This window comes from Hallella absiana (genome assembly GCF_025457485.1).
Lineage (GTDB): Bacteria > Bacteroidota > Bacteroidia > Bacteroidales > Bacteroidaceae > Prevotella > Prevotella absiana.
Genome location: NZ_JAMXSP010000005.1, coordinates 1 through 57671 on the forward strand (window position 1 = coordinate 1; position 57671 = coordinate 57671).

At 51.1% G+C, this 57671-nt stretch carries 49 protein-coding genes and 2 pseudogenes (1 of these 51 running past the window's edge); 35 read left to right on the forward strand and 16 right to left on the reverse strand.

Features of this window, described 5'->3' with window-relative positions:
- Positions 1–384 precede the first annotated feature (384 nt).
- Positions 385–996: an HAD family hydrolase gene (locus tag NG346_RS03505; protein WP_262279669.1), complete on the forward strand. Its 612-nt coding sequence runs from the start codon at positions 385–387 to the stop codon at positions 994–996.
- Positions 997–1062: 66 nt separating this feature from the next.
- On the opposite strand, the gene NG346_RS03510 is transcribed toward NG346_RS03505, so the two are convergent.
- Both NG346_RS03510 and NG346_RS03515 read right to left on the reverse strand, forming a co-directional pair.
- The gene (locus NG346_RS03510) at positions 1063–1491 is read right to left on the reverse strand and encodes a DUF4186 domain-containing protein (RefSeq protein ID WP_262279670.1); all 429 of its coding nucleotides are present in this window, start codon (positions 1489–1491) and stop codon (positions 1063–1065) included.
- A gap of 9 nt (positions 1492–1500) precedes the next feature.
- The gene (locus NG346_RS03515) at positions 1501–2673 is read right to left on the reverse strand and encodes an iron-containing alcohol dehydrogenase (RefSeq protein WP_262279671.1); all 1173 of its coding nucleotides are present in this window, start codon (positions 2671–2673) and stop codon (positions 1501–1503) included.
- Between the two features lie 293 nt (positions 2674–2966).
- Here NG346_RS03515 and NG346_RS03520 point away from each other — a divergent pair, with 293 nt between their 5' ends.
- Complete coding sequence (locus NG346_RS03520; protein ID WP_262279672.1) at positions 2967–4442, forward strand: anaerobic C4-dicarboxylate transporter; 1476 nt, start codon at positions 2967–2969, stop codon at positions 4440–4442.
- A gap of 96 nt (positions 4443–4538) precedes the next feature.
- Here NG346_RS03520 and NG346_RS03525 read toward each other — a convergent pair whose 3' ends face one another.
- Both NG346_RS03525 and NG346_RS03530 read right to left on the reverse strand, forming a co-directional pair.
- Complete coding sequence (locus NG346_RS03525) at positions 4539–5342, reverse strand: MBL fold metallo-hydrolase (protein WP_262279673.1); 804 nt, start codon at positions 5340–5342, stop codon at positions 4539–4541.
- Between the two features lie 37 nt (positions 5343–5379).
- Positions 5380–6144: an SDR family oxidoreductase gene (locus NG346_RS03530; RefSeq protein WP_262279674.1), complete on the reverse strand. Its 765-nt coding sequence runs from the start codon at positions 6142–6144 to the stop codon at positions 5380–5382.
- Between the two features lie 188 nt (positions 6145–6332).
- On the opposite strand from NG346_RS03530, the gene NG346_RS03535 reads away from it, so the two are divergent.
- The gene (locus tag NG346_RS03535; protein ID WP_262279675.1) at positions 6333–7064 is read left to right on the forward strand and encodes a M15 family metallopeptidase; all 732 of its coding nucleotides are present in this window, start codon (positions 6333–6335) and stop codon (positions 7062–7064) included.
- Between the two features lie 28 nt (positions 7065–7092).
- A complete protein-coding gene (locus NG346_RS03540) occupies positions 7093–7839 on the forward strand; it encodes a peptidylprolyl isomerase (protein WP_262279676.1) in 747 nt (248 codons plus the stop codon).
- A gap of 214 nt (positions 7840–8053) precedes the next feature.
- Here NG346_RS03540 and thrS read toward each other — a convergent pair whose 3' ends face one another.
- Positions 8054–10006: a threonine--tRNA ligase gene (gene thrS, locus NG346_RS03545; protein WP_262279677.1), complete on the reverse strand. Its 1953-nt coding sequence runs from the start codon at positions 10004–10006 to the stop codon at positions 8054–8056.
- A 370-nt stretch (positions 10007–10376) separates the two neighbouring features.
- Between thrS and hrpB the strand changes: the two genes are divergently transcribed.
- The gene (gene hrpB, locus NG346_RS03550; RefSeq protein WP_262279678.1) at positions 10377–12884 is read left to right on the forward strand and encodes an ATP-dependent helicase HrpB; all 2508 of its coding nucleotides are present in this window, start codon (positions 10377–10379) and stop codon (positions 12882–12884) included.
- A 117-nt stretch (positions 12885–13001) separates the two neighbouring features.
- Positions 13002–13208 (forward strand): hypothetical protein, encoded by a 207-nt coding sequence (locus NG346_RS03555; protein WP_154532976.1) that lies wholly within the window; start codon positions 13002–13004, stop codon positions 13206–13208.
- Between the two features lie 110 nt (positions 13209–13318).
- Here the strand turns inward: NG346_RS03555 and NG346_RS03560 are convergent, their stop codons facing one another.
- Positions 13319–13768: a type I restriction enzyme HsdR N-terminal domain-containing protein gene (locus NG346_RS03560; protein ID WP_262279679.1), complete on the reverse strand. Its 450-nt coding sequence runs from the start codon at positions 13766–13768 to the stop codon at positions 13319–13321.
- 117 nt (positions 13769–13885) lie between these two features.
- Here NG346_RS03560 and holA point away from each other — a divergent pair, with 117 nt between their 5' ends.
- The 4 genes from holA to NG346_RS03580 all read left to right on the forward strand — a co-directional run bounded on the left by holA (position 13886) and on the right by NG346_RS03580 (position 18405).
- Positions 13886–14914 (forward strand): DNA polymerase III subunit delta, encoded by a 1029-nt coding sequence (holA, locus tag NG346_RS03565; RefSeq protein ID WP_262279680.1) that lies wholly within the window; start codon positions 13886–13888, stop codon positions 14912–14914.
- 786 nt (positions 14915–15700) lie between these two features.
- Positions 15701–16237 carry a helix-turn-helix domain-containing protein gene (locus NG346_RS03570; protein ID WP_262279681.1) on the forward strand — a complete coding sequence of 179 codons (537 nt, stop codon included), beginning with the start codon at positions 15701–15703 and terminating at the stop codon, positions 16235–16237.
- A 396-nt stretch (positions 16238–16633) separates the two neighbouring features.
- A complete protein-coding gene (locus NG346_RS03575; protein WP_262279682.1) occupies positions 16634–17503 on the forward strand; it encodes a dihydroorotate dehydrogenase electron transfer subunit in 870 nt (289 codons plus the stop codon).
- Positions 17497–18405 (forward strand): dihydroorotate dehydrogenase, encoded by a 909-nt coding sequence (locus tag NG346_RS03580; RefSeq protein ID WP_262279683.1) that lies wholly within the window; start codon positions 17497–17499, stop codon positions 18403–18405. The genes NG346_RS03575 and NG346_RS03580 overlap by 7 nt, the downstream gene beginning before the upstream one ends.
- A gap of 189 nt (positions 18406–18594) precedes the next feature.
- On the opposite strand, the gene NG346_RS03585 is transcribed toward NG346_RS03580, so the two are convergent.
- Together NG346_RS03585 and NG346_RS03590 are read right to left on the reverse strand one after the other, a co-directional pair.
- A complete protein-coding gene (locus NG346_RS03585; protein WP_262279684.1) occupies positions 18595–19851 on the reverse strand; it encodes an MFS transporter in 1257 nt (418 codons plus the stop codon).
- 141 nt (positions 19852–19992) lie between these two features.
- Positions 19993–21363: pseudogene (locus NG346_RS03590) on the reverse strand (SpoIID/LytB domain-containing protein); the annotation flags it as partial.
- A gap of 130 nt (positions 21364–21493) precedes the next feature.
- On the opposite strand from NG346_RS03590, the gene rlmN reads away from it, so the two are divergent.
- The 15 genes from rlmN to NG346_RS03665 all read left to right on the forward strand — a co-directional run bounded on the left by rlmN (position 21494) and on the right by NG346_RS03665 (position 38420).
- Positions 21494–22555, forward strand: a complete 1062-nt coding sequence (gene rlmN / locus NG346_RS03595; protein ID WP_262279685.1) for a 23S rRNA (adenine(2503)-C(2))-methyltransferase RlmN — start codon at positions 21494–21496, stop codon at positions 22553–22555.
- A 39-nt stretch (positions 22556–22594) separates the two neighbouring features.
- On the forward strand, positions 22595–23614 hold the full coding sequence (locus NG346_RS03600) for a DUF4837 family protein (protein ID WP_262279686.1): 1020 nt from the start codon (positions 22595–22597) through the stop codon (positions 23612–23614).
- 47 nt (positions 23615–23661) lie between these two features.
- Positions 23662–24831, forward strand: coding sequence for a PdxA family dehydrogenase (locus NG346_RS03605; RefSeq protein ID WP_262279687.1), 1170 nt, complete (start codon positions 23662–23664; stop codon positions 24829–24831).
- A 32-nt stretch (positions 24832–24863) separates the two neighbouring features.
- Positions 24864–25880 (forward strand): lysylphosphatidylglycerol synthase transmembrane domain-containing protein, encoded by a 1017-nt coding sequence (locus NG346_RS03610; RefSeq protein ID WP_262279688.1) that lies wholly within the window; start codon positions 24864–24866, stop codon positions 25878–25880.
- 824 nt (positions 25881–26704) lie between these two features.
- Positions 26705–27103: a (deoxy)nucleoside triphosphate pyrophosphohydrolase gene (locus NG346_RS03615; protein WP_262288334.1), complete on the forward strand. Its 399-nt coding sequence runs from the start codon at positions 26705–26707 to the stop codon at positions 27101–27103.
- Between the two features lie 114 nt (positions 27104–27217).
- Complete coding sequence (gene infC, locus NG346_RS03620; RefSeq protein ID WP_154532954.1) at positions 27218–27916, forward strand: translation initiation factor IF-3; 699 nt, start codon at positions 27218–27220, stop codon at positions 27914–27916.
- 80 nt (positions 27917–27996) lie between these two features.
- The gene (rpmI, locus tag NG346_RS03625) at positions 27997–28194 is read left to right on the forward strand and encodes a 50S ribosomal protein L35 (RefSeq protein ID WP_154532952.1); all 198 of its coding nucleotides are present in this window, start codon (positions 27997–27999) and stop codon (positions 28192–28194) included.
- A 39-nt stretch (positions 28195–28233) separates the two neighbouring features.
- The gene (rplT, locus tag NG346_RS03630) at positions 28234–28578 is read left to right on the forward strand and encodes a 50S ribosomal protein L20 (protein WP_154532950.1); all 345 of its coding nucleotides are present in this window, start codon (positions 28234–28236) and stop codon (positions 28576–28578) included.
- A gap of 181 nt (positions 28579–28759) precedes the next feature.
- On the forward strand, positions 28760–30754 hold the full coding sequence (locus NG346_RS03635; RefSeq protein ID WP_262288335.1) for an ABC-F family ATP-binding cassette domain-containing protein: 1995 nt from the start codon (positions 28760–28762) through the stop codon (positions 30752–30754).
- A gap of 119 nt (positions 30755–30873) precedes the next feature.
- Positions 30874–32910, forward strand: coding sequence for a M13 family metallopeptidase (locus NG346_RS03640; RefSeq protein WP_262288362.1), 2037 nt, complete (start codon positions 30874–30876; stop codon positions 32908–32910).
- 153 nt (positions 32911–33063) lie between these two features.
- Positions 33064–33981, forward strand: a complete 918-nt coding sequence (gene metA, locus NG346_RS03645) for a homoserine O-acetyltransferase MetA (RefSeq protein ID WP_262279691.1) — start codon at positions 33064–33066, stop codon at positions 33979–33981.
- A complete protein-coding gene (locus NG346_RS03650) occupies positions 33981–35954 on the forward strand; it encodes a peptidase U32 family protein (RefSeq protein WP_262288336.1) in 1974 nt (657 codons plus the stop codon). Before metA ends, NG346_RS03650 begins: the two co-directional genes overlap by 1 nt.
- The gene (locus NG346_RS03655; RefSeq protein ID WP_262288337.1) at positions 35951–36940 is read left to right on the forward strand and encodes a zinc ribbon domain-containing protein; all 990 of its coding nucleotides are present in this window, start codon (positions 35951–35953) and stop codon (positions 36938–36940) included. The genes NG346_RS03650 and NG346_RS03655 overlap by 4 nt, the downstream gene beginning before the upstream one ends.
- A 69-nt stretch (positions 36941–37009) precedes the next feature.
- Complete coding sequence (gene nth, locus NG346_RS03660; protein ID WP_262279694.1) at positions 37010–37660, forward strand: endonuclease III; 651 nt, start codon at positions 37010–37012, stop codon at positions 37658–37660.
- Between the two features lie 49 nt (positions 37661–37709).
- Positions 37710–38420, forward strand: a complete 711-nt coding sequence (locus NG346_RS03665) for a DUF2461 domain-containing protein (protein WP_262288338.1) — start codon at positions 37710–37712, stop codon at positions 38418–38420.
- A gap of 159 nt (positions 38421–38579) precedes the next feature.
- Here the strand turns inward: NG346_RS03665 and NG346_RS03670 are convergent, their stop codons facing one another.
- The 3 genes from NG346_RS03670 to NG346_RS03680 form a co-directional block, all read right to left on the reverse strand.
- Positions 38580–39416: a zinc ribbon domain-containing protein gene (locus tag NG346_RS03670; RefSeq protein ID WP_154532936.1), complete on the reverse strand. Its 837-nt coding sequence runs from the start codon at positions 39414–39416 to the stop codon at positions 38580–38582.
- Positions 39417–39534: 118 nt separating this feature from the next.
- A complete protein-coding gene (locus NG346_RS03675; RefSeq protein ID WP_262288339.1) occupies positions 39535–40350 on the reverse strand; it encodes a Nif3-like dinuclear metal center hexameric protein in 816 nt (271 codons plus the stop codon).
- 186 nt (positions 40351–40536) lie between these two features.
- Positions 40537–40920 (reverse strand): hypothetical protein, encoded by a 384-nt coding sequence (locus tag NG346_RS03680; RefSeq protein WP_154532934.1) that lies wholly within the window; start codon positions 40918–40920, stop codon positions 40537–40539.
- A gap of 289 nt (positions 40921–41209) precedes the next feature.
- Between NG346_RS03680 and NG346_RS03685 the strand changes: the two genes are divergently transcribed.
- The 3 genes from NG346_RS03685 (at position 41210) to NG346_RS03695 (ending at position 44475) form a co-directional block, all read left to right on the forward strand.
- A complete protein-coding gene (locus NG346_RS03685) occupies positions 41210–41812 on the forward strand; it encodes an FKBP-type peptidyl-prolyl cis-trans isomerase (protein WP_154532932.1) in 603 nt (200 codons plus the stop codon).
- Positions 41813–42027: 215 nt separating this feature from the next.
- Entirely contained in the window at positions 42028–43104 is a 1077-nt protein-coding gene (gene aroC, locus NG346_RS03690; RefSeq protein WP_262288340.1) for a chorismate synthase, read from the forward strand.
- A 492-nt stretch (positions 43105–43596) separates the two neighbouring features.
- The gene (locus NG346_RS03695; RefSeq protein WP_262288341.1) at positions 43597–44475 is read left to right on the forward strand and encodes a M48 family metallopeptidase; all 879 of its coding nucleotides are present in this window, start codon (positions 43597–43599) and stop codon (positions 44473–44475) included.
- A gap of 43 nt (positions 44476–44518) precedes the next feature.
- Here the strand turns inward: NG346_RS03695 and NG346_RS03700 are convergent, their stop codons facing one another.
- Positions 44519–44803: an SEL1-like repeat protein gene (locus tag NG346_RS03700; protein ID WP_262288342.1), complete on the reverse strand. Its 285-nt coding sequence runs from the start codon at positions 44801–44803 to the stop codon at positions 44519–44521.
- A 136-nt stretch (positions 44804–44939) separates the two neighbouring features.
- Here NG346_RS03700 and NG346_RS03705 point away from each other — a divergent pair, with 136 nt between their 5' ends.
- Complete coding sequence (locus NG346_RS03705) at positions 44940–45407, forward strand: NfeD family protein (RefSeq protein WP_317620780.1); 468 nt, start codon at positions 44940–44942, stop codon at positions 45405–45407.
- Positions 45408–45659: 252 nt separating this feature from the next.
- Positions 45660–46646, forward strand: coding sequence for an SPFH domain-containing protein (locus NG346_RS03710; protein ID WP_262279699.1), 987 nt, complete (start codon positions 45660–45662; stop codon positions 46644–46646).
- Between the two features lie 264 nt (positions 46647–46910).
- Here NG346_RS03710 and NG346_RS03715 read toward each other — a convergent pair whose 3' ends face one another.
- A complete protein-coding gene (locus NG346_RS03715) occupies positions 46911–47789 on the reverse strand; it encodes a patatin-like phospholipase family protein (protein WP_262288343.1) in 879 nt (292 codons plus the stop codon).
- An 83-nt stretch (positions 47790–47872) separates the two neighbouring features.
- Between NG346_RS03715 and NG346_RS03720 the strand changes: the two genes are divergently transcribed.
- From NG346_RS03720 to NG346_RS14560, 5 genes and pseudogenes are all read left to right on the forward strand, one after another.
- The gene (locus NG346_RS03720; RefSeq protein WP_262288344.1) at positions 47873–49276 is read left to right on the forward strand and encodes an aminopeptidase P family protein; all 1404 of its coding nucleotides are present in this window, start codon (positions 47873–47875) and stop codon (positions 49274–49276) included.
- A 66-nt stretch (positions 49277–49342) separates the two neighbouring features.
- The gene (locus tag NG346_RS03725) at positions 49343–50542 is read left to right on the forward strand and encodes a C1 family peptidase (RefSeq protein ID WP_262288345.1); all 1200 of its coding nucleotides are present in this window, start codon (positions 49343–49345) and stop codon (positions 50540–50542) included.
- Positions 50543–50743: 201 nt separating this feature from the next.
- Complete coding sequence (gene recJ, locus NG346_RS03730) at positions 50744–52468, forward strand: single-stranded-DNA-specific exonuclease RecJ (RefSeq protein WP_262288346.1); 1725 nt, start codon at positions 50744–50746, stop codon at positions 52466–52468.
- A 55-nt stretch (positions 52469–52523) separates the two neighbouring features.
- A pseudogene (locus NG346_RS14555) lies at positions 52524–53549 on the forward strand (RecQ family ATP-dependent DNA helicase); the annotation flags it as partial.
- Positions 53550–54116: 567 nt separating this feature from the next.
- Positions 54117–54422, forward strand: a complete 306-nt coding sequence (locus NG346_RS14560; RefSeq protein WP_396266714.1) for a RecQ family zinc-binding domain-containing protein — start codon at positions 54117–54119, stop codon at positions 54420–54422.
- Positions 54423–54439: 17 nt separating this feature from the next.
- Here NG346_RS14560 and trmD read toward each other — a convergent pair whose 3' ends face one another.
- From trmD to NG346_RS03750, 3 genes are all read right to left on the reverse strand, one after another.
- The gene (gene trmD, locus NG346_RS03740) at positions 54440–55117 is read right to left on the reverse strand and encodes a tRNA (guanosine(37)-N1)-methyltransferase TrmD (RefSeq protein ID WP_262288348.1); all 678 of its coding nucleotides are present in this window, start codon (positions 55115–55117) and stop codon (positions 54440–54442) included.
- Between the two features lie 71 nt (positions 55118–55188).
- Positions 55189–57168, reverse strand: coding sequence for an NAD-dependent DNA ligase LigA (gene ligA, locus NG346_RS03745; RefSeq protein ID WP_262288349.1), 1980 nt, complete (start codon positions 57166–57168; stop codon positions 55189–55191).
- Between the two features lie 100 nt (positions 57169–57268).
- A protein-coding gene (locus tag NG346_RS03750; RefSeq protein WP_262288350.1) for a putative polyvalent protein kinase domain-containing protein crosses the window boundary here: on the reverse strand, positions 57269–57671 show its 3' portion. It continues 353 nt past the right edge of the window; the window shows 403 of its 756 coding nt (coding positions 354–756); its start codon lies beyond the right edge, outside the window; its stop codon occupies positions 57269–57271.

Consider the following 57671-nt stretch of genomic DNA (forward strand, 5'->3'; position numbering starts at 1 on the left):
TTTTCTTGTTCCATGACCGCAAAGGTAAGCAAAAAAAATAGTTTTAGCACGCTATCATATCAAGTTCTTTGGTTAGGCAGCGGCATCCGTCCGCCACGGACAATCCCCCTTGGGCCAGAATTAGAGAATTATTACTTAACGGATGGGATTAGGAGAATGATAAGAAAGAAGGCAAGCCTATTGCTTCATCTCACTAAATTCCTATCCATTCCCATTATTGCTCAGATAATTCTAAAATTCTTGATAAAAAAGAGGTCTATAGTTCTCAAATTCTTGATAAGAAAGAGGCTAAGAAACACTCTATACGCAGAATTTTGATTAACTTTGCGACGTTGAAGTCTGAATAAAGACTCAGAGAAACAGCAAAATGAAGAAAAGCAATCGATGATGAATTACGAGAATATCATATTTGATTTGGGCAATGTCCTCGTCAAACTCGATGAGGCTGCCACAATGCGTGCGTTTGAGAATTTGGGTTGGCCTAAGAAGGACCACATCCGAGAGTATGCCGAGGGGCTGAAACTCTTCCAGGCGATGGGCGTGGGACTGATGAGCAACAAACAATTCTTTGATGCGGTTCGCGAAACTACTCATTCTGCTGCCACCGACGAGCAGATCACGGCTGCTGCCAACGCGATGCTGCTGTATATCCCCGATGAGAAGAAACGTAAGTTGCTGCAACTGAGAAGAGAAGGGCACCGCGTCTTCCTGCTCAGCAATACCATTGATCTGCACTGGCAATACTGCAAGGAGAAGCTTTTCCCGATGAATCACTATGGTGTAGAGGACTATTTCGAGAAGACATTCCTCTCGCAGGAGATGCACATGAAAAAGCCCGATGATGTGATCTTTCAGCAAGTCATCAAAGACGCAGCCATTGATCCCTACGCCACGCTTTTCATTGATGACTTGGAGGTGAACTGCGAGGCTGCTGAGCGCAATGGCATCCACACCTTTCAAAACGAGAACTTCGACGACTGGATGAAGTTGTTCTGATCGTTTGTGTTTCCGCATGAATGTCATGGCTCGTGCTGGTACACGGATGTTCATGACTCATTCGGGCTACACATCATGCTGTCGCAGCCATTCCATGACGACGCGCGTGAGATAGATTTGCTCACGCATCGTCAGCTGACGGCCCTTGGGAATGCCATGCCACTTCTCCAAACAGCCACGGCAGCAGCAGCCAGTGGCGTGCTGGGCGATGAAAGGCGGGAAGATGCCATGGCGCATGGGTGTCTGCTTGCCGTCGTTGGCGATGAAGGCTGGAGCCAGCCGCCGGGCTATAGTCTCTCGCGTGCCCTGCTCTATCTTTTCCCAGCCCTTGTCTTGAATATAGGCCTTGTCCTTGGCATTGAGATAAAACGAGCTGCGAAACTGACTCTTGGCCAGTCGCTCAAAAAGAGGCGAAAGGTCTATGCCCTCCACCTCTTTCTTTATTTTCTCCTCTTCGTCGTCAGTGGCGAAGAGGTCGAGTTGCTTATAAGTCATTGCCAATTATTACATACTCTCGTGGAGCACCTCCATGAGTTCGTCGTGAGTGAGCTGATGATAGCCGGCATCGAGGAGGAAGGTGCCGCGGGCGATGCCATCGAGCATATCGTCGGTGGCGCCGATCTCTTTCAATGTCAGCGGCAGTCCAATTTCCTGCATCCAAGCCTTCAATGCGTCGAGACCCTCATTGGCAATCTGCTCGTCGGTCTTACCCTGCGGGCTGATGCCCCACACGTTTTCAGCAAAGCGCACGAATTTCTTCAGTCCGAACTTCATGATCTTGCGATAGTAAGCCAGCGACACGGCAGCAAGCGTATAGCCGTGGGGCGCATGTGTCCAGGCACCAACAGAGTGTCCGATCATGTGCACTTCCCAGTCCTCTTTCTTGCCCTTGTTGATGAGTCCGTTGAGAGCCCAGGTGGCAGTCCACATGATGTTGCTGCGGGCCTCATAGTCCTTCGGATCCTTCACGGCTTTGCGGGCAGCGACGATAAGACTATGCATCAAACCCTCAGAGAGATAGTCCGATGTGTTGTCGTCGTCATCGGAGAAGTATTGCTCCAGGATGTGGCTCATGATGTCGAAGATACCAGCCTTCATCTGCTCTACGGGCACGGTCAGCGTGAAGTTGGGGTTGAGGATGGAGAACTGTGGCAGGAGCCGCTCGTCGTAGACGTGCCCCACCTTCAGCTTGGTGTCGGCATCGGTGATGACGGTTCCGGCATTCATCTCACTACCGGTTCCAGCCATCGTCAACACGCATGCCACGGGCAGAATCTGTTGACTCTGTGGTGGGTTCTGCTGTTTCAGATAGAAAGCGTCCCAATAGTCGCCTTCGTAGTGAGCGCATGCTGCCACAGCCTTGGAGTAGTCGCACACACTGCCGCCACCCACGGCAAGGATGAGGTCGACCTGATGCTTGCGGGCGATGTTCACGCCCTCGCGCAGCTTGGCCAGCGTGGGGTTCGACATCACGCCGGGGTTCTCAACCACGGTCTTACCAGCCTCCTTGAGCACGGCCATCACCTCGTCGTAGATGCCATTGCGTTTGATGCTTCCCCCACCATAGTTGAGCATGATGTTGGGGCCGTATTTCTTCAGTTCTTCTTTCAGTCCGTTGAGACTGTCGGGACCAAAATAGAGTCTGGTCGGATTGTGATAAACAAAATTTCCTTTCATGGTTATTGATGATTAGAGGGGTTATGATGATACCTATATATAAATAGGTGTATGTCGTTTTTGCACTTGCAAATATAGGGCTTTTCTTCCATATTAGCAAATAGTATCATTGAGTTTCTGCAATCAAGGTAAAAGAATCTAAGATGTTGGTAAGCAAGAAAAGGAAAAGTATGATTTGATAGGAGTTCCCCCAAAAAATCTCTACGGCTGTTGCTTTTTTCGAAAAAAGAGTTTATCTTTGCCATATAATAATCTTAAGCTCTAAAAGAGCCAATCATTAAACCTTCACTATTATGTCTATACTCATGATCGTAGAGCTCCTTGTGGTGCTCGGGGCACTGTGGATAGGTGCCCGCTACGGAAGTCTTGCCCTTGGAGCCATTTCCGGCATAGGCTTGGCCATTTTGGTATTCGGCTTTCATCTCAAACCGAGTACGCCACCTACTGATGTGATCTATATCATCATAGCCGCAGTGACCTGTGCCGGTATGCTGCAAGCCTCGGGCGGCATGGATTGGATGATACAGATAGCAGAGAAAATTCTTCGCAAGCACCCCGACCGCATCACGCTGTTGGCTCCGTTCACCACGTTTTTCCTCACCGTGCTCGTGGGCACTGGTCATGTCGTCTACACGCTCATGCCGATCATCTGCGACATTGCCCTGAAGAAAGGCATACGCCCGGAGCGCCCCTGCGGTATCGCCAGCATCGCCTCACAGATTGGTATCACCTGCTCGCCAATTGCTGCCGCTGTGGTGGCTTTCTCTGCTATCTCGGCTGAAAACGGCTATCATGTGAGCAACATACAGATCATCATGGTCACCATCCCGGCCTGTATCTGTGGCATCCTCATGGCCGTAGCCTATAGCTGGCACCGGGGACTTGACCTGGACAAGGATCCTCTGTTTCAGGCAAGACTGAAGGACCCCGTACAGCACAACTACATCTATGGCAACAGTGCCACCGTTTTGGACAAGAAGATAGCCCCGGAGAGCAAGCGTGCGGTTTACATCTTCCTCGTAGCTTTAGGTATCATTGTGATGTTTTCTCTCACGTCGATGATGGGCATCAATCTCTTGCCCAGCTTCGATCAGGTGCAGGTGGTCAGTGGCGGACCGGAGCAGATCACCTTGGCTAATGGCGTGACGGAATCGGCCAAGCAATTGGCTAAGGCTGGCGTGGTGGTAGCCGGTGTCACCGAGAAAGTGACGGAGCCAATCACGATGAATATCGTCATTCAAATCACGATGATCGCTGCTGCTGCTCTGATGGTCATCTTCTGCAAGGCCAAGCCCAAACTTGCCGTCAGCGGTGCTGTATGGCAGAGCGGTATGGTGGCTGTCGTGGCTATTTATGGTATCGCCTGGATGGCCAATACCTATTTCGACAACTACAAACCCGAGATGCAGGCTATGCTCACAAACTTGGTCACGGCCTATCCTTGGACCATAGCCATTGCTTTCTTCCTCGTCTCCGTGCTTATCAACAGCCAAGGTGCTGTCGTAGTCTCTATGCTTCCGCTGGCCTATTCTCTCGGCATCGACGGTTGGGTGCTCTTGGGCGTGATGCCTTCGGTCTATGGCTATTTCTTCATCCCCAACTATCCATCCGACATCGCCACTGTCAACTTCGACCGGTCGGGAACTACGGTCATCGGTAAATATCTCTTTAACCACTCCTTCATGATTCCGGGTCTCATCCATGTCTTCACGGCAACGATCGTCGGGTATTTTGTCGCTTATCTTTTCCACACAATAGGCGTCATCTGATAGATGCAAAAAAGAGATTCGGTGTATTGGCTGAATCTCTTTTTTGAACTAATTTATCGGTAATGCACAAAGAAACCTTTTAGGAAAGCTCCAGTCTCACTCCAGCGCGATCACCTCTAAGTCGTTGGGTACAAAGACGGGAGCCGGGTAGACGCTCTTGGCCTCACGCGTATAGAGTTCCTTGCGCGTGTCAAGCGTCTCTTCCTCGGTATGATAGAGGATGAGATGACGGGCGGCAAGAGATTGGGCGTTGCGAGCGGCATCGAGAGCAGTACTGTGGTGTTTCTCATAGGGCTTGAAGCGCTCACGGTCGGCATAAAGACAGAAGGCCTCGCTCATCAGCCAATCAGCGTTCAAAGCATAGGCACGGCAAGCCTCATTATATGGTTCATCGCCTAAGCAGACGAGTTTCTGACAATCAGGAAGAAGGGCAGTGAAGCCAAACTGCTTTTCTTTGGTAGAGTGGATGTCAAAGCACTGCAGTTGCATGTCGCCAACTTGAAAACAGTCGCCGTCCTGAAGCACGTGAAAAACAATGCGGTCGGGTATCTTGTCGGTCTGCTTCTTTGGCAACAACGACTGACAGAAGAGATTGAGCAAGTCGATGACACGCTGGTGGCTGAAGATATGGAGTTGCTTGGGGCGGTCGCGCTGCAGCGTCATACGGATGAGCCAAATAGCACCAAGGATATGGTCGGTATGCGCGTGGGTGATGAAGAGATGACTGATGTCGCCCCGGTCGATACCTGCCAGCCTCAGTTGGGTCAGTATGCCATTGCCGCCGCCAGTGTCAACCAGAAGCCGGGTGCCGTCGAGGCTCTGCAGCACAAAACACGTATTGAAGCAGCGGGAAACAAGCGCACTGCCCGTCCCCAGCATGGTAATGGTTGGTTTACTCATAGTCTTTCACTTGTATTTACTCATAGTCTTTCCCCTGTCATTTCTCACGATGTATCACGGTGCCGCTGGCTTGATGTGTGGCGAGGACGAGCACCTCTGCAATCTGCACATGCTCGGGTGCGCTGGCGGCATAGAAAGCCACGTCGGCAATGTCGTCACCGGTGAGCGGCTTGATGCCCCGATAGACATTGTCGGCGCGCTGTGTGTCACCATGGAAGCGCACATTGGAGAAGTTGGTTTCCACGAGTCCGGGCTTGATGTTGGTCACGCGTAGCCGGGTGTCGGCCACGTCAATGCGCAGTCCATCGGTGATAGCCTTCACGGCAGCCTTTGTGGCACAATAAACATTGCCTCCGGCATAAGCGGCATCACCCGCTACGCTACCTATATTAATAATGTGTCCGCTGTTGCGGCTGACCATACTGGGCACGATGAGACGCGTCATGGTCAGCAGACCCTTGATATTGGTGTCGATCATCTGATCCCAGTCGTCAAAGTCGCCCTTGTATTCCGGTTCCAGACCACGGGCCAATCCGGCGTTGTTGATCAGTACGTCGATGTCTTTCCAATCGTCGGGAATACTCTCCACGGCTTTGCGAGCCGCCTCACGGTCGCGCACGTCAAAGGCTAACGTCAGTACATCTGTGCCATCGGCCTCCAGACTCGTTTTCAAGTTGTCAAGTTTCTCGCGGTTTCTGCCCGTGATGATGACGCGGTATTCTCCTTGGGCAAAACGCTTAGCGCAGCCCTCACCAATGCCACTGGTAGCTCCGGTGACCAGTACGATTTTTTTCTTGCTCATAGTGTCATGATTTAGAATGATAAGCAGAGTGTCTACTTGCTTGAAGATGCTCTACACCTACAAAGATAATGATTTTTATCCATCGGTGCTCTTCTTCCTGCTTATATTTTCTTTTGTTCGTTTTGTTTTTTATATCTTTGCAGCACACATCTTGTTATACGATTCAACAGTAAACAAACAGATAAGGCATGAAAAAACGATATTTTTTTCTAATGCTCATCGCTCTGATGAGTCTGACGAGCATCGCTGCTCAAGGACAACCGCTCCGGGAAGACCTGCGCCAATTACAGTTGTGGCAGGCCGGATGCGTGGTGAGCGCCGAGGCGGTGAGTCACTATGGGCTTGCGCGCTGTTTTCTGGCAGAACCGATCTCTGACGCTGTCTTTGCACGTATGCGTGGCCGCTCCTATCCCGTCGGCTGCACCATAGCGCGGTCGTCGCTCCGTTATGTTCGCACGCTCTATGTCGGTTTCGATGGGTACACCCATATCGGCGAACTGGTGTGCAACAAACTGATAGCCGCAGATCTCGTCGCTATCTTTCGTGAACTCTATCAGCAGCGTTATCCCATCGGACAGATGCGGCTCATTGACGACTATCATGCCAGCGATGAGGAGTCGATGCGCGCCAACAACACCAGCTGTTTTTGCTACCGTATGGTGAAAGGTTCTGCCAAGCTCTCGAAGCATGCCGAGGGGCTTGCTGTTGACATTAATCCGCTCTACAACCCCTGTGTGCGACGCAGTCACGGCAAGACGACGATACAGCCTGCCACAGCCTCACGCTATGCCGACCGCTCGGCTACGTTCGCGCATAAGATCACGCACAGCGACCTGCTCTATCGGCTGTTCGTCGCTCATGGATTTCGCTGGGGTGGGGCGTGGCGCAGTGTGAAGGACTATCAGCACTTCGAGAAATAGAAATCTGAATGCATTAATAAAAATAAGTATGACTGTGATAAAGATTCAAACAACATTGGGCGACATCACCGTGCGCCTGTATGACGAGACACCCAAGCATCGTGACAACTTCATCAAGCTGGTGCGGGAAGGGTTTTACGATGGTACGCTGTTCCACCGCGTCATCAAGGATTTCATGATTCAGGGCGGTGACCCGGAGAGCAAGGGCGCACCCAAGGGCAAGACGCTGGGTACGGGCGACACGGGCTACACGATACCTGCAGAGATGGTCTATCCTAAGTATTTCCATAAGCGTGGTGCGCTGAGTGCCGCACGGCTGGGCGATGAGGTTAATCCTGAGCGTGAAAGCAGCGGATGTCAGTTCTATATCGTATGGGGCAAGGTGTACAAGCCACAGGAACTCAAGCAGATGGAGCGTCAGATGGCGATGCAGCAGGAGCAGACGATCTTCAACACACTGGCCCGTGAGCATCGCGACGAGATCATGACACTGCGCCGCAACCGTGACCGTGCGGGACTGCAGCAACTGCAGGACCGGCTCGTGGAGGAGACGCAGCGCAGAAGCCGCGAGATGGGCAAGCTGTCGTTTACTGAGGAGCAGGTGCAGGTCTACACCACTGTGGGTGGTACGCCTTTCCTTGACAACCAGTACACTGTTTTTGGTGAGGTTGTCGATGGCCTCGATGTGGTGGAGCAAATTCAAAACGTGGCAACGCTACGCGATGATCGTCCGAAAGAGGACATCACGATGAGCATGACGGTCGTGGAAGAATAAATACCTTAATATGGTACCCAGTATCACATGAGTAGCCTCACCCCAGCCCCTCTCCAAGTGGGAGGGGAAAATAAAATGTTTTGCAGGTAATAATGGACAGTTTATGTAGGGGCGACTTATCGTGGAAGTAAATAATCGAGGCGGAAAGCATGCCTCGATGCTTCCCGCCCCGGTATGAAAAGCCTCCTGAAAGCGTCAGGAGAGAATGAAATGTTTAAGCGTTGATCTCTTTGAGCTGCTCAGCAACCTCGTCCTTGATGCGCTGTGCGAACTCCGTCATCGGCATGGTAGCCTGCTCGCCGCCGCCCTGCTTACGCATGCTCACGAGTTTGTCCGCAGCCTCTTTCTCGCCTACAACAATCATGTAAGGCACACGCTTGAGCTCGTTGTCGCGGATCTTGCGGCCAATCTTCTCGTTGCGGTCGTCGATGTAAGCGCGCACGTCCTGCGTGTCGAGGTAGCTCTTGACCTCCTTGGCGTAGTCGTTGTACTTCTCCGAGATCGGCAGGATAGCCACCTGATCGGGAGTGAGCCACAAGGGGAAGTGGCCGGCAGTGTGCTCGATGAGCACAGCGGTGAAGCGCTCAAGTGAGCCGAAAGGAGCACGGTGGATCATCACCGGTGTCTTCTTGGAGTTGTCCTCAGCGGTGTACTCCAGTTTGAAGCGCTCCGGCAGGTTGTAGTCGACCTGGATCGTACCCAACTGCCATTTACGGCCGATGGCATCCTTGACCATGAAGTCGAGCTTAGGACCATAGAAGGCAGCCTCGCCCGTCTCCTCGTGAGCGTTGAGACCCTTTTCCTTGCAAGCCTGGCGGATGGCGTCCTCACTCTCCTGCCAAATTTCGTCGGAACCGATATACTTCTCGGTGTCCTTAGGATCGCGCAGAGAGATCTGGGCATCGTAGTTGTCGAAGCCGAAGATGCGGAAGACCTTGAGGATGATGTCGATGATGGACTCGAACTCAGCCTTTACCTGGTCAGGGCGTACGAAGATGTGGGCGTCGTCCTGTGTGAAGGTACGCACACGTGTCAGTCCGTGGAGCTCACCGCTCTTCTCATAGCGGAAAACAGTGCCGAACTCAGCGATGCGGAGCGGCAGATCCTTGTAAGAGCGTGGCTTGCGAGCATAGACCTCGCAGTGGTGAGGGCAGTTCATCGGCTTGAGCATGTACTCCTCGTCCTCTTCAGGCGTGTGGATAGGCTGGAAGGCATCCTTGCCATAGTGGGCATAGTGCCCTGAGGTGACATAGAGGTTTTTCGAGCCGATACCCGGAGTGATGACCTCCTGATAGTTGTAAGGCTTGAGCACGCTGCGGAGCAGATCTTGCAGGCGCAGACGCAGCTGAGTACCCTTCGGCAGCCAGATAGGCAGACCCTTGCCGACACGGTCGGAGAACATGAAGAGCTCCATCTCCTTGCCGATCTTGCGGTGGTCGCGCTTCTTAGCCTCTTCGAGCATGACGAGATACTCGTCGAGCATCTTCTTCTTGGGGAAGGTGATGCCGTAGATACGTGTCATCTGCTCGCGCTTGGCATCGCCGCGCCAGAAGGCACCTGCTACGCTGGTGATCTTGATGGCCTTGATGGCACCCGTGCTCATCAAGTGCGGGCCACGGCAGAGGTCGGTGAAGTTGCCTTGGGTGTATGTAGTGATGGTGCCGTCAGCGAGATCCTGCTGAATGTGCTCCACCTTGTATTTCTGTCCGTCTGCCTCAAACTCCTTGATGGCGTCGGCTTTGGATACCTCACGGCGCACGACGGGCTCGTTTTTCTTTGCGAGCTCTTTCATCTTCTCCTCGATCTTGGGGAAGTCGTTTTCGGAGATCATCTTGCCCTCAGGCGGCATGACATCGTAGAAGAAGCCATTCTCGATGGCAGGTCCGAAGCCGAACTGGATGCCGGGGTAGAGCTCTTGGAGCGCCTCGGCGAGCAGGTGGGCGGAAGTGTGCCAGAAGGTGTGCTTGCCCTCTTCGTCGTCGAACTTGTAAAGTGCGATGGTTGCGTCCTCGTTGATGGGACGGTTCAACTCGGTTGTCTCACCATTGACCCCGCAAGATACAACGTCGCGGGCGAGAGCCGGTGAGATGCTCTCTGCGATTTGAAGTCCAGTGACGCCCTGCTCGTACTCACGCACAGAACCGTCAGGGAATGTGATTTTAACCATGATACAAATTAGTTTTGTTTAAATCACCGCAAAAGTACTACTTATTTTTTGATTGGCGTAATATTTTGGGTATTTTTATAGGGTAAGGATAAAATCTGTGTTTGAAGCGGTCATATAATATACACTATGAGGAAGAAAGAGAGTAAACACGTACAATGATAAATGATCCGTATTTATAGACTGATAAGCAATCAAGCTGCGTTAATTCTGATAATTCTTTTAATTCCAATCAGAACGAATAATTATCTAATTCTCAAATTCTTGAGATAATTGTCGTCGGTAGCGTTTTTTACACGTAAAAGTAGTAACTTTGTGGTTCTATATATAATAAGGAGTAAAATCAGCTATATATAATAAGGAGTCAAAGACGATGCCATCCATCAATATCATCGAGAAATACCGCCAGCTGCCAGCTGCCACTATTGCCGAACAGCTCAACACAGAGCTCTCGCAGCGCCATGCCGCCGTGGTTGTCGCTCCGCCGGGTGCCGGCAAGTCCACGTTGCTGCCGCTGACGATGCTCAGCCGCGTTTTGCCAGGCAGAATCGTCATGCTTGAGCCCCGCCGCTTGGCTGCCAGGCAGGTAGCCCTGCGCATGGCACAGATGCTCGGCGAGGAAGTGGGGCAGACGGTAGGCTATCAGATACGCTTCGAAAAGAAAATCTCGTCGAAGACAAGGATAGAGGTGGTCACAGAGGGAATCCTCACACGACGCCTGGCCGAAGACCCTACGCTCGAAGGCGTGAGTTGTGTCATCTTCGACGAGTTTCATGAACGTAGTCTGCAATCAGATTTGGCTTTCTGTCTGACACAAGAGGCGAGAAGCATCCTCAGACCTGACCTGGACATCGTCGTGATGTCAGCCACTATCGACGCCACAGCTGCCTGTCAGGCCCTTGACGCCCACGAAGTCTCCTGCCAGGGTAGGATGTATCCCGTGGAGACGGTGCTCTCGAAAGACGATATTCTTCCTAATGAGATTGCTGAGGCCGTCGCCGCTACTGTCAGCAGAGCGCACCGTGAGCAGGAAGGTGACATACTGGCGTTTCTTCCCGGACAAGCCGACATCGTCAGATGCGCGGAACTGCTGGGTAGCAGTCTGGGTGCCACCCATGTGTGCCAGCTCTACGGCAATCTGCCGCCACAACAGCAATACGAAGCCATCAGTCCCTCTGCACCTGGGGAGAGGAAGGTGGTGCTGGCCACGCCCATTGCCGAGACGTCGCTGACGATTGAAGGCATTAGAATCGTGGTGGACAGCGGCTACTACAGGAAGCTCGTTTTTGACCCTACGAACGGCTTGAGTCATCTTGAGACAGTACGCATCAGTATGGACATGGCACGGCAGAGAGCGGGTAGAGCAGGACGTGTGGCTGCGGGTACCTGCTTCCGACTGTGGACCAACGCCACACAGCAGCGCATGGAGGAGCAGCGACAACCTGAAATCATGGATGCCGATCTTGTGCCGATGGTATTGGAAGTGGCGGCTTTCGGTGAGACGGATGTTGAGCGTCTGCCCTGGCTAACGCTACCGCCCAAAGGTAATGTGGCAAAAGCGTGCAACGAGTTGCGGGTACTCCATGCCATCAACGTGGAGGGGCAGATCACTCCAATGGGGCGTAAGATGGCGACTATGCCCTGCCATCCGAGAATCGCCCGAATGATACTCCGGGCACGAAACGCAGAGGAGAAATCGCTGGCGTGCGACATCGCCGCTATCCTGGAGGAGAAAGACGTGATGGCGCAGGATAGCAATGCGTATTCAGATCTGCTGCTGCGTGTGTCGGCTCTGCAGGACGCAAGACGAAGGAAAGCGCTGGGACGATGGACGCGCATCGGGAACATTGCAGCAGAATATGACCGAATGGTGGGCATACATCCCAATAATGCTTATGTGGCGCGGGAGGATATTGGTGCCCTGGTGGCTGCCGCCTATCCTGAGCGCATCGCTAAGGCTCTGGATCATAACGGCAACTACCGCATGGCTAATGGCGAGGAAGTGATGCTCGATGCGGCGGATCCGCTCACTAGCTTCCCGTGGTTGGCTATCGCTACGCTGTATGCTGGAAACGGGGTGAGGGGAAGGGCTTTCCTTGCCGCACCGGTCAGCAGCCAAAGTCTCGATGACTTTGCCACGTGGTGGGACAACATCACGTGGATAGCGCATCAGGGTGGGGTGATCGCCCAGAAAGAGATGAGAATAGGCACGCTCGTAGTCAAGACGAAGCCGCTGGACAATGTGCTGAAGGAGCAGCTGGAGCGCATCATCTGTGAGGCTGCGAAGAAGGAGGGTAGGAGTATGTTCAGCTGGACCGACAAGACGGCTGCTCTGCAGGAGCGCGTAGCCCTCGTGGCGCAGTGGCACCCCGAGCTTGGACTTCCCGATCTCTCTACAGACTCCGTGCTCAAGCAACCGGAGAAGTGGCTGCCCTTCTATCTCGAAAAAGACGGGAAGGTGATCACTACAGTCAGCGAGATGAGAAAAATGGATATGGAGAGTGTTCTGTGGAACATGCTTTCCTATGAACAGCAACAGGAGGTGAACAGGCTGGCACCGACACATATCGTGGTACCCTCGGGCAGCAAGGTCCAACTCAGATACCGCAAAGGCTCGGAGGTGCCCGTGCTCAGCGTACGGCTTCAAGAATGCTTCGGGCTCACTGCCACGCCGCGCGTCAACGACGGTAAGATGCCCGTGCTGATGGAACTGCTCAGCCCTGGCTTCAAGCCGGTGCAGCTCACTGCTGACTTGCAGAGCTTTTGGCAGGATACTTACTTCGAGGTAAGAAAGGAGTTGCGACGCCGGTACCCTAAGCACTATTGGCCTGACAACCCACTGGAAGCTGTGGCACAGAGAGGAGTGAAGAGAAAACGATAAAAGGCTTGCTGAAAGATACGCTGAAAAAACTGCTCTGAAAATAAATGTTTTACAGCGAAATTTGCTACCTTTGCAACAGAATTTCAACTCGTATCAAATCATAATTCAATACGCTCTATGAATATAGCAATAGCATTGGTCGTGTTCATCGTGGCTGCGCTCATCGTGTGGGGATGCGCTGAACTGAACTACAAGAACTTCAGCTATGAGGAAGACAAACCTCATCATCCGGATCCCACAGCACATCAAGGCGGTGAATACAAGGAGTTGAACATCCGCGACATCATGCGTGACAACTCCACAAAAGGCTACGCTGCCGTGTAACCTTTTAGAAAACCTCATGGTCAACAGCCATGAGGTTTTTTGTTACTTTTGTAACTCGTAACTGCGTAACTCGGGCAGAAGTTGAGTAATCCATGTCACAGAATTCGTATTCAAAGATTTTCGTAAGCAGGAATCTCAGGAAGAAATACATATTTTTTACTTTCATAATCCATCTTGCAGCAATAGTGCGTCAGACCATTGCTCATCACCAGGTAGTCGACATGAAGCAAGAGATTGTAGGTAGCAACCTGCTCCAATACCTTGGGAGTGATTTTCACTGACGGTGCCTTATACTCGATGATCATCCTTGGATGCATGTCACGGTCATAGAGTACGCTGTCTGCCCGCAGCCGTTTCGTGCCTACCGGAAGCGACACCTCGTTGGCCAATAGCCCCAAAGGATAGTGAAGCTCGGAAATCAGATAATGTACGAAATTCTGACGTACCCATTCCTCAGGTGTCAATGTCACATAGCGGTGACGCAGAATGTCCAGAACCGTCGGCTTTTCGCGGGTCCCTCCTATTTTTATATTGCTATGGGGTAGGTTGATTGAAATCATTTTGTTATCTTTGCAAGTGATTATTCTTGGTGGAGCCATAGCAGGGTAACTCCTGCGTTTTCCACAGTGCAAAGATAGTCATTTATCGCGAGAATAACTGATAACAGAAACAGAAACATGCCAGAAAAGAAAGCTTCAGTTTCATTCGACGCTCTGATGCGACAGCTCAAAAACGGAGAGTTCGCACCCGTGTACTTGCTCATGGGTGATGAGCCCTACTATATCGACAAGCTCAGCAACTTCTTCCAGAACCAAATCCTCACCCCCGAGCAACAGGCCTTCGACCTTACCGTGGTCTTCGGCGCTGATGTCAACGCGGCGCAGGTCGCTGACTTGGCGATGCAGTATCCGATGACGGCACCCAGAAAGGTGATCATCGTCAAGGAGGCGCAGGGACTCAAGTCGTTTGATAAACTTGAGAAATATGTGCTTCATCCACAACCGAAAACAATTCTCGTCTTCTGCTATAAAAACGGTACCGTGAACAGAAGACTGAAATTCGCAGCAGCTGTCGATAAGGTGGGCGTCATCTTTGAAAGCAAGAAACTCAAGGAGTGGCAGCTGCCAAAATACATCAACGATTATGTCAGCCGACAAAAAGCATCCATCGACGAGAAAAGTGCCGCGATGATGGCTGACCATATCGGAGCTGACATCAGCCGACTCACTTCCGAACTCGACAAACTGCTCATCTCACTGCCGGAGAACAACAGACGCATCACGCCTGACATCGTGGAGCGCAATGTGGGAGTGAGCAAAGATTTCAACGCCTTTGAGCTGAGAGATGCCATCGTTAACAAAAATGTTTACAAGGCAAATCAAATCATCAGTTACTTCAACAGTAACCCCAAAGCTGGCTCTGCTTACAGCCTCGTGCCGCTGCTCTTCAATTTCTTCCAGAATCTTATGCTGGCGTATTATGCTCCCAACCGCAACGATCAATATGCTTTGGCGGAGTATCTGGGTTTGAGAAGTCCGTGGGGCGTGAAAGACTATCTCACAGGTATGAAAAACTATTCGGGAAGAAAGACGCTACAGATTTTGGATAAACTAGGAGAAACAGACGCCAAAATTAAGGGCCTGGACAACCCAAACACCCCTCCTGAGGAGCTGATGAGGGAGCTTGTCTTCTTCATTTTGCACTAAAAAGCACCGAAATACGCCAAAATAACGCCTGATTTTCTCTAGATTGAAAGTTGAAAAATACCCATTTTTTAGCCTAACTTCCTCAAAATGAGCGAAGTTAGGCTAATTTTTTTTGCTGAGATTTTAAAAATTTGAACCAACTCCTATCCTTGCCCGAATTTTCGCCAAAATGATGAAAAACAGCATCCTAAACGCATCGGAATTTAGGATTAACGTTTATTTTGATTTTGACTTACTGAATTCCAAACTTTAAATTTGAAGAACTTAATAAGAATGTAGCTTGTAAAATTGAATAGTTAAATTATTCAGACTGTCGAACATCTATTTTATTTAACTCTTCAAATTCATAAACATAAATTTTCAATCTTAAACGCAAAAGTATGCAGTTATTCTATATAAATATAAGTGTCTGATTATCAACAGTAATATTAGATGTTTGAGATGTTATATACATAAATATAAGGCTTTCAACTTGCAAAATCGCCCTTTTGGGCCCATTCCTATATATAATATGCAGATATAGCCCTATAAAAGCCAAATACTTGACTTGAATCGTTGATTTAAAGCTTCATAGGCTTTTTGAAGGTAATATTTGAATTTGCAAATTATAATATAACGATTATAATATTCAAATTCTAAAATCTATATTATTCGATTTGTTGAATATCTTTTTGGAATCGAAATTCTTCTCTTTACATTTGCAAATATCGATTTTTTGATTTAACTTTGCAAATACTTAAGTGAAGGCGGTTTTTAATCCCCCTTTTCATCTCTATGGCTCCTGATATGAAAGACAGAATTAAGAAGCTGATGGAAAATCAGCACATGACGCAAAAAATTTTCGCGCAGTTCACAGGCATCTCGGAAGGCACCCTCAGCGGTATCTTCAATGGTCGGACACGCCCAACGTTGCAGATCGTTGAGAATATCCATCAACACTTCCCTAAAATCTCCATCAACTGGCTGATGTTTGGCACCGGTCCGATGTATGCGAGCAACTCCCCCACTGCCGGAGACAATGCTCAGCAGTCTGATACCGCAGAGGGCGATACTTCCGCAAATGGTGCCACAGCATTTGATGCATCACATTCTGACGGTGATCAGAATGCTAGGTACCCGGCTTCGGCTGGTACTGCTTCCGGCGCACAGCAGCCCTCACTCTTTGGGCAAGACAATGCTAAAGGTGGTTCATCTGCTCGATCGGCTGCCTCTCAGGCTGAAAAGGTAATCGTGAAATATGTTGACAAGCCACAACGAAAGATCACAGAGATAAGGATCTTCTATGACGATCAGACTTGGGAGTCGTTTGTGCCTAAAAAGTAAAGTCTGTCTTTCACAGTATCGAGATGCTACCGGGATAAGGCTGATTTGAATTCCTCATGGAGCGATGCAGCTTGCTTCATGAGGAGTCTTTTTTATGTGCTGCATCGTGTTTTTATCTTCAGAACAGGTTGTATGTTAGACTTCGGATAAGCGATTCTTGCGATACTATGAAATATTGTCGGGATAGAAATGCCGATTTCTTGTTTTTTTTGTGTAAGTTTGTAGCTGAATTATGGCAGAGGGATGAGCCCGATGAGAAAACGCGGGGTGCTTTTCCTTTGAATATAATCCTCTATATATAATAAGGTGTAAGCCTGAATATAGATATGAGTAAGCCAGGCGGTATCGCTGTGGTGATGCTCTTGCTAAGAAGAAAGACCCTTTAAATCCATTTATATGAAGAAATATTGTATGGACTTGACAGTGGCATCGAACGAACATATCAGTGATCATCATGTTCTGCTCAAGCTCACTTCCAAGCGACCTCTTCCGGAGATGATGCCGGGACAGTTTGTCAACATCCACGTTGAGGACAGTCCCACTACCTTTCTCCGTCGCCCTATATCGATTAACTTTGTAGATGTCTCCCGCAATGAGTTGTGGCTGCTTGTGGCCGCTGTTGGTGAAGGCACGAAACACATAGCTAAGCTCAAAGCTGGCGATCATCTCGACTGCCTCTTCCCCTTAGGTCATGGCTTCAGTGATCTGGCTGCAATCAAGTCTTCGGTTTGTAGCGATAAGAGTGTTGCTGCCACTGCTACAATTGAGAACGACAAGGCTGCTTCTCCAGTCTATGGAAAGCCGGATGACGATTATCGTCTGCGCGTGCTATTAGTAGGTGGCGGTGTTGGCGTGGCTCCTATCCTCTATCAGGGTGCTGAGATCAAGCGTCAGGGAGGCGAGCCTGTATTCCTGCTTGGTGCCCGTTCTGCTAAAGATTTATTAGAACTGGATTTGTTTAAAAAAATCGGTAAGGTATATATCACCACAGAAGATGCTTCTGCCGGTGAGAAAGGCTTTGTCACCAACCACTCTGTCTTGCAGCGCGAGCATTTCGATTTCATCCAGACGTGTGGTCCTACTCCGATGATGAAGGCTGTGGCGAGATTTGCCAAAGAGAAGAATATTCCTTGCGAGGTATCGTTGGAGAATATGATGGCCTGCGGACTGGGAGCATGTCTGTGCTGTGTGGAAAAGACTGTCGATGGCAATCTGTGTGTATGCAAAGAAGGACCTGTGTTTAATATTAAGAAGTTGTTATGGTAGATTTAAGTGTCAATATTCATCATCTCAAATTAGCTAATCCAGTCATGACAGCCAGCGGCACGTTTGGCTATGGTGTAGAGTTTTCCGACTTAGTGCCTTTAGAGGAAATCGGTGGTATCATTGTTAAGGGCACCACACTGGAGCGTTGCGAGGGCAACGACTACCCGCGTATGGCAGAGACGGCGAGCGGAATGCTCAATTGTGTGGGACTGCAGAACAAAGGTGTGGACTATTTCTGTGAGCACATCTATCCTGAGATCAAAGACATCCCGACCCATTTCATCGTCAACGTGAGCGGTTCCTCGCCTGAGCGCTATGCCGAGTGCGCATCGCGTATTGATGAGTTGGAGCGTATTCCGGCCATCGAGTTGAATATCTCTTGCCCCAATGTGAAGGATGGCGGAATGGCCTTTGGAGTCACCTGCGAGGGTGCTGCCAGTGTGGTCAAGGCTGTGCGCAAAGTCTATCATAAGACGCTCATCGTGAAGCTCTCGCCCAATGTCACATCCATTGCTGACATCGCCCGTGCTTGCGAGGCAGAGGGCGCAGACAGTGTGTCGCTCATCAACACGCTGATGGGTATGGCCATCGACATTGAGCACCGTTGTCCTAAGTTGAGTATCGGTACCGGTGGACTCAGCGGTCCGGCAGTGAAGCCTGTCGCTGTGAGAATGGTGCATGATGTGGCCAAGGCAGTACAGATACCGGTGATCGGCTTGGGTGGCATCATGACAGCAGAAGACGCTATCGAGTTTATGATGGCAGGAGCCACAGCCATTGAGATTGGTACCGCCAACTTCATCGATCCCGCTGTCACCGTGAAAGTCAAGAATGGCATGGCTCAGTGGCTGGAGCGTCACGGATGCAAGAGCGTGAAAGAGATTATCGGTGTCGTGAAATAAACATGATTATCAGATATGATAATGATAGACATCAGGTGAACATGATAATGCCGCAACTCCGCAAATATATTCTGCGAGGTTGCGGCATCTTTGTTTTTGTAATATTGGTGTCCGCTAAAGATGGAAACTGCGTTGTTTGAAGCTTCCGTTCTGTCTGTGAGAAGCCAGGCGGCGTATGGCTCAGTAGCCTTATGCTTCTTTCAGCTCTTTCTCTTGTTCCTTTTCTTGTCCTTGTTCCTTTTCTTGTTCCTGATCAGCCTTTCCAAACTCTTTATCGATTTTCAATCGTCCTACCACCAAGAGGGTGAGGAGGCTGAATACCAGTGAGAGCGTGAAGAAATCTCGGTATCCCATCATATCCTGCAGCGCACCGGATACCAATCCCGGCAGCATCATCGAGAGAGACATGATGGCGGAAGCCAATGCATAGTGGCTGGTTTTGTATTCTCCACGGCTATAATATATAAGGTATAGGGTGTAGGCAGTCAGTCCGAAGCCATAGCCGAATTGCTCCACAAACACGCAAAGGCTGACCATCCACAGACTGGAAGAGAGTGTGTAGCTCAGCAGCAGGTAGACCATTTGTGGCAGGAAGAAAGCCAAGGCCATCGGCCATATCCATCTCTTCAATCCGTCTTTACCTGCGAGAATACCTCCTAAGATGCCTCCCAACGACACGCCGATGATGCCCACGGTACCCTGTACGAGTCCATATTCCTGAGGTGAGAGTCCCAGTCCCCCGTTATGTCCCGAGTCGATGAGGAAGAGCGCAGACACCTTTTCCATCAGTCCCTCCGGCATGCGGAAGAAGATGATGAACATCAGAGCTACCCATATCTGTTCCTTGGCAAAGAACGTGCGGAAAGTATGCGTAAACTCGTCTCCGATGGTTTTGAAGTTGACAAATGGGCGCTTGGCATCTTCTTTGGGACGCGGCAATACACAGTTATGCCAAAGCCACAGCAGTAGAAACAGCCCAGTGACACCAAAGAAAGTCAGACTCCACGAGTAGGAGATGCTGTTGCGAAATACCACCTGCAGATTGCCGGCTATCATCACGAGTACGCCTTGCGCGAAGATTGTGGCCAGACGGTCAAACAGTGATCGTATCCCCATGAACGTAGCCTGCTGATGGGTGTTGAGTCCAAGCATATAGAAGCCGTCGGCAGAGATGCAGTGGCTGGCACCCGCAAAGGCGATTACCCAAAAGAAGAACAGAGAGCCCTGCAGCCAAAACGAGGTAGGTATTGTGAAGGCTACTCCGCCGAAGGCAGCACCCAAGAGCACTTCTGTCAGCACGATCCACCAGCGTTTGGTTTTCACCACATTGATGAGCGGACTCCATACCGGTTTCAATATCCAAGGCAGATAGAGCCACGAGGTATAGAAGGTGATCTCGGCATTGCTCAGTCCCAGCTGTTTATAAAGGATCACCGATAGAGTCATAATCGTCACCAATGGCAATCCGTCGGCAAACGACAGCGACGGCACCCATAGCCAAGGCGACCTGTGTTCTTGATCTTGAAAAGTTGCTCGTGTTCTCTCTTTCGTTTTATTGAGCATAGTCGTAAATGGTCGTAACTGTTTTTAAACGTATTGTTTTGTGAGACAGGCACCGGGATAATAGTGTGCTAAGATTCTGTCATAGTCATAGCCTTTGGCACCCATCATCGCGGCACCAATCTGACAGAGTCCCACGCCATGTCCCCATCCTGCTCCATGGAGGGTAAAGCTCTTGGGAAATCCGTCTGCATCCTCTCCTTCTTTGTCCACCACAAAGGCAGAACTATAGAGATGGCTGTTGCTGAGTGCGCGTCGTATTTCCAACTCTTTTCCAATGATCAAGTCATGGTTCTCACCGATGACCTTCATCAGCCAGATTCTGCCGCTCTTTCCCCGCTGTAAGGGAATGATGTCGCGGATGCGTCCTAAGTCCCGTCGCGTCTTTCTTTGAATCAGTTCAGCCAATTCCTCTTGTGTATATTCTACTGTCCAGCGATAGAAATCCGTGGTCTCCTGATCATAGTCGTTGAGCACTTGCGACAGCACTTCTCTGTCTTTTGTATTGCAGAAAGCCGGTGGTGTGGAGCGTATCCATCGCTCTGCCGCCGCCTCTACCGTCAAGTCGGGAACCAGCGCATCGCTGCTATTGTCCTCCTGACTCTTGACCATCTCAGCCGTGTCAGCCACCGCCTTCAGATAAGTCTTGGGGCTGTTCTCCCAACAATATTGAAATTCCTCCGTCACGCCGCCACAACACTTCGAGAAGCGTGCGTCACAGATCTCACCTTCGGAAGTCAGAATCTCACCTCTTGTCAGTCTGATGGCTTCCGCCACGTGTGGGCTGGTCTCCTTAGTGATACCCTGGTAGCGCTGACAATGGTCATCGGCACAGACGTCAAACAGCGTGTGGTCTTCACGGTCATACCATTTCACGATGCGGTCCTCGTCTTCCACCATCTCGGCTGCTGTCGTTTCCTCCTGTGCATTAACCCCATCTGATAGGTGTACTTTTTTTCGCTTTTCCATCTGAGCCAGCAGCCACGACCGCGAGATGACCGCATGAGCTTTGAGCAGCTCCAAGCTCGACGTAGCACTCATCTCGCTGGAGATCACACTTTCCAGATATTTCTCCACTGGGAGCTCATTGACAGCGCACACCTTGTCGCCGTTCTGAATAAGACGCAGCGTGCCCAGGAATGTTTGCGTCTCTTTGCGTTCCCAGTGAAAATTTACGCCTATGGTTACATCGCTCAGCGAGAACGACGCGTCATCTGCCAACGGCGAGAAGACCAGCTCGGGATATACCTCATTATTCCACACAATACCTTGGGGGGTCATCACCGCCGTCTGGGGGCCTACAGCCTTGTGTCCCAGTACCGTGTAGGGGCCATTCAACGCGAAATGAATGGTCACGCCGCTGACGATTCCCACCTTCACTTGTGGTTCACAATGATATTTCCAACTCGATGATTCCATAGACATAATCCTATATAATAAGGTGTTAATGATGCAAAGATAGCTATTTTATGGCACAAAATCCCTACTTTACTCAAAAAGTTTGTATCTTTGCACTATGAATAGTACCATGAATAAGAAAAATCTCCTTGGCATGACACTGCCCGAGCTCAAGCAAGTGGCTGTGTCGCTCGGCATGCCTTCCTTCGCCGGAGGACAGATGGCAAAATGGATCTACACCCAGCATGTGAGTTCCATCGACGAGATGACAAACATCTCCAAGGCCAACCGTGAGAAGCTCAACGAGCACTATCAGATTGGTTGTGCCAAGCCTATTGATGCCCAGCACTCCAAGGACGGAACCATCAAATATCTCTTCCCCGTCGTCACAACCGCCGGTGCTGACTCGGCACCGGCAGGCACCAAGTTTGTCGAGACGGTATACATCCCTGAGGACGATCGTGCCACACTCTGCGTTTCGTGTGAGGTAGGCTGCAAGATGAACTGTCTCTTCTGCCAAACGGGTAAGCAGGGCTTTGAGGGCTACCTCACAGCCACTGACATCCTCAATCAGATCTACAGTCTGCCCGAGCGTGACAAGCTTACCAACATCGTGTTTATGGGTCAGGGAGAACCGATGGACAACCTCGACAACGTGCTGCGAGCCACCGAGATCCTTACCGCTTCCTATGGTTACGCTTGGAGTCCCAAGCGCATCACCGTGAGCAGTGTCGGCCTCAAGGACAAGCTCAAGCGCTTCCTTGAAGAGAGCCAGTGCCATGTGGCCATCAGCCTTCACTCACCGCTCCATGAGCAGCGCCAGGAGCTCATGCCGGCAGAGAGAGGTATGGCGATTGAGGACATCGTGGAACTGCTTCGCAACTACGACTTCTCCCATCAGCGTCGCCTCTCGTTTGAGTATATCGTCTTTGGCGGACTCAACGATTCCAAGGCTCATGCCCAGGCCATCGTGCGTCTGCTCCACGGCCTTGAATGCCGTGTCAACCTCATCCGCTTCCATCAGATTCCCCACGTGCCCTTGTATGGAGCCAGCGAGGAGAAGATGGAGAGCTTCCGTGACTATCTCACGCAGCATGGCATCTACACGACGATCCGCGCCAGCCGTGGGCAGGACATCTTTGCCGCCTGTGGACTGCTCAGCACAGCTAAGAAGAACGCTGAATCAAAATAGAAACCGCACCATTCCGTGAAGCTTATCGCCCATAGCGCAGTGAGTCTCAGCAGTGCTCTGTTGTTGCTGCTGTTTGCTCTTGTGAGTTGTCGCAATGGTGGCTTGCTGCCCCGTTCCGGCGGACAGCTCTACGAGGTGCTGCTGGTGGGCGACACGGCAGGCATGGTACGCAGCGTGCTCTCTGCCGACGTGGAGGGCTTGCCGCAACCCGAACCGAGTTTCGACGTGTCGGAGGTCAGTGCCAAGGCTTTCGGCAACACGCTCCGCTATACGCGCAATATCGTGATCGTCGACATCAATGCTGAGGCATACACTCGTCCCTCCATCCGCAGCGAGCGCAATGTGTGGGCACAGCCTCAAACCGTGGTGCATATCGGGGCACCGTCGGCAATGGCACTTCGCAACAGTATTGACAGCGTAGGACGGCGGCTGCGCTTTCTCCTCAATCGCTCAGAGATGAAGAAGCAGCTCAGCATCCTGCGCCATGAGCGGAACGTCAAGGCTGAGAAGCTCGCCCGGAAGATGTTCGGCATAGAGTTGTGGATACCTGCCGACATGATTGCCAGCAAGCAGGGCAAGGACTTCCTTTGGTTGAGCAACAACTCAGCCACCATGATGCAAAACATCGTGGTCTATCGCGATTGGAGTCCTGTCAACGCATCTGATGTGAAGGCTAATCATGGCGGTCGTGACGTTAAGACAGTTGGCTATGGCGGCAGCGAGTCCCGCTATTTCATCGGCGCCCGTGACTATATGTTGGGTCGCAACATCCTTGGTGAGACCGACAGTATGCACATGGCCACAGTCCCCGAAAGTGTACTGATCGATGGACGGGGCTTCTATCGCGGCTTGTGGATGATGACGGGCGATGCCATGGGCGGTCCGTTTGTCAGCCGCACGCTCCTGTTGCAGCAGCCCGAGCGGCAGGGCAACTTTGTTTGCCGCCATATCGTCGTCGAGGGCTTTGTGTTCGCTCCGGGCAAGACCAAGCGCAATGCGGTTCGCCGCCTCGAAGCCGTGCTCTATACCATGAAGCAGGTAAAGCGCGCAGATCATTGATTTCAAACATTAAAATATTCAAGACTAATATATAAGACCAAACAACCATGAACAACAACAAAATACGCGTGGCCATCACCCACGGCAGCACCAACGGTATCGGCTACGAGCTGATCTTCAAAGCTTTTGAAGAGACAGAGATGTTTGAGCTCTGTACTCCTATTATATATGGCTCTCCCAAAGTGGCCGCTTATCATAGCAAGGCACTGGGCATCAAAGACAACTTCACCATCATCAACGACGCCAGTGCTGCCCAGGACGGTAAGCTCAACATCATTCCGGCCGTCGACGAGGAGATCAAGGTGGAGATGGGCATTCCCTCTTCCGATGCCACGCTGGCTGCTGTGAAGGCACTCGATCGCGCCATCACCGACTACAAAGACGGACTCTTCGACGTGCTCGTCTGTGCTCCGGCCGATAAGGGCGAGGCTCATGTGGGTGGCTTCGACTTCCCGCGTCGTGCGAAATATATCGAGCAGTGCATCGGTGAAGGCAAGAAAGCGCAGAGCCTACTCATCAACGAAGATATGCGCATGGCTCTGATGACTGACGAGATCAGCCTGAAGGATGTCCCTGCTGCCATCACCTCTCACGACATCATCGAGCAGGTGGCTATTCTCTTCACCACGCTGCGCCGTGACATGCGCGTCTCAAATCCCCGCATTGCCGTGCTTGCCCTTAACCCGGACGTTGACGGTAAGGCAGAGGGCAAGGAGGAGACTGAGGCCATCGTACCGGCTATCCAGAAGTTGGCTGATGCCGGTGTCAACGTCTTCGGCCCTTATCAGGCTGATCTCTTCTTCCAGCGGGGCGACTACTATCATTTCGACGCGATCCTCTCCATGTACCACGATCAGGGACTGGCACCGTTCAAGACGCTCCATCCCGACAACAATGTCCGCTATCTTGGAGGACTGCCTTTGGTAGCTACGGCTCCCGATCTCTCGCCTTGCTACGACATCGCCGGCCAGGGTGTTGCCGATCCCACGCCATTGCGCCACGCCATCTACGCCGCCATCGACGGCTTCCGCAACCGCCGTGCCTACGACGAACCGCTGGCCAACCCGTTGCCTAAGCTCTATCACGAGAAGAAGGACGACAGCGAGAAGGTGCGCTTCTCCATTCCCAAGAAGCACGAGAACGCCATCAAGGAACGACTCGGCAACCGTCCCGCTCCTGCCGCTAAAGCTCAGGAAAGCAACGGCAAGGAACAATAACACACATATAGCATACAACATCTCTCGACAGCATGAAAAAGAAATACCAGAACGGCTTCTTCATTTTTGGACTCATCGTCCTGATCATCATGGTCACCCAGCTTGACTTTGCTCAGGTATGGGCGGGACTGAAACATGCGGGCTACTGGTTTTTCGCCGTCGTAGCACTGTGGATGTTTCTCTATGTGTTCAACACTTCGGCGTGGTATCTGATCATCAAGGGGGTGTGCAGCCAACCGTCGACCGACGGCAAGCCGGTGAAGCGCATCTCCTTTCTGTGGCTCTACAAGATCACGGTGTCGGGCTTTGCACTCAACTATGCCACGCCGGGCGGACTGATGGGCGGTGAGCCTTACCGTATCATGGAGTTGGCACCGAAGATTGGCACAGAGCGTGCCTCGTCGTCGGTGATCCTCTATGCCATGACCCATATCTTCAGCCACTTTTGGTTTTGGTTGCTCTCGGCCATCGTCTTTCTTTTTGTTCATTCCTTCTCCGTATTCTATACGGTGCTTATGCTGGCCATCATCTGTTTCTGCATTCTCGGTGTCTGGTTCTTTATGGTAGGCTACCAAAAGGGCTTGGCCAACCGAGTGATGAACTTCCTGAGTCATCTGCCCATGATCAAGCGGTGGGCTACTCCGTTTGTCGAGCGGCATCGTGAACAGCTCAACACCATCGACCGGCAGATTGCTGCCCTGCACAAGCAGCAGCCGCGCCACTTCATCGGTGCCGTGCTCCTGGAGCTCTCGTGCCGCATCTGTTCTGCTTTGGAGATCTTCTTCATTCTGCTGGTCCTCATGCCTCACGTCAACTTTGTCTATTGTGTGCTCATTCTGGCTTTCACCTCGCTCTTTGCCAACTTGCTCTTCTTCATTCCTTTGCAGTTGGGCGGTCGCGAGGGTGGTTTCCTTATGTCCACTACCAGCTTGGGCCTCACTGCCAGTGCCGGCATCTTTGTGGCATTGATCGTGCGTGTGCGTGAGTTGATTTGGACTGGCATCGGACTGCTGCTCATCAAGCTGGAGAAGAGCTCGAAAGAAAAATGAGGGGGGCAATAACAAGCCAATAGAGAAGGGATGTAGTATTTATGCGCATATCATGCTTGTGTGACCCTTCGGGTCATCTTAGCAGTAGATAGATGCGAACTTTCACCCCCCGGTCTACGCTTGTTCCTCGCTTGACCAGTGGATGCCTATGCTTCAGCTCTGTTGGGGCTGTAAATGGTGCAAGGCAGTGCAAGCAGAGAATATTTCAATTGTACCGAATTCGATACATTAAAATGCTACAGGTAGTAAGAACTCTGCTTCAATTGGCAGCCTCTTAAGCTCTCTGATGCCCAATTGTTATCTTGTTTTCTTCTGTCTTTCGCCTTCATCTCTTCTTTGTTGAATAAACTGACAAAAAGCGGGCCTTATTTTGCGATTCTTTTCGACGAAGCCATCTCTCGCCGTGATTTTTTTAATTCTGAGCGATTTTTCGTAACTATCTGCGTATTAGGTGTTTATGTATTTATGCGTTTATTTGCCATTTCAAAAGTGCTTATTTCTGCTTGTCAAAGTGCCTTTCTGACCTTGTCATCTCGGTAGTTTGATGTGGTCATCTCGGTTGTTTCATCGTGTCATCTCAGTGAGATGAGCGCATCATCTAACTGAGATGACCATCGGAAATCGGTTTTGGCTTGTTCTCTACTCTTTTTTTTCTAAAAGAAATCCCAGTTTTTTCTCTAGAATGAAAGTCTGGGTGGAAGGTCTTTTGTCAAAAGGTTTTCTATCGAAAACAGCGATGCCGTCAAAATCATAGGGTAGGGGAAGCGGAATGCCGGATATTCTTTGTAACTTTGCATCGGGTTATACCTATTTATATATAAGACATGAAGCATATAGAAGTGGTGGCTGCCATTATCTGCCGCGACGGTCTGGTGTTTGCCACACAGCGCGGCTATGGCGAGTGGAAAGACTGGTGGGAGTTTCCCGGCGGCAAAGTTGAGGAGGGCGAAAGCCGTGAGGACGCATTGCGGCGGGAGATACGTGAGGAGCTGAACACAGAGATCTCTGTCGACCGGTTTGTCATGACGGTGGAGTACGACTATCCTGCTTTCCATCTCACGATGCACTGCTATGTCTGCCATGTCCTTTCCGGACATCTCGAACTCTTAGAAGCTGAGGATGCGCGCTGGCTGCGGGAAGACCATCTCGGTGGTGTCCACTGGCTGCCCGCTGACCGCCGGGTGGTGGACTATCTGTGTTCCACACACTTGCTGAGCAGGTAAATCGTCTTTTTCTGAGGAAAAGTTTGGTGGAACGGAAAAGTTTTAGTAATTTTGCACGCTGTATGGGTATGTTATACCCTAAAACCAATATAAAAATGACTTTAATATAGCTGGATGAAGAAAGACAATCAGAAGAATCAGTACCGCGTCAACGGACAGATTCATGTACGGGAAGTACGAGTCGTAAGCGACGACGGCTCACAAGTGATGCCTACACGTCAGGCACTTGACTTGGCTCATCAACAAGGGGTAGACCTCGTGGAGATCTCGCCCAACGCACAGCCGCCCGTTTGTCGTCTCATCGACTATAGCAAGTTCCTCTATCAGCAGAAGAAGCGTGCCAAAGAGATGAAGCAAAAACAGGTGCGTGTGGAGGTCAAAGAGATCCGCTTCGGACCTCAGACCGACGACCACGACTACCAGTTCAAGCTCAAGCACGCCAAGGAATTCCTCGAAGAGGGCAACAAGGTGCGCGCCTACGTGTTTTTCCGTGGCCGTTCCATCCTTTTCAAGGAGCAGGGTGAGGTGCTGTTGCTGCGCTTTGCCAATGACTTGGAGGAGTATGCCAAGGTAGAGCAGATGCCAAAGCTCGAAGGCAAGAAGATGTTTCTCTTCCTCGCTCCTAAGAAAGCGGGTGTTGCCAAGCAGAGCCAGCAGAAGCGCGATCGTCTCGCTGCAGAGGCCAAGGCCAAGGAAGAGGCTAAGGCACAGGCTGCTGAGCAGGCCGAGAAAAACGGACTCCTTGGCAACGCCAAGGGTGGTGAGGCCCTCCGCAAGCTCGCTGAGGCCGCTGACGGGGACAAGAAAGACTAAGAGACAGAAATACTGAGTGGTACCGCCGGGTATATGCGTTGCCACCTTTCAATTCATATCAACATTAAAACAACAAAAAAATGCCAAAAGTAAAGACTAACTCCGGTGCAAAGAAGAGATTCACATTCACCGGTACGGGTAAGATCAAGCGTCATCACGCTTACCACAGTCACATTCTGACTAAGAAGACAAAGAAGCAAAAGAGAAACCTCGACCATCAGACACTGGTCGACAGCGCAAACCTCAAGCAGGTTCGCGGTCTGCTCTGCCTCCGTTAATCGTAAACCTTTTTAGTCGAACGCTTAAAGAACAAAATTATGCCAAGATCAGTAAATCACGTTGCATCTAAAGCAAAGAGAACAAGAATTCTGAAGCTCACAAAGGGTTACTATGGAGCTCGCAAGAATGTCTGGACAGTAGCTAAGAACACTTGGGAGAAGGGTCTTACCTACGCTTATCGTGACCGTCGTAACAAGAAGCGCAACTTCCGCGCTCTGTGGATCCAGCGTATCAACGCTGCCGCTCGTCTCTCCGACATGAGCTACAGCCAGTTGATGGGTGCTCTCCACAAGGCAGGCATCGAGATCAACCGCAAGGTTCTCGCTGACCTCGCTGTCAACAATCCTGAGGCTTTCAAGGCCATCGTTGACAAGGTGAAGTAAAGAAAACCCTGAGCAATCAGAGTTTGTAGATAAGAAACAGGATAGCGATGCCGAAAGACTCCGCTATCCTGTTTTGCTTTTTGGGATGTTTCCAACCGCTCCGAGACTCTCTCGCCTTGTCTGTGGCGTAGAGAAATACTCGCTGCTGGCGGTGGGCATCGTTAATTTTTATATTTTTGAAATGATTTCAGTAGAGAATCTCAAGGTGGAGTTTGGTACCCGGCCGCTGTTCCACGATGTCAGCTTTGTCATCAACGACCGAGACCGTGTGGCCCTCGTGGGTAAGAACGGTGCCGGAAAGTCCACCATGCTGAAAATACTCTGTGGCCTGCAAAAGCCGACATCCGGTACAGTGTCGGTGCCCAACGGCTCTACCGTGGGCTATCTGCCACAGGTGATGAAACTTCAGGATGACACCACTGTGCGCGAGGAAGCGCGCAAGGCCTTTGCCGGACATATACATATCAAGGAGCAGCTCGACAAGATGCAGCAGGAGATGGCCGAGCGCACCGACTACGAAAGTGAAGACTACATGGCTCTGGTTGACAAGTTCACCCAGACCCATGAGCGCTATATGATGATGGGAGGAGAAAACTATGAGGCCGAGATGGAGCGTACGCTGACGGGCCTGGGCTTCGAGCGCAGCGACTTCGACCGGCCTACACGTGAGTTCTCCGGTGGGTGGCGCATGCGCATTGAGCTGGCGAAGATTCTTCTCCAGCATCCCGACGTGCTCCTCCTCGACGAGCCCACCAACCATCTCGACATTGAGTCTATCCAGTGGCTCGAGCAGTTCCTGGCTCAGAGCTCCAGCGCCGTGGTGCTTGTCAGCCACGACCGCGCCTTCATCAATAACGTCACCAACCGTACGCTGGAGATCACCTGCGGCCATGTCGAGGACTATAAGGTGAAGTACGACCAGTATGTAGTGCTTCGCAAAGAGCGTCGCGAGCAACAGCTGCGCGCTTACGAGAACCAGCAAAAGGAGATCGCCGACACCAAGGCTTTTATCGAGCGTTTCCGCTATCAGGCCACCAAGGCCGTGCAGGTGCAGCAGCGCATCCGCCAGCTCGAGAAGATAGTACCCATCGAGGTCGATGATGTCGACAACAAAGTCATGCACCTCAAGTTTCCCCCGTGCCTGCGCAGTGGCGACTATCCCGTCATCTGCGACGACGTGCGCAAGGACTATGGCTCCCACACCATCTTCTCACATGTCAACATGACCATCAAGCGCGGTGAGAAGGTAGCCTTCGTCGGTAAGAACGGTGAGGGTAAGTCCACGCTTGTCAAGTGCATCATGGGACAGATACCTTTTACCGGCACGCTGAAGATCGCGCATAACGTGCAGATCGGCTACTTTGCACAGAACCAGGCACAGTTGCTTGATGAGAGTCTGAGCATCTACGACACCATCGACCGGGTGGCCACGGGCGAGATGCGCCTGAAGATCAACGACCTGCTCGGTGCCTTTATGTTTGGAGGTGAGATCTCTGAAAAGAAGGTCGGCGTGCTTTCAGGCGGTGAGCGCTCCCGACTGGCCATGATCCGTCTGCTGCTGGAACCGGTCAACTTGCTCATCCTCGATGAGCCGACCAACCACCTCGACATGCCGTCAAAGGATGTGCTCAAGGAGGCCATCAAAGCCTTCGACGGCACGGCCATCATCGTCAGTCACGACCGTGACTTTCTCGACGGGCTCGTATCAAAGGTCTACGAGTTTGGCGGCGGACAGGTCAAGGAGCACATCGGTGGCATCTATGACTATCTTCGGGCGCACAATGCCGAGACCATCCACGAGGCTCTCAACGGTAAGGCTGTCGCTGAGGAGAAGACAACGACAGTCGCTCAACCCGCCGCAACGGCGCAGACTCCGTCACCTGCCAAGGGAGAAACAGCGCAGCAGGGCACTTCACAGCCTGCCACCAAGGAATCTTGGGAAGAGCATAAGGAAAAACAGAAAAAGCTGCGCAAGGCCCAGCGCGCCGTCGAGGAGTCTGAAGCAAAGATAGCAAAGATGGAAGCTCGACTTAAAGAGCTCGACACGTTGCTCATGGATCCAAAGAATGCGGCCAACATGCAGCTCGTCAACGAATATTCCACAACGCAGGAAGCACTCGACAAAGAAAACGACCGCTGGATGGAACTCTCCGAAAAGGTAGAAGAGCTGGGATGATAGTTTCCATGACCTCTATGGTCTCTATAGCTTCTATAGTCCCAATGACCTCTATGATCTCTATGGCCTCTATAGTTTCTATGGCTTCTATAAATTTCTAACTTTAAAATAAAACAATGATGAACATGAAACAGATTCTCCCGATGCTGATGCTCGCCGCAGCGCCCGCTCAGGGTCTGATGGCGCAGAACCAGTCGGGACTCGACATGACGAACTTCGACAAGAGTGTTCGTCCTGCCGATGACTTCTACCGTTATGCCACGGGTGGATGGCAGAAACTCCACCCGCTGCCAGCCGCCTACAGCCGCTATGGCAGCTTCGACATGTTGCAGGAAAACGTCAACAAGCAGGTCAATAGCATCCTCACTTCTTTGACCAAGAAGAAGTTCAAGGAGGGCACCACAGAGCGTAAGCTCAGCGATTTCTATAAGCTCGCCATGGACCAGGACCGCCGCAACAAGGAGGGACTGGCTCCCGTGAAGCCACTGCTCGACGAGATGGAAGCTGCCAAGACCCTTGACCAGCTCCACGACCTGCAGTTGAAATATGCCAAGATCGGCTATGGCGTGCCCTTCGGCTCGTATTTCGGTGCTGACGACAAAAACGTCACCCGCAACATCCTCTGCCTCTCACAAGGAGGACTGACACTGGGACAGAAGGACTACTATCTCAACAACGACAAGGCAACCAGCGACATCCGTGATGCTTACAAGAAGCATCTCGTGCGCATGTTCAAGCTCTACGGTTTCACCGACGCACAGGCCTCTGCCAAGGCCGCTGATGTCTTCCGTGCTGAGACTGAGCTGGCCATTGCTTCCAAGAGCAATACCGAGCTCCGTGATCCCCAGGCCAACTACAACAAGATGAGCCTGAAGGAGTTTGAGGATAACTATCCCAACATTCCACTCTGCCAGATGGCTGAGGCTGAGGGCGTGAAGCTCGACTACATCCAGGAGATGAATGTCGGACAGCCCGCCTTCTTCACCGCTCTCAACAGTCTGATGGCTCTGCAGACCGCCGACGAGTTGCGTGCCATTATGGAGTGGGATGTCATCCAGAGCTCTGCCTCTTACCTCACCGACGAGATCCGTCAGGTCAACTTCGACTTCTTCGGCAAGACCATGAGCGGACGCAAAGAAGAGTATCCACTTTGGAAGCGTGCCACCAACCAGGTCGAGAGTGCCATGGGCGAGGCACTTGGTAAGATGTATTGCGAGCGCTACTTCCCTGCTTCCAGCAAGAAGATGATGGAGGAACTGGTTCATAACTTGCAGATCAGCCTCGGCGAGCGCATCGATGCCCAAACATGGATGAGCGACTCCACAAAGAAGAATGCTCACGAGAAACTCGACAAGTTCTACGTCAAGATCGGCTATCCCAACAAGTGGACAGACTATTCCAAACTCACTATCGATCCTTCGAAGAGCTACTACGACAACGTGCTTGCCACACGTGAGTTTGCCGTTGACAAGATGATCGCCGACAAAGCCGGTAAGCCTGTCGACCGCGACGAGTGGTTCATGACACCCCAGACGGTCAACGCTTACTACAATCCGACGACCAACGAGATCTGCTTCCCCGCAGGCATCCTGCAGCGTCCGTTCTTCGATCCGAAGGCTGACGCTGCCTTCAACTACGGTGCCATCGGTGTGGTCATCGGCCACGAGATGACCCACGGATTTGATGATCAAGGACGTCAGTACGATGCCAACGGCAACCTCCACGACTGGTGGACAGCTGACGATGCCAAGGGCTTTGAGAAGCGAGCTAAGCTCTACTCCGACTTCTTCGACGGCATTGAGGTGCTCCCAGGCCTACACGCCAACGGTAAGTTCACCCTTGGCGAGAACCTTGCTGATCACGGTGGTCTGCAGGTCGCCTTCAATGCTTTCAAGCATGCTACGGCCAACAAACCGCTGAAGACTATCGACGGCCTTACGCCCGATCAGCGTTTCTTCATCGCCTACGCCGGTGTCTGGGGACAGAACATCACCGACCAGGAGATTCGCAACCGTGTCAAGCGCGATCCTCACTCTCTCGGTGAGTGGCGTGTCAACGGTGCTCTGCCGCACATCGACGCTTGGTACAAGGCCTTCAACGTGAAGAAGGGCGACAAAATGTATCTTCCGGAAAATCAGCGCTTAGAGCTCTGGTAAACCGATATGACGAATAAGGGTGGCCAACGCTGGCCACCTTTATTTGTTCTTCCGCTTCCGCATGCTTGCTTTTTTCGATTGTTATTGTCTCTTTTCTCCTTTTTTTTTGCTATCTTTGCGCTGGATTCTATAGTGTTTTAAAGATAAGAGACAATGCCATTAAGATTACCCGATAAGTTACCGGCCATTGATATTTTGAAGCATGAGAATATCTTCGTCATGGACGAAAGCCGCGCCCATACGCAGATGATTCGTCCGTTGAAGATCGTGATTCTCAATCTCATGCCACTGAAGGTCACTACTGAGACCGATTTGATCAGACTGCTGAGCAACACGCCGTTGCAGATTGAGATCAACTTCATGAAGTTGCGCAGCCACACGCCTAAGAACACGCCCATCGAGCACATGAAGATGTTCTACAAGGACTTCTCTGTCCTCAGCGAGCAGAAATGGGACGGCATGATCGTCACCGGTGCCCCTATCGAGCAGATGGCTTTCGAGGATGTGGAATACTGGCAGGAGATCACGGGTATCTTTGACTGGGCACGCACCCATGTCACCTCCACGCTCTATATCTGTTGGGCCGCTCAGGCTGCCCTGTACCATTTCTATCAGGTGCCCAAGCATCCGCTGGAGAAGAAGCGCTTCGGCATCTTCCCACAGACACCGCTGGATCCCTTGCTGCCCATCTTCCGTGGCTTCGACGACGTGTTTATGATGCCGCACAGCCGCCATACCGAGGTGTGGCGCAGCGACATCGACAAGGTCGACGCGCTACGCGTCATCGCTGAGGGACCGGAAAGTGGCGTGAGCATGGTCATGGCCCGCGAGGGTAGGGAGTTCTTTATCACCGGGCACCTGGAGTATGCCCCTGACACGCTCGACAAGGAATACAAGCGTGACGCGGGAAAGCGCGACGACGTGGAACTGCCGAAGAACTATTACCGCGACAACGACCCCGCTAAGGGACCGCTGGTCACCTGGCGATCGCACGCCAACCTGCTGTTCAACAACTGGATCAACTATTACGTCTATCAGGAGACGCCTTATAACATCAACGAGATTAAGTAATGCTGATGAAAGAACAACGCACACTCGAACTTCTTGCTCCCGCACGCGACCTGGCCTGCGCCATGGCTGCTGTGGATCATGGTGCCGATGCCGTCTATATCGGTGCGTCGGACTTCGGCGCCCGTGTGGCTGCCGGAAACAGTGTCGACGACATTCACCAACTCTGTGACTATGCTCACCGATATGGTGTCCGTGTGTATGTCACGGTCAACACGCTCATCTATGAGGATGAGATCGACAAGGCCTACCAGCTCATGAAGCAGTTGGCCGAGGCTAAGGTCGACGCGCTCTTGGTACAGGATATGGCTGCCATCGAGTTGGTAGCCCGTGTGCGCCGTGAACTGGGCTATGCACCGGCACTGCATGCTTCCACGCAGTGCGACACCCGGTCGGCTGGGAAGGTGCGGTGGCTGCAACAGCAAGGCTTCAGCCGGGCGGTGTTGGCTCGTGAGTTGTCATTGGATGAGATCAAGGCCATACACCAGGCAGTACCCACTGTCGAGTTGGAGGGCTTTGTCCATGGCGCGCTCTGTGTGAGCTATTCCGGTGTCTGCTACGCCTCGCAGCACTGCTTCGGCCGTTCGGCCAACCGGGGGGCTTGTGCTCAGTTTTGTCGTATGAAGTTTGATCTGCTCGACGCTGACGGGCGTACGATAGAGCACGACCGCCATCTGTTGTCGTTGAAGGATATGAACCGTCTCGATCATCTCGAGGAGCTGGCGGATGCTGGCATCTGCTCGTTCAAGATTGAAGGACGGTTGAAAACGGCTGACTATGTCAAGAACGTGGTCAGCGCCTATAGTAGGAAACTCGATGACCTCGTGCGCCGTCGGCCCGATGATTACCGCAGGGCTTCTCTCGGAAAGGTGAGCTATAGCTTCACGCCCGACTTGAAGAAGACATTCAACCGCGGCTTCACCACTTATTTCCTCCATGGCCGTCAGCCCGATATTGCCTCGTTTGACACACCGAAGGCACTGGGCGAGATGGTCGGACACGTCAAGGAGTTGCGTCGTGATTCGTTCACCGTGGCGGGTATTGCTGCTTTCGCCAATGGCGACGGACTGTGCTTCCTCAACGACGAACATGAGCTGGAAGGCTTCCGCGTCAATAGGGTAGAGGGCGGACGACTCTTTCCCTTCAAGATGCCGACACATCTGAGAAAAGGTATGACGCTCTATCGCAACCAGAACGTGGCTTTCGAAAAACTTTTAAGTGGTAAGACGGCTGACCGTCGTATTTCCGTTGCCATGGTTTATGGTTTGACACAGAATGGATTCCGTCTGAGAATGTCGGTCGTTGGAAAGTCAGCTGAGGCTAAAAATTTGCAGGCCGAGGCTTCAGTTGCCTTTGATCATCAGGCTGCCAAGCGTCCACAGGCCGACAATATCCGGCAGCAACTCGCCAAACTCGGTACAACGGCCTTCCATTGTGATCCTGCTGACATCACCATCGGGCAGGGAGCCGACGAACTTTTTATCCCTTCCAGTCTGCTCTCTGAGTTGAGGCGGGAGGCTGCAGAAAGCTTGCAGAAAAAGATCGTTGAGGCAACCGGGCAAAACCAGGTGCTGCCCACGAAGGATACGGACGGGCCGCAACAGACTGAAATGTATGGTGGAGAAAAATGTTGCAGGGAGACAGGGCAGGCTGACCACAACGTTAGCTTTGAGCAGCCGCAGGATCTCTACAATGCCTACTCCTATTTATATAATGTCGCCAATCACCTCTCCCGGCAGTTCTATGAGCGGCAGGGCGTCAAGGTGGAGGCTCCGGCCTTTGAGTTGAAGGAGCCCGGCAAAGCACTGGTGATGCAGTGCCGTCACTGTCTGCGCTATGCCCTCGGCCATTGTGTCAGGCGGGGTGGCACAGCCCCACGGTGGCGTGAGCCGCTGACGCTGCGGCTCGGTGACGGCCGTCGCTTCCGGTTGGAGTTTAGGTGTGACCTGTGTCAAATGGATATTTACGCAGAATGAAAATCTTTTGTAAGTTGCTCGTCATGCTTGCGGTGACTCTTTTGATGACGGGGTGCTATCAGTCCCATCACCGCAACCATGCTGCTTTCAAGTTCAGTGAGCGGCAGATCGACTCCTTGTCGTTCTTCTCGACGCACCACTACACCAATAACTACAACTTTGTGGTGAAGGCCGACTCGCTCTCGCTCATCAGCCAGATGCCCGAAGAGTATATCGGCGGACTGCCTACCGACTCCTTTATCGTGCGTAAGGGTGCCCACCTTGTGGTAGCCGACATACACATGGTACCGTCTGACAATGCCGACTCGGTGTGGGTGGAGTTGGCCAACGACAGTTCTGCCTTTGGCTGGGCACGCGAGTCCTACCTCTTGCCCCGCGTGATGCCCGACGACCCGATCTCGCAGTTCATCTCTGAGTTCAGCAACGACCATGTGCTCATCTTCCTTTGTGTCATTGCTGTCTTCGCGGCGGGATATGCCTTTTGGAACATTAAGCGCCACAAAGCACATATTGTACATTTCCACGATATCGACTCGTTCTATCCCACCTTGCTGTGCCTGACGGTGGCTTTTTCGGCTACGCTCTATGCCAGTTTGCAGATGTATGCACCGCAGATGTGGCAGCATTTCTACTACCATCCAACGCTCAATCCCTTCTCTGTGCCAGTGCCGCTGATGATCTTCCTCTGTTCTGTGTGGGCGATGCCGGTGATTGTGTTGGCGTGCGTCGATGATGTACGTCGGCAATTGAGCTGGGGAGAGGGGGTGCTCTACTTGGGAGGACTGGCAGCAATGTGTGCCATTGACTACATCGTCTTCAGCATCACCACGCTCCACTATGTCGGTTATCTTCTGCTCGTGGCGTATGTGGTCTTTGCCATTGACCGTTATCTCCATGTGCCACATGCCCGATATGTGTGTGGAAATTGTGGGGCAAGGCTTGATCATAAAGGAAAATGCCCTTACTGCGGAGCGATTAATGAATAATGAATGTTTATTGTCGTATGATGAGAGTTCGATGATGAATGTTCTATGAAGAATGAATAACATAAGAATATGACCAGACAAGAACGTTATCATTATATACTTGATTATTTCCGGAAGCACGAGCCACATGTGACAACAGAGTTGCAGTTCGGCTCTGCCTTCCAGCTTCTGGTGGCCACCTTGCTTTCGGCACAGTGTACCGACAAGCGCATCAATGCCGTGACACCGGCACTGTTCGCCAAGTATCCTACAGCGGAAGCCATGGCCCAGGCAGAGGTGGAGGATGTCCTGGCGTTGGTCAGCAGTGTGAGCTATCCCAATGCCAAGGCACGTCACCTCGTGGCGATGGCCCGGCAGCTCGTTGCTGACTATGGCGGTGAGGTGCCCTCTGATCCTCAGGAACTCGTGAAGTTGCAGGGGGTAGGCCGCAAGACGGCCAATGTGCTGCAGGCCGTGTGGTTTGGCAAGCCGGTGATGGCAGTCGACACGCATGTTTATCGTGTGGCGCATCGCCTGGGCCTGGTGCCGGCAACGGCCAACACACCATTGAAGGTAGAGCAATATCTTGAGAAGAGTATTCCGGTGGAGGATATTCCCTCGGCCCATCACTGGCTGTTGCTACATGGAAGGTATATCTGTCAGAGCGCGAAGCCGAAGTGCGAGAAATGCCCCTTTGACACGATCTGTCCGAAGTTGCTGAAGGGTAGTAAACTGGAATAGGCCTCACCAACACGGTAAGGAAAAAAAGAAAAAATAGAGGAAAGAACAAATGAATACCCAACTGATATTCAAATTTTTGAAGAATGTGGCCGCCAACAACAACCGGCCATGGTTTGCTGAGCATAAAGATCAGTACCTTGCCGCCAAGGCTGATTTCGAAAAGGGCGTGGAGCAGGCTATCAACGCTTTGGGAGCAATGGACGAGACGGTGGCTCATCTGACGGTGAAGGACTGTGTCTATCGCTTTTATCGCGATACGCGTTTCTCACCCGATAAGTCGCCCTATAAGCGTCATTTGGGTGCTTACATCTCTGCCCATGGTCGTAAAGGACTGCACGCGGGCTATTATATCCACTTGCAGCCGGGCCACAGTCTGATTGCCGTCGGGGCTTATTGGCTGCCGACAAACATCCTCACGTCCGTGAGAAATGAGATCATGGGAAACATAGAAGAGTGGAGACACTGTGTGGAGAACGGTGAGTTCATCCATCTCTTTGGCTATCCCAATGCCTCGGAATGGAGCGATGATGCGCCTGCGCCAAAAGGCTTCGGCATCAACTGTTTGAAGAAAGCACCGAAAGACTTCCCCAAGGACTATGAGTTCCTCTCTTATTTGAAGATGAAAGACTATTGTGCCTGGCATTGTGTACCCGATGATTTCTTCAAAGGAGAGCATTGGACAGAACAACTGGTGAAGATCGCTAAGGTCGCCAAGCCGATGATGGACTTCACCAATAATGTCATTGACGATTACGAGTAGAGGCTTCCGTGGCCTTTACTCGGAAAATTTTTACCCGATAACGCAGTAAAGACAAGATAGGACAGCTATATAATCAAATATAGGATTGCTATAAAAACAAAAAAGGAGACTCTCGCGTTGAGAGTCTCCTTTTTATATATAGTGAAGGATCAAGGCTGATTACGCTTCTGCGTTCTCCTCTGTCTCAGCCTTCTTTCTTCTTGTTGTGCGCTTCTTCTTGGGCTTCTCCTCAACAGCGGGCTCCGTCTTCACACCGGCGAGCTCCGGGTCGATGAGGATACGGCCACAGTATTCACAGACGATGATCTTCTTGTGCATCTTGATGTCCAGCTGGCGCTGTGGCGGAATCTTGTTGAAGCAGCCACCGCAGGCATCACGCTGCACATAGACAATGCCGAGACCATTGCGGGCACCTTTGCGGATACGCTTGAAGCTGGCAAGCAGACGCGGCTCGATGCGGGCCTCCAGTTCTTTGGCCTTCTCCTTGAGATCTTCCTCGGCCTCACGCGTTTCCTGCATGATGGAGTCGAGCTCGTCGCGCTTCGACTCAAGGTCCTTCTGGCGCTCGGTGAGCGTAGCCTGTGTGTTGGCGAGGTCGTTCTGACGCTCCTGTACCTTCTGGTTGGCTTCCTTGATCTTTTTGTTGCAGAGTTCGATCTCCAGTGTCTGGAACTCGATCTCCTTGGTCAGCGTGTCGTACTCACGATTGTTCTTTACCTCGTCGAGCTGAGCCTTGTAGCGGTCTACGCTGGCTTGGTTCTGCTCAATCTCATTGCGCTTCTGTGCAATGGCAGCGCGGAAGTCTTCGATCTCAGCATTGATGTGTTCCATACGTGTGTTGAGACCGGCGATCTCATCCTCAAGGTCTCGCACTTCGAGAGGAAGTTCGCCACGCAGTGCCCGCTTCTCATCGATGGCAGACAGGGTGGTCTGTAACTGATAGAGGGTGGAGAGCTTCTCCTCCACCGACAACTCTGATGGGTCTTTCTTTGCCATGATTATTATGTTTTTATAGTTCGATCAATATGTATTAATACTTGAGTCTATGTGTATCGTGAACTCGATCTATTCGTATCTATTCTATCGTTGGATCAACGTGAATTTCCGTTTGGATCTAAAAATAGATGATCGGATTGGTGTTGATCTCCGACAAAATGCAGCGGACACCGGGGCATTGCCGCGTGATGATGTCGCGGAAGATCTCCCGTGTGAACTGCTCACTTTGATAGTGGCCGATGACGACAATTTGTATGCGTTGCTCGTAGCCAAAATATTGATGGTAGTGCATCTCACCGGTCAGAAAGGCGTCGGCTCCGAGGGCAACAGCGTCCGGCAACAGGAAATCTCCGGCTCCGCCGCAGATCGCCACACGACGGATAGGGCGGCGAAGCAGTTCGTTGGCCATCACGCATTCCACGTCGAAGGTTTGTTTCAGCCGGATGATAAAGTCGTCGGCGGCAAGAGGCTCGGTCCATTCCGCAATCACGCCTTCACCGCCAGCCACGGTCCGGATCTCTCCGTCACCGGTTTTCACCTCGGTGGACTGGCGTTTGCCGAAGAATGTCGGATGTTCCAGTCCCAGCTTTTCTGCTATCTTGAAGTTCACGCCGCCCTCTGCGGCATCCATGTTGGTGTGGAGTGAGAGGATGGTAATATGCTTTTCGATGGCTTTCATCACCGTGCGCTGTACGTCATCCTCGCCGCAGAGTCTTCTGAGCTTGTGGAAGATCAGAGGATGATGCGACACGATGAGGTTGCACCCTTTGGCTACGGCTTCGTCCACCACAGCCTCGGTAACGTCAAGACACAATAAAGCCCCTGAGACATCCGCCTCTGTCAATCCCGTTTGCAGGCCGGCATTATCGTAGTCTTCCTGCAAGGGCAGAGGCGCGAACTGTTCAAGGGCATTCACCACTTTTGCTATTTTCACGCTTAATACGTTTTAGATTGCAAAGGTAGACAAATTATTTCGATCTACGTGAGCTTCCTGCTGGTATTTAAGAACAATTAATAAAAAAAGCCCCGTCTTTGCAGACGAGGCTTCTTATATTTGCTTTCTGACGCTGTATCCGTTAGCGGATGCCGTATCAGAAAAGGGGTTCTCTTTATCTACTTATTACTTCAGCAAACCGCGGTTCTCAAGAGTGAGGTTGAGCAATGTGTTGTACTTGCGATACTGCTTCTCGTTGAGAACATAGTGCATGTACTTCAGCTCCTTGGTGGCAGCCTTCTTGACGAGCTCAGCACGCTCAGAAGCCTCTGCGTTAGCGGCTTTGCGCATGTCGTTGATGAACTGGTCGTGGATGGCCTCGACAGCGTCGATCTGATCAGCACTCAGCTCCAATGTTGTAGCCAGCTTGCTGTAGTTGACAGTCATGTCGTAGTTGGCAGCAGTGCTTGCCTCGGTTACCTCAGGTGCATTCTCAGGGATGTTCTCTGTGTTTGCAAATGCCATGCTCATTGTCATCATGGCAGCCAGTGTCAATACAATCTTTTTCATCTTTTTACCTTTCTTCTTTCCCGGCTTTGTCCTGAATCTTCTTCATTGGATCTGTGTCCGGGTGTTCAACATGTTATCCTTGAAATCACTTATCTTCTTGATTTCGATGCAAAGTTACGAGAATTATCGATACCAACCAAATAATTTGTTAGCTGTGTGCGTAAACAACTGCTTATTTTGATGTAAATCAAAGATTATATTACCATTTTGAATTTTAATAGGCTTGTAACTAAGAAAAAAGCACTACCTTTGCAGGCGAACAACAAATAATCAAAAGAATAGTATTATAATGAGCGAAAACAAGAGTAACAAGTTGGTGAGCGTTTCCTATCAGCTCTACGATGTCTCTAATGGACAGAAAGTGCTTGTCGAGATGACCGAAGAGGCTAAGCCTGCTACTTTCATTAGTGGTATGGGCTTTATGTTGGAAGACTTCGAGCGGCAGGTCGTCGACCTGGCTGTTGGCGACAGTTTCAACTTTGAGTTGACGCCGGAGCAGGCTTTTGGTCCCCGCAACAACGACTTGGTGAAGAGTGTCGACAAGCATATCTTCGAGATAGATGGCAAGTTTGATTCCAAGCATGTCTATCCCGATGCCATACTGATGCTGCAAAATGAGGCAGGAGATCACTTCAACGGTCGTGTCGTGGAGGTGGGACCTGATACGGTGACCATCGACCTGAACCATCCATTGGCTGGTTGCACGCTGAACTTTGTCGGTCAGGTGCTGGCCAATCGTGAGGCCACGAAAGAAGAGATGGCACAGTTGGCCAAGGCTATGTCGGGCGAAGGTTGCGGTGGTCATTGCGATAACTGCGGCGGAGGCTGTGGAGGCCATGGTGAAGAAGGCTGTGGCGGCGGTTGTGGCGAAGGATGCGGACACTGTCATTAAGCGGTCCTTTGATGACCGGAAGCATTTTTTTCATCAGAGATCTTGCCCTGCTCCTTATATATAATAAGGTGTATACGCTCCTATATAATAAGGAGTGACCTATTATATAATAAGGAGTAAACGATCAGACAATAAGGAGGAATCTGTTAGATAGTCACGAGACACCTATTATATATAGGAGTATGGTGATATAAAACCAAAAAGAAAGAACAACAATGAGGAACACGTTTGGTAATATATTCACTTTGACGACTTTTGGTGAAAGTCATGGTGAGGCTGTAGGAGGTATTATTGACGGGATGCCGGCTGGCATAGAGGTGGACATGGATTTCATTCAGCATCAATTAGACCGGCGTCGTCCGGGGCAGAGTCAGATCACTACGCAGCGCAAAGAGCCCGACCACGTGGAGCTGCTCAGTGGTGTCTACCAGGGCAAGACGACGGGAACGCCGATTGGCTTCATGGTCCGGAACACAAATCAGCGATCTTCCGACTATAACAATATGGTGGATTTGTTTCGTCCTTCTCATGCCGATTATACCTACTACAACAAATATGGACTGCGTGATCCCCGTGGAGGCGGGCGTTCTTCTGCCCGCATCACGATCAGCCGTTGTGTCGGTGGTGCCTTGGCCATGCTGGCTTTGCAACAGTTGGGTATCACTATCCAGGCCTACACGACACAAGTCGGTGACATCAAGTTGGAAGGCGACTACACCCATTACGACCTTTCTCAGATCGATTCCAACATCGTGCGCTGTCCGGATCTGGAAAAAGCGCAGCAGATGGAGGCCTTGATCAGAGAGGTCAAAGCCGACGGCGACACCATCGGAGGAGTGATCGCCTGTGTCATCAAAGGCTGTCCTGTGGGGCTTGGCGAGCCAGAGTTTGACAAGCTGCATGCTCAGCTGGGAGCTGCAATGCTCGGTATCAATGCAGTGAAAGGCTTTGAATATGGCTTAGGCTTCGACGGCGTCAGTCAGCGCGGCAGTCAGCAAAACGATGTCTTTGTCGCTCATCATGGGCAAATTACTACGCGTACCAACAACAGTGGAGGCATCCAAGGCGGCATCTCAAATGGACAGGATATATACTTCCGCGTAGCTTTCAAACCCGTAGCTACACTATTACGCAGTCAAAATACAGTTGATGCAAACGGTTGCGCAACTGTTTTGCAAGCCAAAGGTCGTCATGATCCCTGTGTGCTACCACGTGCAGTGCCTATTGTGGAGTCAATGGCGGCGATGGTGTTGCTGGATAATTATCTGCTCAACAAGACAGTACATATCTAATACTCCTATTTGCCTTGATGACCATTTGCCTAATGCTGCCGGGAAGAAACGGCAGTGAGCCAAATGGTCATCAGCTTTTTAGTAAGAAGAGGATATAATTCTCTGACACTTAGAGGGTAAGAATAGCAGAAAAGCAAAAGACGGCAGTCATCCCACTTGGATAACTGCCGTCTTTTGGTACCTAAAAACAATCTCTACCTTTCTTGACTAATACATCAATTAACCTAACCAATCATCAAATACCTAATAACTACCTATATGAAAAACTACCTAACTAACTTGCTTATTCTTGAATAATCTATTGTTTTCTTTTTTCTGTTGCAAAGATACGATATTTCTAAATATGAAAATGAAAAAGTTATCTTTTTTTGCACAATACGCTGTGCAATCGATTTCAGTTGGCTAAAATTATAAAATATTCAAGGTTTCTTTTTGTTGATAACTGATTAATCTCTAACTTTGCAGTTAGTAATTGATATATATTATGTAACTATGAAGAAAATCAAGTTTTTCCTCTTTTCTATGCTGACAGCCTTGTTCGTGTCGGCATGTGGAACCACGCAGACCGTGCCTATCACCGGTCGCAAGCACAATCTTTTGGTCACTGACCAACAGGTTCTCAGTTTGAGTAATCAAGAGTATCAGAAATTTATGCAGTCCGCCAAGGTCTCTACGGATGCAACAAACACTGCCATGGTAAAGCGTGTCGGCCAGCGGCTGGCTACTGCTGTAGAGAGTTATTTGACCTCACACGGTGCTGCCGATGAGGTGAAGAACTTCTCTTGGTCGTTCAATCTTGTGCAGAGCAAGGAAGCCAACGCCTTCTGTATGCCTGGCGGAAAAATAGTAGTTTATGAAGGCTTGCTGCCTTATACCCAGAACGAGGCATCATTGGCCATCGTTCTCGGTCATGAGATCGCTCACGCAGTGGCTAAGCATTCTGCCGAACAGATGTCGAAGCAGATCCGTCAGCAGTATGCTACTCAGGGGGTCAACATCCTTGGCAGTGTGCTGGGAGCCGGTGATCTCACCAATGTTGCCACGAGTGTCATGCAGCAGGGCTTTTCTTTTGCCAATCTGAAGTATAGCCGTGATGATGAGAGCGAGGCTGATCACATGGGACTTGTCTTTGCTGCTATGGCTGGCTACAATCCCCAGGAGGCCATTCCTTTCTGGAAGCGCATGTCACAAGGCAATAACAATACCAATGATTTCCTGAGCGATCACCCAAGCGATGCAAAACGTATTGCGGCCTTGCAGCAGGAGATGCCTGAGGCTTTGAAATATTATCAGGCTTATCAGACTGCTCACACTACTGCCAAAAAGAGTACGACCTCTTCCAAGAGCCGCAAGTCACGTCGCCGCAAATAGAAGATTTAGTGCTATGTTGCTTGGGCAAGAAGTATAGAGAGTCTTATTCCGGATGCTCTTTTTTGAAGCCCATCGCATCGCAAACTTTCCATAGGTGCCGCGCATGTCCCGCATCCTCGCGCACGCCGGTCCCGTTCCAATAGCACCATGCCAGGTAATACATTGCCTCGGCATGGTGTTGCTTTTCTGCATATCTCAGGATACGGCACGCGTCCTCGTAGTTTTCTTCGTGCAAAAGTTTCTTGGCTCTTTGCACGGCTTCCTCGTAGGTTTCTCCTTCATGTTCTTCGTCAGTGAATCCAAAAAACTTTCTCCAAATACTTGTCATAGCCTTCTTTTTTGATGATTTATCCGTTCAGTTATTGCAAAGTTATGAATTAATCTTAAGTTGCACATAATTCTTTTAGCGAAATGTAGGGGATATCGATTTTTTTTCTTAATTTTACCTTCAGAAAACAATCTCTATGACTATGATAGATTATCTTTCTGAAAACTTATGGCTGCTATGGACGCTGGTTTGTGTCCTTGCGTTGATATTGGAAGTGTCTTCCGGTACCTTCTACTTGCTCTGCTTTGCAGTAGGAGCTGCCGGGGCTATTGTCTCCTCATTTTTCGGCATTCCTTTATGGGCACAGGTGTTGGTCTTTGTCATCTTTTCCTGTCTCTGTGTGTTCTGTGTGCGTCCGGTAGTAGTGAAATATCTGCATACCGACCGTCGTAACCGCAGAAGTAATGCCGATGCGCTTTTGGGTCGTGAGGGCGTTGTGATAGAGCCGATCACCGCGGAAAAGCCCGGGTACGTCAAAATTGATGGTGACGAGTGGCGCGCAGTGAGCAAAGATGGAAGCAACATCGACAAAGGAACTATTGTGAAAGTCGTTGCACGCGAGAGCATCGTCGTGACCGTTGAGGTTGCCGCGAAAGAAGATTAATATCAAAATCAGCTTGTGGCGATACTGCCTGATGGTGTAGGAAAATGCTATGCCTTATCCATATGGTTATGAAATATAGCAGAGATGAATGCAATCTGTTTCGCAAGAATGTGGCTTATCGCGCTGTAGTATACTATATATAATAAGGAGTAGCATGACATATATTAATGAGGAGTAGGTCCGGGCAATATTTCCGCTTGGTCTCTGCAGGCTGTTCATAATAAGTTTAACCCATAAAACAACAATAACCCTATGATTGCAACTTACGTACTGATAGGACTTATCGTCCTTGCGCTTATCTTTGCCAAGATGGCCATCGTCATCATTCCACAGAGTGAAACCAAGATTATTGAGCGACTGGGAAAGTACTATGCCACGTTGAAGCCCGGTATCAACATCATCATTCCTTTTATCGACCGTGCAAAAGTCATTTGCACGTTGGTGCGCGGACGCTATGTCTACAGCAACAACATAGACTTGCGAGAGCAGGTCTACGACTTCGACAAGCAGAATGTCATCACCAAGGACAATATCCAGATGCAGATCAATGCCTTGCTCTATTTCCAGATTGTGGATCCTTTCAAGGCTGTTTATGAGATCAACAATCTGCCCAATGCCATTGAGAAGCTCACGCAGACCACTTTACGAAACATCATTGGTGAGATGGAACTGGATCAGACGTTGACATCCCGCGACACGATCAACACCAAGTTGCGTGGTGTACTCGACGACGCTACCAACAAGTGGGGCATCAAAGTCAACCGTGTGGAGCTTCAGGATATCATTCCGCCACAGAGCGTTTTGCAGGCGATGGAAAAGCAGATGCAGGCAGAGCGTGATAAGCGAGCCACCATCCTTACCTCTGAAGGTAAGAAACAGGCCGATATTCTGCGGTCTGAAGGTGAGAAAGCGGCAACGATCAACCGCGCGGAGGCCGACAAGCAGCAGGCGATCCTTCGTGCCGAAGGTGAGGCTCAGGCTCGTGTGCGCAAGGCAGAGGCTGAGGCTGTCGCTATCGAAAAGATTACGGAAGCAGTAGGAAAGAGTACCAATCCGGCTAACTACTTATTGGCACAGAAGTACATCCAGATGATGCAGAATGTAGCGGAGGGTGACCGCACCAAGACGGTCTACCTGCCTTACGAGGCCACGAACCTGCTCGGAAGCATCGGCGGCATCAAGGAGCTCTTCACTTCCGACAAGACGAATGCCGATGCCAAAGGCAAGAAAGCAGAATAGTATCGGCGAGTCTTCCATGAATGCACTGGATATTCTTCCGTGAGTGCAATGAATATTCTTCATTGAATACAATAGAGACTGAACATCTGTTCAGGCTCTGAAAAACATAAGGGGCAGGCTATGAAATCGTAGCCTGCCCTTTTAGTCTTTATCACAGAAAGCTTTTGTTCCGCTTAGAATGCTTGGGTCATGAGCATTAAGTTCTTTTTTGAACATTGAATCTTCATGAATTAACCATGTCTTATCCATTAATTTGTTCCTATGTTACTTTGTCTTAGATGAGGGCTCTTCGCGGATGTACTTGCCATAAGTTTCGCAAAACTGTTCACCCAGAGCGAATCCTTCCTCATAGAGGGCTTCGAGTTTCTCCACGTCCTTCTCTATTCTTCTCACTTGCATGGGCTTCCGTGGCCGGATGCAGATGATACGGTCTTCGTGCTCCAAGTCCTCGATGAGTTGCAGCTGTTGGTTGTATGCCCGGATGCGATGGCTGAGTGCCAAACGCAGCCGAGGGTAGTTGCGGTAGACAAAGGGTGGTATTTTCCGGTCTTTGCCCAGTTCTCTGAATCCATAGTTACGGGTAGAGATGACCACGTTGGTGGCGTGTCCGGCTTCTATACTCCGCATCACGGGTATAGAGTCAATGATACCTCCATCGAGCAGCGGCCGCCCGTCCACCCAAACGATCTTGCTCACATAGGGCAGACTGCTGGAAGCCTTCACGATGTCGCAGGCCCGTTGCCGGTCGTGTGTCTCCTTGAGATAGACAGGATGACCCGACGCGCAGTCTGTCGCCACCATTTCGAAACCGTCGGCATGGCGGAAGTATTCGTCATAGTCAAAGGGCAACAGCTCATTAGGGAAACGGTCGTATAGCAATTCCCGGTCAAAGATGCAGCCTTGCGTGACCAGATGCTTGATGCCTATATAGTTATATCTTGTCAGATAGTCGATGTTCGAGATGCGCGCACGCCGGGGTTGGCGTGAGATATAACTCATGCCATTGCAAGCACCGGCAGACACCGCGACGACATAGCGAAACCATACCTCGTGCTTCATGAAAGCGTCCAAGACGCCACTTGTGAAGACGCCGCGCATACCGCCGCCTTCGAGCACCAATCCTGTATTCGTATCAATTTGCATAAAAACATTTAATTTTAATTGCAAAGTTACGCAATTTAAGTGAATAATTAGTAACTTTGCAATGAATATTAAATTCATTGTCTATGTATAGCAAAGAAACTTATGTCAGTCGTCGTGCTGAACTCAAAAAGCTTGTGAAGAGTGGAGTGATTATCCTCTTCGGCAACAATAATTCTCCCGCCAACTTTCCCAACAACGGATACCATCCTTTCCGTCAGGATTCATCATTCCTGTATTATTTCGGTCTGAACCGTGACGGACTCGTGGGTGTCATTGATGTGGATAATGATATTGAGACACTCATCGGCGACGACATCAGTATCGACGATATCGTATGGTATGGTTCTGTAGAAAGTGTACACGACATGGCAGAGCAGGTCGGTGTGAAGAACTCTGCGCCGATGAAGTCGCTGAAGACCATCTGCAACGATGCCATGCGTCAGAAGCGCCGCATCCATTTCCTGCCGCCTTACCGTGCAGACATAAAGATTCAGATATTCGATCTGCTCGGCATCCATCCCAATCAGCAGAAAGAGAGTGCTTCCATGGACTTGATCAAGGCTATCGTGAAGATGCGTTCTGTGAAGACTGATGAAGAAGTCGAGGAATTGGAGCGTGCCGCCGTCATTGGCTATAAGATGCACACGACAGCCATGAAGATGTGCCGCCCGGGTATCACAGAGCAAGAAATTGCCGGTGCTCTCGACGGTATCGCCAACGGACTGGGTTCTATGGTCAGTTTTGCTACCATCCTGACACAGCATGGCGAGATCATGCACGGCTCTCCCTCGATGAACAAGTTGGAGGCTGGCCGTCTGATGCTTTGCGACGCCGGTGCCGAGACGATCAACAACTATTGCTCCGACAACACCCGTACCTCTCCAGTGAGCGGTCACTACGACCAGCGTCAGCTCGAGATCTATTCCATCGTAGAGGCTTGCCACGACTACGTACTTCAGGTAGCCAAGCCTGGTGTGAAGTGGTGGGATGTTCACTTCGCCGTTTGCCGTTTGATGACCGACCGTTTGAAAGAGCTCGGTCTGATGAAAGGCGACACCGAAGAAGCTGTTCGCGCCGGTGCTCACGCCATGTTCATGTGCCATGGACTTGGCCACATGATGGGTATGGACGTGCACGATATGGAGGGCTTCGACCAGATCAATGTAGGTTTCGACGAGGAAGTTCGTCCTAACCTTGAGCAGTTTGGCACCAACTGCCTGCGCTTAGGGCGCCGCTTGCAAAAAGGCTTTGTCGTCACCGACGAGCCGGGTATCTACTTCATTCCCGCACTGATCGATGACTGGAAAGCCAGCGGCCACTGCAAGGAGTTCATCAACTTCGACAAGTTGGAGACCTATAAGGACTTCGGTGGTATCCGTATTGAGGACGATCTGCTCATCACCGATGATGGTTGCCGCTTCATAGGCAAAGATCGCATTCCTTACCATCCCAAGGATGTGGAAGCCTTCATGGCTGAGAACCGCTAATATAGAAAAGACTATAGAGAGAATTACAAGTAACAACATTAAGACAAGTCAACCAAAAGGAAAAAGATGAAGAAAACAATTGTATTGGCTTTACTTGCAGTGTTCACATTAGGTGCACACGCTGAGAAAAAAGACAGTGTTAATCCCAACAAACCGGTGTTCACTGTTGTCAAGAAGAACCCGATCACTTCCATCAAGGATCAGAACCGCTCAGGTACGTGTTGGGACTATTCCACGCTGAGCTATTTCGAGTCAGAGATTCTCAAGGCCACAGGCAAGACCTATGATCTTTGCGAGAGCTTTGTGGCCAACAAGACATATATGGACCGTGCTATCCAGGTTGTGCGCCTGCATGGCGACTGCCAGTTCTCTGAGGGTGGCAGTACCTACGACCCTCTCTATTGCCTCGAGCATTACGGCATCTGCCCGGAAAAAGCCATGCCTTTCCCCGGCAGTCTCTATGGCGACTCGCTCAACAACTTCGGTGAGTTCTTCTCTGTGATGACTCCCTACGTGCAGAGCGTTGCCAAGAGCAGCCTGAAGAAGATCTCCAGCCAGTGGAAGGTAGGATTGCAAGGCATTCTCGACGCTTATCTTGGCAAGTGCCCTGAGCAGTTCACCTACGAGGGCAAGACCTACACGCCGAAGACTTTCGCTGCTTCCCTTGGTCTTGACTGGAATAACTATGTGAGCTTCACCTCTTTCTCCCATCATCCTTTCTGGACACAGTTCGCCGTAGAGGTGCAGGACAATTGGCGCAATCCTCTGACATGGAACGTGCCTATCGACGATCTCCAGAAGATCCTCGACAATGCCATCATGAACGGCTATACGATTGCTTGGGGCGGCGACGTCAGTGAGGAAGGCTTCACCCGCAAGGGACTCGCATACAATGTCGACGAGAAGAAGCTCGAGAACATGAAGGGCAGTGACATGGCCCGTTGGCTGAAACTCACTCCTGCCAAGAAGAAAAGTATTGTAGACTCTCTCGGTGTTAACGTTCCGGAGGTCGTGCCTACACAAAAGCAGCGTCAGGAGCGCTTCGACGACTGGGAGCTCACCGACGACCACGGCATGCTGATCTTCGGTATCGCCAAGGATCAGAATGGCAAGGAGTACTACATGGTAAAGAACTCTTGGGGCAAGAGCGGCGACTATGACGGCATCTGGTATATGACCAAGAACTTCATCATCGCCAACACCATGGACTTCATGGTCAACAAAAACGGTGTGCCTAAGGACATCCGCAAGAAGTGCAACATCTGATCAATTAAGATCTTAAGTCATACCATCCGCCTTTTCACCGCAGTGTGAAGAGGCGGATTTCTGTTTTCGCCAGTCGGCTTTCTTTCATCGAGCCGCACTGCTGCTATCCTCATTTCCATCCTTCCTTATACTTTTTCTATAGTTTTTTTGCTGTTCAGCAAGAAAATTTGTATCTTTGAAGCAGAAAAAGAAATATTTAAAATGCATTTCAAATGGAAGTATGTGCCACCTACATCTGATGAACTCCGTTTGGCGGGCGAACTGAGCGAGAAACTCAACATGAGTCCCTTGCTTACCCAGCTTCTCGTCAAGCGTGGCATCACCACAGAGAGTGCAGCCAAGCAATTCTTCAAGCCTCAGTTGGCCGACCTGATCAATCCTTTCCGCATGAAGGATATGGACGCGGCGGTCGACAGACTCAATGATGCGATGGGCCGCAAAGAGCGGGTGCTCGTCTATGGTGACTATGATGTTGACGGATGCACTGCGGTGGCTTTGGTTTATAAGTTTTTACAGCAGTTCTATTCCAATATAGACTATTATATCCCTGATCGCTACGATGAGGGCTACGGCATCAGTCGCAAGGGACTGGAGTATGCCCAGCGGACAGGCGTGAAACTGGTGATCATTCTTGACTGCGGCATAAAGGCTGTCAAGGAGATCGCCTATGCCAAGTCGTTGGGTATCGACTTCATCATCTGCGACCACCATGTGCCCGATGAGGAGATGCCTCCCGCTGTGGCCATCCTCGACCCCAAGCGCGCCGACGACCCTTATCCTTTCAAGCAACTCTGTGGTTGCGGTGTGGGCTTCAAGCTTATGCAGGCTTTTGCCAAGAACAATGGCATTCCCTTCTCCCGGCTTATTCCTTTGCTGGACTTTTGTGCCGTGAGCATTGCAGCCGATATGGTACCGGTGGTTGATGAGAACCGCATTCTCGCTTTCCATGGACTGAAGATTCTCAATCAGAATCCCAGTGTGGGCCTGAAAGCCATCATCGACATCTGTGGACTCAGCGGCCGCGACATCTCCATGAGCGATATCGTCTTCAAGATCGGACCGCGTATCAATGCCTCCGGACGTATGGAGAACGGTAAGGAAAGCGTGGACCTGCTCGTGGAGAAAGACATCAACGAGGCACTGCGCAAGGCCAAGCATATCAATGAGTACAATGAGCAGCGCAAGGACATCGACAAGCACATGACCGAAGATGCCAACCAGATCGTCTCGCGTCTGGAAAGCCAGAAACATCAGTCAAGCATCGTCCTGTATGATGAGCACTGGAAAAAAGGCGTCATCGGCATTGTGGCTTCCCGACTGACAGAGATCTATTTCCGGCCAACAGTTGTTCTTACGCGTGACGGTGACCTTGCGACAGGCTCAGCCCGCTCGGTGATGGGTTTCGACATCTATTCGGCCATTAAGAGCTGCCGTGACCTGCTCATCAATTTCGGAGGGCACACCTATGCCGCCGGACTTACCTTGCGCTGGGCCGACATTCCCACATTCCGCAAGCGTTTCCAGAAATATGTCGAGGAGCATATCCAGCCCGAGCAAATCGAGGCCTATCTCAGGATCGACGCGATCATCGACTTCAAGGACATCACCAAGAAACTCTATAACGACCTCAAGCGCTTCTCGCCGTTCGGTCCGAGCAATCCCAAACCGGTGTTCTGCACGCTTGGTGTCTACGACTATGGCACGAGCAAGGTTGTAGGTCGCTCGCAGGAACATATCAAACTGGAGCTTGTCGACTCCAAGTCGGGGGTTGTGGTCAACGGCATCGCCTTTGGCCAGAGTGCGTCTGCACGCTATATCAAGTCACGGCGGTCGTTTGACATTGCCTATACCATTGAGGACAATGTCTTCAAGCGCAACCAAGTGCAGTTGCAGATCGAGGATATCCGGCCACGCAAGAGCGAGTAACTGCCTTGTGGCATAAGGGTAAATAATTGAGAGGTAAAGAGTTGGAGCTTGAACATTGGACAAGTATCGTGAAATTCTTCAGCGTTATTGGGGCTATGACGACTTTCGCGGCATTCAGCGCGACATCATAGACAGCATTGGCAGCGGACACGACACGTTGGGACTGATGCCGACGGGTGGTGGAAAGTCCATCACCTTCCAGGTACCAGCCTTGGCTGCTGATGGCGTCTGCATAGTCATCACGCCACTGATCGCCTTGATGAAAGACCAGGTCGCCCATCTTCAGGCCAACGGCATCAAGGCGGCAGCCATCTATTCCTCCATGTCGCGCAGCAAGATTGTCGCGACGTTGGAAAATGCTATCTTTGGCGGGCTGAAGTTGCTCTATGTCTCGCCCGAGCGTCTCGGCAGTCCTTTGTTTCTTCAAAAGCTCAAGCGCATTCCCGTGAGCTTCATCACGGTCGACGAGGCTCATTGTATCAGCCAGTGGGGCTACGACTTTCGTCCTTCCTATCTCAAGATTGCAGACATCCGGCAGGTCAAGCCCGGCGTACCCGTACTGGCCCTTACTGCCACGGCCACGCCGGCTGTTGTCCATGACATTATGGACCGGTTGGCTTTCAAGGACAAGCGGTTCTTCAAGATGAGTTTTGTCCGGAAGAACGTCATCTATGTGGTACGTCCCACCGTCGACAAGCAGAAAGAGCTGGTGCATATCCTCCGGCATGTTCCAGGCTGTGCCATTGTCTATGTCCGTAGCCGTGAGAAGAGCCGACTGCTGTCTACCTTCCTTTGCGAGAACGGTATTTCCTCTACATATTATCATGCCGGTCTGGAGCCTCAGGACAAAGACGAGCGGCAAGAAAAATGGACGCGCGACGAGGTGCGGGTGATGGTTGCCACCAACGCTTTTGGCATGGGCATCGACAAACCCGACGTGCGTCTGGTCGTTCATTTCGATTGTCCCGATGCCATTGAGGCCTACTTTCAGGAAGCCGGTAGGGCAGGGCGAGACGGGCAGAAATCCTATGCGGTGCTGTTGTGGGACGATCAGGCGGATCAGCGTATGATGCTCAAGCGTGTGGAGATGAACTTTCCGCCCAAGGAGAAGATTGCCGACGTGTATGAGCGTTTGGCATATTTCTATCAGGTCGGCGTTGGCAGTGGGGCTGGACACACGTTTCTTTTCAATATCGACAAGTTCTGCGCATCCTATCACCTGTCGCCTTTCATGGTGCCTTCCGCCTTGCAGCTATTGCAATATGCCGGCTACATCGATTACAATTCCGAGCCGGACAGTGTCTCGCGGGTGAGGATTCTGGTCAGCCGTGACGAACTCTATCGTCTGCGTCTGCCAGCCCAAGAGGATCTTGTCCTCACTGTCTTGTTGCGACTGTGCGATGGTATCTTTACGCGCTATGCCTTTTTTGATTTAAACGAGGTCGCAGAGCGCACGCAGTTGAGCGAGCAACAGACCTATTTGGTGTTGAAGACGATGAGTGCCAAGCACATCATCCACTTCATCCCCAACCGCCATATTCCTCAGATCACCTATCTTCAGGACCGCGTCAGCATTGAGGATGTTGTTATCCCACCTCATGTCTATGAGGACCGGAAACAGAAATACGAGCAGCGGCTCAAAGCGATGATGGACTATGTCCTCAACGATCAGGAGTGCCGTAGCCGTCAGCTGTTGGCCTATTTCGGTGAGGAGACGGAAGACGATTGCGGACAATGCGATGTCTGCGTACAGCATCGCAAGGATTATCGTCAGCGGGTGGCTGCTTTGCCACGTCAGATTCTCGACCTCCTGTCCGACGGAGATCCCCACGATCTTTCCGTTCTTCGTTCTCTCCATTTCGACAAAGACACGGTCACCGCTGCTGTTCAGTCGTTGGCTGACGACGAAAAGGTAGACATAGGAATCAACACCATCCGGTTGCACAACTCGTAACCGGATGGCGCTTTCTGTTATTTCTTCAGCAGGTCGGGACGCAAGCGTTTTGTGCGCTCCATGGCCTGATCCATTTCCCATTGTTTGATTTTAGCCTCATTGCCGCTCAGCAGGATGTCGGGCACCTTCCATCCTTTGTAGTCAGCGGGGCGTGTGTAGATCGGTGCCGCCAACAAGTCGTCCTGAAAGCAGTCCGAGAGGGCACTCTGATCATCGCTGATCACGCCGGGCACCAGTCTGACCACAGCGTCAGCGATGCAGGCTGCTGCCAGTTCGCCGCCGGTGAGCACAAAATCACCCACGCTGATCTCGCGCGTGATGAAGTGGTCGCGCACGCGCTGGTCGATGCCCTTGTAGTGTCCGCAAAGGATGATGAGGTTTTGTTGCAGCGACATGTCGTTGGCGATATGCTGGTTGAACTTCTCACCATCGGGTGTGACGTAGATCACGTCGTCGTAGTCCCGTTCTGCCTTCAGGGCTGAGATGCAGCGGTCGATGGGCTCTATCTGCATCACCATACCCGCAAAGCCGCCGTAGGGATAGTCGTCGACACGGCGCCATTTGTCGAGTGTGTAATCGCGCAGGTTGTGGAGATGGATCTCGGCCAAGCCTTTTTTCTGTGCACGTGCCAATATCGACTCGTGGACAAAGCCTTCAATCATCTCTGGCAATACGGTAATGATATCTATTCTCATGGTGTCTGTAATATGCTATGTCTGTTGTTTTTGATTCGTTGTTAGGGTTGAAATGCTGTTTCTGCCGGGCGTCATCCTTCGGTGAACCTACTGATAAACTCATCCTCGGTGATGATTGGCGTGTTGAGTTCATGGGCTTTCTTGTTCTTGCCGCTGGTGCTCGTGTTGTCGTTGTTGATCAGGAAGCTTGTCGACTTGCTGACAGATCCTGTGACTTTTCCACCTTGGCTCTCGATATACGCCTTGAGCTCAGCCCGGTTCTTATAGTGGTGCACGTCGCCCGTGATGACGAAGGTCAGGCCTTGACAAAGGTTGCCGGTGGGCGCTGTCGACGACTCTGTGACGTGGAGTTGGTCCATGAGGTCGTCGAAGTCACGCTTGTTGTCGGCATTGCGGAACCAGGCAGTGAACGATGCCGACTTTTCCGGTCCGATGCCGGGAATCATTGCCAGTTGCTCACTGCCGCCGAAGAGTCCGCCGTCGTTGGTGGCGATGTCGACCAGGGCTTTCAGGTTGTAGGCCGAGAGCAACCGCTGGCAGACATCCTTGCCACATAGTGGGATGCAAAGCGCGTAGAGCAGTTGGCGTGCCTCCACGTTGCGGGCTTTGTCGAGAGAAGCCATCAGGTTGGAGACCGACTTGGCGCCGAAGCCGTCGAGATGGGCCATCTGCTGGGCATAGTCGCCCAAGCGGAAGATGTCGCCATAGCGCGTCACCCATCCTAAGTTGATGAAGCGAGCCAGCGTCTGCTCAGAGATGCCGTCGACGTTCACGCCTTCTTTCGATACGAAGCGGGCAAACTTTTTCAGTTTCTTGGCCGCACAGGCGGGGTTGGTACAGTGTAGGGTGCGTGTGCCGCTGGCCTCACTGGTGGTCACCAAGGTGGGATGTCCGCACACGGGACATTGTCCGGGAATCTGCAACTCACCGACTTTCTCTCTGACGCTGATGACTTTCGGGATGATCTTATTGGCTTTGATGACTTCGAGTTTCGTGCCCTTGTCGCCAATGCCCAGTCGCTCGCACTCGCTGATGTTGCACAGCGAGGCCCGTTTCACCGTGGTGCCCTCGAGCTGTACTGGCCGGAAGACAGCCACGGGCGAGATCGTCGAGGCCGCACAACTCCATTCGATATGATCCAGTTCGGTCAGTGCGCTCTCGTCGGCCCATTTAAAGGCATAGCCCGCGCGTGTGGCATGGTGGCCGGTGACCGATCCAGTCTGCGCATAGTCGTTGTCGTCGTAGGCGATGACGAGTCCGTCGACGGGGTAGGGCATTGCTTCCACCTTTTGGGTCCAACGGTTGATGGCATCCTCGATATGATCCAGCGACGGTTGCTCAATGAGTTCGTGCTCCACGGGATGGAAGCCGAGTCGCTTGAGCCAGTCCATGCGTTGTCCCCAGGAAGGGATGTCGTCGTCGCAGTGTACCAAAGTGAAGGGTATCCACTGCAGATGGCGCTGGCGCACCTCGTCGATATCCTTGAGCGTGAGTGAGCCCGAGGCGAGGTTGCGTGGGTTGGCATATTCCTCGTCGCTCTCCATGTTGAACTGCTCAAAGTCGTGGTAGCTGATGACACATTCGCCACGGATGACCGTGTGGCTCTTGTAGTCGATCTTGGGCAATACACCGCTGATGGCGGAAGCCAGGTGCGTGATGTTGGTGCCGATATGTCCGTCGCCGCGTGTGACGAGTTTTGTCAGCCGCCCGTTGTCGTAGGTGGCTACCAAGGTGAGTCCGTCGAGTTTCCAGGAGAGCCAGATGGGCTTCATCTCAGCCCACTTCACCAAGTCCTCGGGCTTCTTGGTTTTTGCCAGAGAGAGAGCCGGATATTCGTGGGCTTCTTTCTGTCCTGTGAGCGTGTCGGCGGAGACGTGATGGGTAGGAGAACCCTCCAGCACAGTGCCCGTCTCCTGTTCCAGTCGGGTGAGCCGGTCGAAGAGTGCGTCCCACTCATAGTTGGTCATCAGCTCCTCGCGGCCGTTATAGTATGCGTCGGAGGCTTTGTTGAGTTGCTCAATCAAAGCCTTCATTTCTTCTGTCTTCGTCATAAGATCGTGATATGGTCGTAACCTACTTTAGTAGGCTTTCTGATTACAAAGTTAGCAAAAAAAATCGGTATGCCCGTTGTTTCGTTGTTTTTCTTGCTGTTCATCTCAATGAACCTTGTATTTCTTCGTAATAATGATTCAGAACAACTATTGCCGGTTGCTTGAACTTTATGATAGGATCGATAAAGAGCAGGTGCTCATTGTCAGATAGCACATTATCTCCATCAGCGGATACATCCGTAATTGCAATGTATTCGTTAGCATAAAAATATCTGTCTTCGATATTTAGTCCTAATCCTTTCAGTAGATAGTCATCAATATCTTTTTGGCTTGGAGTAGAGAACTTCTTTGGAAGATATTGTTGTTGGAGGATAATCCTCACGCCATCAGTATCTTCGCTAATTCCAATAAACTTATAGCTTGTCGATGGGAAAAGAATGTTATGGATCAAATGTTCATAGATGACATCTTGTGCATGGATATTTTTGATAACTGCCTTGGCG

Coding starts and splice junctions, on each gene's coding strand:
- NG346_RS03570 (WP_262279681.1), top strand. CDS start 15,701: ATGAAAGACAGAATTAAGAAGCTGATGGAAAATCAGCACATGACGCAA.
- NG346_RS03585 (WP_262279684.1), bottom strand. CDS start 19,851: ATGACTCTATCGGTGATCCTTTATAAACAGCTGGGACTGAGCAATGCC.
- NG346_RS03580 (WP_262279683.1), top strand. CDS start 17,497: ATGGTAGATTTAAGTGTCAATATTCATCATCTCAAATTAGCTAATCCA.
- NG346_RS03665 (WP_262288338.1), top strand. CDS start 37,710: ATGAATACCCAACTGATATTCAAATTTTTGAAGAATGTGGCCGCCAAC.
- NG346_RS03510 (WP_262279670.1), bottom strand. CDS start 1,491: ATGACTTATAAGCAACTCGACCTCTTCGCCACTGACGACGAAGAGGAG.
- thrS (WP_262279677.1), bottom strand. CDS start 10,006: ATGGTTAAAATCACATTCCCTGACGGTTCTGTGCGTGAGTACGAGCAG.
- holA (WP_262279680.1), top strand. CDS start 13,886: ATGCCAGAAAAGAAAGCTTCAGTTTCATTCGACGCTCTGATGCGACAG.
- NG346_RS03635 (WP_262288335.1), top strand. CDS start 28,760: ATGATTTCAGTAGAGAATCTCAAGGTGGAGTTTGGTACCCGGCCGCTG.
- NG346_RS14560 (WP_396266714.1), top strand. CDS start 54,117: ATGGACTATGTCCTCAACGATCAGGAGTGCCGTAGCCGTCAGCTGTTG.
- NG346_RS03650 (WP_262288336.1), top strand. CDS start 33,981: ATGCTGATGAAAGAACAACGCACACTCGAACTTCTTGCTCCCGCACGC.
- NG346_RS03640 (WP_262288362.1), top strand. CDS start 30,874: ATGAACATGAAACAGATTCTCCCGATGCTGATGCTCGCCGCAGCGCCC.
- metA (WP_262279691.1), top strand. CDS start 33,064: ATGCCATTAAGATTACCCGATAAGTTACCGGCCATTGATATTTTGAAG.
- NG346_RS03680 (WP_154532934.1), bottom strand. CDS start 40,920: ATGAAAAAGATTGTATTGACACTGGCTGCCATGATGACAATGAGCATG.
- NG346_RS03655 (WP_262288337.1), top strand. CDS start 35,951: ATGAAAATCTTTTGTAAGTTGCTCGTCATGCTTGCGGTGACTCTTTTG.
- NG346_RS03540 (WP_262279676.1), top strand. CDS start 7,093: ATGACTGTGATAAAGATTCAAACAACATTGGGCGACATCACCGTGCGC.
- NG346_RS03530 (WP_262279674.1), bottom strand. CDS start 6,144: ATGAGCAAGAAAAAAATCGTACTGGTCACCGGAGCTACCAGTGGCATT.
- recJ (WP_262288346.1), top strand. CDS start 50,744: ATGCATTTCAAATGGAAGTATGTGCCACCTACATCTGATGAACTCCGT.
- trmD (WP_262288348.1), bottom strand. CDS start 55,117: ATGAGAATAGATATCATTACCGTATTGCCAGAGATGATTGAAGGCTTT.
- NG346_RS03725 (WP_262288345.1), top strand. CDS start 49,343: ATGAAGAAAACAATTGTATTGGCTTTACTTGCAGTGTTCACATTAGGT.
- NG346_RS03575 (WP_262279682.1), top strand. CDS start 16,634: ATGAAGAAATATTGTATGGACTTGACAGTGGCATCGAACGAACATATC.
- NG346_RS03605 (WP_262279687.1), top strand. CDS start 23,662: ATGAACAACAACAAAATACGCGTGGCCATCACCCACGGCAGCACCAAC.
- NG346_RS03720 (WP_262288344.1), top strand. CDS start 47,873: ATGTATAGCAAAGAAACTTATGTCAGTCGTCGTGCTGAACTCAAAAAG.
- rplT (WP_154532950.1), top strand. CDS start 28,234: ATGCCAAGATCAGTAAATCACGTTGCATCTAAAGCAAAGAGAACAAGA.
- NG346_RS03560 (WP_262279679.1), bottom strand. CDS start 13,768: ATGATTTCAATCAACCTACCCCATAGCAATATAAAAATAGGAGGGACC.
- NG346_RS03670 (WP_154532936.1), bottom strand. CDS start 39,416: ATGGCAAAGAAAGACCCATCAGAGTTGTCGGTGGAGGAGAAGCTCTCC.
- rpmI (WP_154532952.1), top strand. CDS start 27,997: ATGCCAAAAGTAAAGACTAACTCCGGTGCAAAGAAGAGATTCACATTC.
- NG346_RS03610 (WP_262279688.1), top strand. CDS start 24,864: ATGAAAAAGAAATACCAGAACGGCTTCTTCATTTTTGGACTCATCGTC.
- NG346_RS03555 (WP_154532976.1), top strand. CDS start 13,002: ATGAATATAGCAATAGCATTGGTCGTGTTCATCGTGGCTGCGCTCATC.
- NG346_RS03525 (WP_262279673.1), bottom strand. CDS start 5,342: ATGAGTAAACCAACCATTACCATGCTGGGGACGGGCAGTGCGCTTGTT.
- NG346_RS03535 (WP_262279675.1), top strand. CDS start 6,333: ATGAAAAAACGATATTTTTTTCTAATGCTCATCGCTCTGATGAGTCTG.
- hrpB (WP_262279678.1), top strand. CDS start 10,377: ATGCCATCCATCAATATCATCGAGAAATACCGCCAGCTGCCAGCTGCC.
- nth (WP_262279694.1), top strand. CDS start 37,010: ATGACCAGACAAGAACGTTATCATTATATACTTGATTATTTCCGGAAG.
- NG346_RS03695 (WP_262288341.1), top strand. CDS start 43,597: ATGAAGAAAATCAAGTTTTTCCTCTTTTCTATGCTGACAGCCTTGTTC.
- NG346_RS03700 (WP_262288342.1), bottom strand. CDS start 44,803: ATGACAAGTATTTGGAGAAAGTTTTTTGGATTCACTGACGAAGAACAT.
- rlmN (WP_262279685.1), top strand. CDS start 21,494: ATGAATAAGAAAAATCTCCTTGGCATGACACTGCCCGAGCTCAAGCAA.
- NG346_RS03615 (WP_262288334.1), top strand. CDS start 26,705: ATGAAGCATATAGAAGTGGTGGCTGCCATTATCTGCCGCGACGGTCTG.
- ligA (WP_262288349.1), bottom strand. CDS start 57,168: ATGACGAAGACAGAAGAAATGAAGGCTTTGATTGAGCAACTCAACAAA.
- NG346_RS03515 (WP_262279671.1), bottom strand. CDS start 2,673: ATGAAAGGAAATTTTGTTTATCACAATCCGACCAGACTCTATTTTGGT.
- NG346_RS03715 (WP_262288343.1), bottom strand. CDS start 47,789: ATGCAAATTGATACGAATACAGGATTGGTGCTCGAAGGCGGCGGTATG.
- NG346_RS03705 (WP_317620780.1), top strand. CDS start 44,940: ATGACTATGATAGATTATCTTTCTGAAAACTTATGGCTGCTATGGACG.
- NG346_RS03505 (WP_262279669.1), top strand. CDS start 385: ATGATGAATTACGAGAATATCATATTTGATTTGGGCAATGTCCTCGTC.
- aroC (WP_262288340.1), top strand. CDS start 42,028: ATGAGGAACACGTTTGGTAATATATTCACTTTGACGACTTTTGGTGAA.
- infC (WP_154532954.1), top strand. CDS start 27,218: ATGAAGAAAGACAATCAGAAGAATCAGTACCGCGTCAACGGACAGATT.
- NG346_RS03520 (WP_262279672.1), top strand. CDS start 2,967: ATGTCTATACTCATGATCGTAGAGCTCCTTGTGGTGCTCGGGGCACTG.
- NG346_RS03710 (WP_262279699.1), top strand. CDS start 45,660: ATGATTGCAACTTACGTACTGATAGGACTTATCGTCCTTGCGCTTATC.
- NG346_RS03685 (WP_154532932.1), top strand. CDS start 41,210: ATGAGCGAAAACAAGAGTAACAAGTTGGTGAGCGTTTCCTATCAGCTC.